Below are 57,671 nucleotides of genomic sequence, written 5' to 3' on the forward strand. Positions count from 1 at the left end.
CAGGCCGACGAGGACGAAGGCGATCTCCACGCCGGTCGGGGAGAGAAAGCCTTGGGGTGCCTGAGCGAGGGTCACGCCTCGCCTCCCTGGGGGTTGTCCGGTCCGGGCGCAGTGGCCTGGTTCGCCTGGGTGTCCTGCGCCGCCGGTGCGGTCCGCGTCTCCGTCTCCGGGGTGGTCCGAGCGGCAGCCAGCTTCTCGGCCGTCTTGCGGGCGGCGGCGATCTCCTTCGGTTCCTCCGCGCCGGGGTCGAGGGCGGGCGGGGCCGGCACGGTCCACATCCACTCGCGGAGCTTGTCCCGTTCGTGGGTGAGTTCGCGGATGTCGGTCTCGGCGTACTCGAACTCCGGGGACCAGAACAGTGCGTCGAAAGGACAGACCTCGATGCAGATGCCGCAGTACATGCACAGGGCGAAGTCGATGGCGAAGCGGTCGAGGACGTTGCGGCTGCGTTCGCGGCCGCCGGGGGTCGCCGCCGGGACCGTCTCCTTGTGGGAGTCGATGTAGATGCACCAGTCCGGGCACTCGCGGGCGCACAACATGCAGACCGTGCAGTTCTCCTCGAACAGGCCGATCACACCGCGGGTGCGGGGCGGGAGATCGGGCTGGGCGTCCGGGTACTGCTCGGTGACGGTCTTCCGCGTCATCGTGCGGAGGGTGACGGCCAGGCCCTTGGCGAGGCCGGAGCCGGGAATCGGCGGGCGGGGCCGCGCGGAGGGCGTCGTCGAGGGGCGGTGGTCGGGTGACGGGCGGGACATCAGGAGATCACCACCTTGACGACGCCGGTGAGGGCGATCTGGGCGAGGGAGAGGGGGACGAGGAGAGTCCAGGACAGCTTCTGGAGCTGGTCCTCGCGCAAGCGGGGGTAGGTGACGCGCAACCAGATCACGACGAAGGCGAGGACGGCGGACTTCAGCAGGGTCCAGACCCAGCCGAGGCCGTCGGCGCCCCAGGGGCCGTGCCAGCCGCCCAGGAAGAGGACGGTGGTCAGACCGCACAGGACGACGATTCCGGCGTACTCGGCGAGGAGGAACAGGGCGAAGCGGAGGCCGGTGTACTCGGTGTAGGCGCCGAAGATGATCTCCGAGTCGGCGACGGGCATGTCGAACGGGGGGCGCTGGAGTTCGGCGAGGCCGGCGACGAAGAAGACGATCGCGCCGACGATCTGCCAGGGCAGCCACCACCACTCGAAGGCGTCGACGATTTCAGGGAGGGACACCGTGCCGGCCGCCATGGCGACGGAGGCGGCGGTGAGCAGCATCGGAAGTTCGTAGGCGAGGAGCTGGGCGGCGGTGCGCAGGCCGCCGAGGAGGGAGAACTTGTTGGCACTGGCCCAGCCGGCCATGAGCGAGCCGAGGACGCCGACGCCCATGACGGCCAGGACGAAGAAGACGCCGGCGTCGACGACCTCGCCGACGGCGCCCTCGCCGGGGCCGATGGGGATGGCGAGGAGGACCAGGAGGTACGGGAGCAGGGCCACGGCGGGGGCCAGCTGGAAGATACGGCGGTCCGCGCCCGCGGGAACGATGTCCTCCTTCTGCGCGAACTTCACGCCGTCCGCGATGAGCTGGGCCCAGCCGTGGAAGCCACCGGCGTACATCGGGCCGAGGCGGCCCTGCATGTGGGCCATCACCTTGTGCTCGGCCTGACCGACGATCAGGGGGAAGGTGAGGAAGACGACGAAGACGATCAGGAGTCGCAGGGCGACGTCGAGAGCGTCGTTCACTGCGGGCCTCCCTGAGGGTTCGCGGGGGTGTCGTTGTCGGGGCGGTCGGTCTCGGGGAGGTCGTCCCCGGAGCGGTCGGTCTCGGAGCGGTCGGTCTCGGCGCGGTCGTCCCCGGAGCGGTCGTCCCCGGAGCGGTCGGTCTTGGAGCGGTCGGTCTCGGGGGCGGGTGCGGCGTCCGGGGCCTCCGCGGCGTCCGGGTGATCCGTGTCGGGATCGGGATGCCTCGGGTCCCGTTGCGGATCGTCGAACGCGGGGCGGGCGTGGTGCCAGGGGGCGTCGGCGCTGCGGGGGGCCTGCGCGCGGCGGGACGCCCCGCTGCCGGTGGCCGAGCGACGGCCGGCGGAACCCTCGGAGGCGGACAACGAGGCGGACGACGCCGCGCCGGACGGGACCGCCGGGGGTTCGGGCGCCGAGGAGTCCGGAGCGGCAGGGTCGGCGCCCGTCCGGTCCGGAGGCGTCCCGCCTGAGGCCGGGGACTCCGGGGCCGGGGACTCCGGGGCCGGGGACTCCGGGGCCGGGGACTCGTCGCCCGCAGACGGCTTCCCTGGAGACACGTCCGCTGCCCGCTGGGAGGCCGATCCCTCGCTCGCGCTTCGGGAACGGCGGGGGCCGGCTCCGGAGGCGCTCCGGGGAGTGGCAGGAGCCGAAGCGCCCTCGGTTCCGGCCGCCGACGGGGTTCGCGGTCGGATGGTGGACTGGGACGGGGTCCGGTCGGCCGACTGGCTCACCGAGCCCTCGGCGGCCGTCCGCGCCCGCCGTGCGGGGGGTGCGGGCGCGGTGGGTGCGGTAGGCGCGGTGGGTGCGGTGGGTGGCGCCTCCGCGGCCCCGACAGGCCGGCCTGCCGCTTGGCGCGCCGCTTCGCCCGCCGCTCGGCCCGCTTCCCGGCTCGCTTCCAGGTCTGCTCCCTGTTCTGCCGTCTGGCTGGCCGAGCCCTCGGACGCCGTTCGTGCGCGCCGGGCCGGGCGGTCGCCCGCCGTGCGGGCCGGGCGGTCGCCGGGGGCCGTACGGGGTGCTCGGGCGGGGCGGGTCGGGGCAGGGGGGAGCTGGCCCTTCAGGGGGCCCCATTCGTTGGGGTCGGGGACTCCCGGGGGGAGCATCTGGCGGCGCTTGGGGCCGCCGTGCTCGGACTCGCCGGGCTCCTTCGCGCCGGGCCAGGCCTTGGCGACGCGGGCGGCGAGGACGAAGTCCTTGCGGAGGGGGTGGCCCTCGAAGTTCTCGGGAAGGAGGAGGTGGTCCAGGGCCGGATGGTCGTCGAAGACGACGCCGAACATCTCGTGGGTCTCGCGCTCGTGCCAGGCCGCGCCCGCGTAGACGTCCACGGCGGAGGCGAGCGTCGGGGCCTCGTGCGGGACCGTCGTGCGCAGCAGCAGTCGGCGGACCGGCGCCAGGGCGACGACGTGAGCCAGGACACGGAAGCCGGCGCCCGGTTCGTCGACCGCGCTGAGCCAGTCGAAGTAGGTGCAGGACAGCCGGTCGCGGGCCGCGAGCAGCGCCGCGGTCCAGGACCGCGGTGGTACGTCGACCGTCAGGACCTCGTACGACTCCTCGGCGGTGGCCTCCGGGCCGAAGAGGTCCTCGGCGGGGGCGGGGAGCCAGCCGACGGTGGTCATCGGGCGTCCCCCTGCGCGTCGTCGGCCGCGTCTCCGTCTCCGGCCGTGGCCGGCGGCCGTACGAGCCCGCTCTGGAGGGCCGCCGTCGAGGGGCGGTCGGTTCCGGTGGCGTAGCGCTCCCCCAGCGACTCGCGGGCGATCTTCTCCTGGAGCTTGAGGATTCCCTGGAGCAGCGCCTCGGGGCGCGGCGGGCAGCCGGGGACGTACACGTCGACGGGGATGATCTGGTCGACGCCCTTGGTGACGGAGTACGAGTCCCAGTACGGGCCGCCGCAGTTGCTGCACGCGCCGAAGGAGATGACGTACTTCGGCTCGGGCATCTGCTCGTAGAGGCGCTTGACGGCCGGGGCCATCTTGTCCGTGACCGTGCCGGAGACGACCATCAGGTCGGCCTGGCGCGGGCCCGGCGCGAAGGGGATGACGCCCAGGCGGATGAAGTCGTGGCGGGCCATGGAGGCGGCGATGAACTCGATCGCGCAGCAGGCGAGGCCGAAGTTGAAGACCCAGAGCGAGTAGCGGCGGCCCCAGTTCAGGACGACCTTCATGGGCTCCGGGGCGAGACGGGCGAGGGCGCCGAGCCTGCCCCGTTCCCGGCTCTGCTCCCGGCTCTGCTCGGTCGGGGGGATCCGCACCGGCTCGGGGAGCAGTACCGGCTCGGGAGTCGCCACCGGCTCGGGGGTGGACGGGTTCACGTCCATGTCAGGACGCCCTTCTTGTAGGCGTACAGCAGGCCCACGGCCAGGAAGCCGAGGAAGACGAACATCTCCACGAGCGTGGCCGCACCGTAGCCGGGGGCGGCGAAGACCGTCGCCCAGGGGAACAGGAAGATCGAGTCGACGGCGAAGATGACGTAGAGGAAGGCGTAGACGTAGTAGCGGACCTGGGTGTGGGCCCAGCCCTCGCCGACGGGGTCGACGCCGCACTCGTACGTCAGGAGTTTCTCGGGGGTGGGGACCACGGGGCGCAGCAGGCGGCCCGCGCCGAACGCGACCGCGACGAAGAGCACGCCGATGACGGCGAGGAGTCCGACGACCGCGTAGGAGTCGAAGTAGTCCGACGCCACGACGACCGCCGGTTCCCTCAGCGCTGATTGCGACGACTGCGGCACGGTCCGTCCCTCGCTCCCCGACCCGACCTCGGCCTGTTCGACGATCTGTACGCACGGGAGTCTAGGGCCTGATAAAGACACGGTAAGCAGGCCGTCACGGCCGGGGCGAGGGGGGTGGGGTTTTCCCCAGGCACTCCCGGCGGCGAACTCCATGGCGCGGGAGCGCGTCGCGCGGCACGCTGACGCACATGACCGTATCCAAAGCCGCTCCCACGGCCGCGCGTCCGCGCGCCGTGCCCGCCGTGCCCGCCGTCGGCCCGGGTGCGCCGGGGCGCGACGAGCCGTTGCCGCGCGTCCGGTTCGCCTACGACCCGCAGACGTGGAAGGAGATCGCCCACCTTCTGACGAACCTGCCCCTGTCGGTCGTCGGCTTCGTCTACGTCATGACGGTGCTGTTCACCGGCGCCACGCTGACGCTCACGGTGGTCGGGCTGCCGCTGCTCGCCCTCGGTCTGCTGGGGGCGCGGCTGATGGGCCGGTTCGAGCGGGGCCGGGCGCGGATGCTGCTCGCGGTGCGGGTCGACGAGCCGAGCCCGCTGCCGCTGCGCCGGGCGGGCAACGTCCTCCAGGGCATGTGGCTGGTCCTGAAGGACCCGGTGGCCTGGCGGACGGTGCTGTACGACTTCGTCCGGCTGCCGTGGGGGATCCTCACCTTCACGGTGGCGCTGGTGTCGTTGTTCGTGCTGTGGCCGGTGCTGCCCTTCCTCGCGCGGGGGCTGACCAACGCGGACCGGGCGATGGTGCGGGCCCTGCTGTGCCCCTCGGACGAGCTGGAGCGGCGGATCGCCGAACTGGAGTCCGACCGGGGGGTCGTGGTGGACACCGCCGCAGCCGATCTACGGCGGATCGAACGGGATCTGCACGACGGCGCGCAGGCGCGGCTGGTCAATCTGGCGATGGGGCTCGGCCTGGCCAAGGAGAAGCTCCTGGAGGACCCGGACGCGGCGTCGGTGATGGTCGAGGAGGCGCACGGCGAGGTGAAGCTCGCCCTCCAGGAGCTGCGGGACCTGGCGCGGGGGATCCATCCGGCCGTGCTGACCGACCGGGGACTGGACGCGGCACTGTCGTCGGTGGCCTCGCGGTGCACGGTGCCGGTGCAGGTGACGGCCGAACTGCCGGCGCGACCGGCGCCGGCCATCGAGGGCATCGCCTACTTCACCGTCTCCGAGCTGCTCCAGAACGTCAGCAAGCACAGTGGGGCGAGGTCGGCGTCCGTGGACGTGTGGCGGTCGGAGAACCGGCTGCTCATCCAGGTGTCCGACGACGGCCGGGGCGGTGCGCGGCTCGACGGCGGGTCGGGGATGCGGGGGCTGGCGGACCGGCTGGGCGCCGTGGACGGGCTGTTCATCGTGGACTCCCCGGTCGGGGGGCCCACGACCGTGACGGCGGAGCTGCCCTGGCGGGACCGGACGGAGCCGACGGAGCCGACGGAGTAGGTGCCCCCGCCGCGGGGCCGCGGGGCGCTGTGCGGCCCTGACCGCCCCCGACGCCCGGGGTGGGGAAAACCCCCCTTCCAAGACGCCGACGGACTCCATGGTCCGCGGGGTCGCCGCGGAGGAGGGTGGAGGTAGGGGACGACACCTGCGGACGAGACGAGCAGAACGGACGACGCCGATGGCCACGCAGTACGGGCAGTACGGGGACTACCGGGACCACGGGGACCACCTGGACCACTTGGACCACTTGGACCACGGGGCCCCCGGGAGCCACGGGGACCGTTCGTGGCACGGAGGGACGCCCGGGGCCGGGGCCGGTGGGCGCCGGCGGCACCGGCTGCCGGCCGCGCTGCGGGCACCGGTCGAGGCGCGTGCCTGGCGGGAGTTCGCCTACGTGCTGCTGAGCCTGCCGATCAGCATCGTGCTGTTCACCTTCGCGGTCACGATGCTGTCGGTGGGGGCGGGCCTGCTGGTGACGTTCCTCGGGGTGCCCGTACTGGCGGCGGGACTGGCGGCGTGCCGTGGCCTCGGAGCGGTGGAGCGGGCGCGGGCGCGGGGACTGCTCGGGCTGGACGTGGCCACGCCGGAGCCGTTGCGGCCGCGGGGCCGGGGGGCACTGGCCTGGATGGGCGCGGTGCTCAGGAGCGGCACGTCCTGGCGGCACGTCCTGTACGCGGTGCTGCACCTGCCGTGGGCGGTGTTCTCCTTCTCCGTCGCGGTCGTGTTCTGGGCGTACGGCTGGACGACGCTGACGTATCCGCTGTGGTTCTGGCTCTTCCCGCTGTACGGCGGGCAGGACGGCCTTCAGCTGTACGGCGACGAGGGGCACCGGGTGTACCTGGACAACCCGTTCGAGATCACCGTGACGGCGCTGGTGGGGCTGTTGTTCACGCTGGCCACGCCGTGGATCGTGCGGGCGCTGACGACGGTGGACCGGGTGATGGTGCACGGGCTGCTCGGGCCGTCGCGGCTGGCGTCGCGGGTGGTGGAGCTGGAGTCCGACCGGGGGGTCGTGGTCGACACGGCCGCGGCCGACCTGCGGCGGATCGAGCGGGATCTGCACGACGGGGCGCAGGCGCGGCTGGTGGCGTTGGCGATGGATCTGGGCCTCGCGAAGGAGAAGCTGCGGGAGGATCCGCGGGAGGCGGCACGGATGGTGGACGAGGCGCACGGTGAGGTGAAGACGGCGTTGCAGGAGCTGCGGGACCTGGCGCGGGGGATCCATCCGGCCGTGCTGACCGACCGGGGGCTGGACGCGGCGCTGTCGTCGGTGGCCTCGCGGTGCACGGTGCCGGTGCGGGTGGAGGTGGACCTGGTGGAGCGGCCGGCCGCGGCGATCGAGGGGATCGCCTACTTCACCGTGTCCGAGCTTCTGCAGAACGTCAGCAAGCACAGTGGGGCGAGGTCGGCGTCCGTGGACGTGTGGCGGTCGGAGAACCGGCTGCTGGTGCAGGTGAGCGATGACGGTGTGGGCGGTGCGGACGCCTCAGGCGGGTCGGGGCTGGCGGGGCTGGCCGGGCGGCTCGACGCGGTGGACGGGATTCTGGTGGTGGACTCTCCGGCCGGGGGGCCCACGCGGGTGACGGCGGAGCTGCCCTGGCGGGGTGGGGAGTAGGGGTTTCCTCGCCTCCGCCGCCCCGTCCCGTCCCTTCCCGTCCCTCCGCCGCCCCGTCCCGTCCCGTCCCGCCCCTTCCCTCCCGTCCCGTCCCGCCCCTTCCCTCCCGTCCCGTCCCGGTCCCCAAGGGCTCTGCCCCTTTCCACCCCGCCCAGGGCTCCGCCCTGAACCCCGGCGGGCTCCCCCTGTACCCCCCGTACAGGGTCCCCGTGCGGGAACTCCCCCCGCGCCGTACAGACTCCGCCCTCGCGCCCCGTAGGACCCCGCCCGAGCCTCGGCCAGGGCACCACTCCCGGTCCAGTCGGGCGCGGCGTCCCCACCAGCCGTTCGTGGTCGGCTTCGGACTTGGGCCGGGGCGGCAGGCCTGAGGGCGCCCCCCTGCCGAAGATTTCCTGTCGTCGTCGCCGGACTCCCCCGGCGCGGGGCGATTGCTGGGATGCTGGGGCTGTTCCGTGGACGGACGGGTTTTCGCGGACGGGTCGTGGCTGGGGGGCCGGAGAGCGTGGAGGTCAGGGTGCGGGTGGTCATTGCCGAGGACTCGGTGTTGCTGCGGGAGGGGCTGACGCGGTTGCTGACGGACCGGGGGCATGACGTGGTCGCCGGGGTCGGGGATGCCGAGGCGCTGGTGAAGACGGTCACCGAGCTGGACGCGGAGGGGGCGTTGCCCGACGTGGTCGTGGCCGACGTGCGGATGCCGCCGACGCACACCGACGAGGGGGTGCGGGCCGCCGTACTGCTGCGCAAGTCGTATCCGGGGCTCGGGGTGCTGGTGCTGTCGCAGTACGTGGAGGAGCGGTACGCCACCGAACTGCTGGCCGGTTCCAGCCGGGGGGTGGGTTACCTGCTCAAGGACCGGGTGGCCGAGGTGCGGGAGTTCGTGGACGCGGTGGTGCGGGTGGCCGAGGGGGGCACGGCCCTGGACCCCGAGGTGGTCGCGCAGCTGCTCGGGCGCAGTCGCAAGCAGGACGTGCTGGCCAGGCTGACCCCGCGGGAGCGGGAGGTGCTGGGGCTGATGGCCGAGGGGCGGACGAACTCGGCGATCGCCAAGCAGCTGGTGGTGAGCGACGGCGCGGTGGAGAAGCACGTCAGCAACATCTTCCTGAAGCTCGGGCTGTCCCCGAGCGACGGGGATCACCGGCGCGTTCTCGCGGTCCTCACCTATCTCAAATCCTGAGAACGGCGAAAGAGCGCTTTTCCTTCGTCGTGCCTTCTCGCACATCCTGGGCAGTCGGAAATCATGGCACGTCGGGGTGCCGGGCCGGCTCAGGGCAGTGACCTTCGTGCGAATGGCCGAGGGAGGCGACCCTTACAGACGTAGGGTTGATCCAGGGAGGGTCTGCGGGAAGACCGCTCCCCCGGACAGCCACCTCGAGGGAGGTCCAGTTCAGTGACCAGTCAGGTCAGCAGCCCAGCGGAACAGGCCGACGGCAGCGAGGGAACGGACGCAGCCGTCGTGGGAGAGCAGCGCAAACCGGGCGGGACGAAGGACGTACGCCGTCTCGACCGGGTGATCATCAGGTTCGCGGGGGACTCCGGTGACGGCATGCAGCTCACCGGTGACCGTTTCACCTCGGAGACGGCGTCGTTCGGCAACGACCTGTCGACGCTGCCGAACTTCCCCGCCGAGATCCGGGCGCCCGCCGGCACCCTTCCCGGCGTGTCCTCGTTCCAGCTGCACTTCGCCGACCACGACATCCTCACGCCGGGTGACGCTCCGAACGTGCTGGTCGCGATGAATCCGGCGGCGCTGAAGGCGAACATCGGCGATGTGCCGCGCGGTGCGGAGATCATCGTCAACACGGACGAGTTCAGCAAACGGGCGATGCAGAAGGTGGGGTACGCGGCCTCGCCGCTGGAGGACGGGTCCCTCGACGGTTACCAGATCCACCCGGTCCCGTTGACCACACTGACCGTCGAGGCCCTCAAGGATTTCGACCTCACCCGCAAGGAGGCCGAGCGCAGCAAGAACATGTTCGCGCTCGGCCTCCTTTCGTGGATGTACCACCGGCCGACCGAGGGGACCGAGAAGTTCCTGAAGTCGAAGTTCGCGAAGAAGCCGGACATCGCGGCCGCCAACATCGCGGCGTTCCGGGCGGGCTGGAACTTCGGCGAGACGACCGAGGACTTCGCGGTCAGCTACGAGGTCGCCCCGGCGGCGAAGGCGTTCCCCGTCGGCACCTACCGGAACATCTCCGGGAACCTGGCGCTGGCGTACGGGCTGATCGCCGCCTCGCGGCAGGCCGACCTGCCGTTGTTCTTGGGGTCGTATCCGATCACACCGGCCTCGGACATCCTGCACGAGCTGAGCAGGCACAAGAACTTCGGCGTGCGCACCTTCCAGGCCGAGGACGAGATCGCGGGCATCGGCGCGGCGCTCGGGGCCGCCTTCGGCGGGTCGCTGGCGGTGACCACGACCTCCGGTCCCGGGGTGGCGCTGAAGTCGGAGACCATCGGGCTCGCCGTGTCGCTCGAGCTGCCGCTGCTGGTCGTCGACATCCAGCGGGGCGGGCCCTCGACCGGTCTGCCGACCAAGACCGAGCAGGCGGACCTGCTGCAGGCGATGTTCGGGCGCAACGGCGAGGCCCCGCTCCCCATCGTCGCGCCCCGCACGCCCGCCGACTGTTTCGACGCCGCCCTGGAAGCGGCCCGGATCGCGCTGACGTACCGCACGCCGGTGATGCTGCTGTCCGACGGCTACCTCGCCAACGGCTCCGAGCCCTGGCGGATCCCCGAGCTGGACGAGCTGCCTGACCTGGCCGTGCAGTTCGCGCAGGGTCCCAACCACACCCTTCAGGACGGCGCCGAGGTCTTCTGGCCGTACAAGCGCGACCCGCAGACCCTCGCCCGGCCGTGGGCGGTGCCGGGCACGCCGGGTCTGGAGCACCGGATCGGCGGGATCGAGAAGCAGGACGGCACCGGCAACATCTCCTACGACCCGGCCAACCACGACTTCATGGTCCGCGTCCGGCAGGCCAAGATCGACGGCGTCGACGTGCCGGACGTCGAGGTCGACGACCCGCACGGGGCGAGAACCCTGGTCCTCGGCTGGGGTTCCACCTACGGGCCCGTCACCGCGGCGGTACGGCGGCTGCGGGCGGCCGGGGAGGCGATCGCGCAGGCCCACCTGCGGCATCTGAACCCGTTCCCGAAGAACCTGGGCACGGTGCTGAAGGCGTACGACAAGGTCGTGATCCCGGAGATGAACCTGGGCCAGCTCGCCACCCTGATCCGGGCGAGATACCTGGTCGACGCGCACTCGTACAACCAGGTCAACGGCATGCCGTTCAAGGCGGAACAGCTCGCCTCGGCTCTCAAGGAGGCCATCGATGGCTGAGACGTCCACGGAAGGCACGGGCACGATCGAGGCGCTTTCGCTCGTCCCCAAGGCCGAGGGCCGTCAGTCCATGAAGGACTTCAAGTCCGACCAGGAGGTCCGCTGGTGCCCCGGCTGCGGTGACTACGCGATCCTGGCCGCCGTCCAGGGCTTCATGCCGGAGCTGGGGCTGGCCAGGGAGAACATCGTCTTCGTCTCGGGCATCGGCTGCTCCTCGCGCTTCCCGTACTACCTGAACACCTACGGGATGCATTCGATCCACGGGCGGGCCCCGGCGATCGCGACCGGGCTCGCCACCAGCCGGCGCGACCTGAGCGTGTGGGTGGTGACCGGGGACGGGGACGCCCTGTCCATCGGCGGCAACCACCTCATCCACGCCCTGCGGCGCAATGTGAACCTCAAGATCCTGCTGTTCAACAACCGGATCTACGGGCTGACCAAGGGGCAGTACTCGCCCACCTCCGAGGTCGGCAAGATCACCAAGTCGACGCCGATGGGCTCGCTGGACGCACCGTTCAACCCGGTGTCGCTGGCGCTCGGCGCGGAGGCGTCGTTCGTGGCGCGCACGATCGACTCCGACCGCAAGCACCTGACGGAGGTGCTGCGGCAGGCCGCCGCCCATCCGGGCACGGCGCTGGTGGAGATCTACCAGAACTGCAACATCTTCAACGACGGCGCCTTCGACGCGCTGAAGGACCGGGAGTCGGCCGAGGAGGCGGTGATCCGGCTGGAGCACGGGCAGCCGATCCGGTTCGGCGCCGACCGGTCCAGGGGGGTCGTGCGGGACCGTGCGACCGGCGATCTCAAGGTGGTGACGGTGACCGCGGAGAACGAGTCCGAGATCCTGGTCCACGACGCGCGCGCCGCGTCCCCGACCACCGCGTTCGCGCTGTCCCGGCTGGCCGATCCGGACACCCTGCACCACACGCCGATCGGCGTCCTGCGCTCCGTCGAGCGGCCGGTCTACGACACCCAGATGTCCGACCAGCTCGACGCGGCCATCGACCGCCACGGCAAGGGGGACCTGGCGGCGCTGCTGGCGGGCGGGGACACCTGGACGGTCGTCGGCTGAGCGACGGCGACGCGACGTACGCGAAGGCCCGGAACCGTGACGGTTCCGGGCCTTCGCGTATTGCGTGTACGGATGCCGGTGGCGCTCCCCCTACGGATGCCGACGGCACCCGACCCGGCCGTGCGGCAGCACCGCCCGGCTCGGTACTGCCCGGCTCGGTACTCACCCGGAACCGGCACGCACCTGAACACCAGTACCTTACTTCAAAGTGGGTACTTTCTCTCGGTTAGCGCACGCCTTAGGGTTAGTTGCAGACCGCACCCCAAGGAGTTCTGCATCATGAGCATCGTCGTCACCGGAGCCACCGGACACCTCGGCCGCCACGTCGTGGAGCAGTTGCTGGAGAAGGTCCCCGCCGAGGGGATCACGGCCGTCGTGCGCGACACGGCCAAGGCCGCCGACCTCGCCGAGCGCGGCGTGAAGCTCGCGGTCGCCGACTACAACGACCCCGGGACCTTCGACGGCCTGTTCGCCGCCGGCGACAGGGTCCTGTTGATCTCGGGCAACGAGTTCGACAAGGGCCGCCCGGCCCAGCACCAGGTCGTCATCGACGCCGCCGCGGCGGCGGGCGTCGCGCTGCTGGCGTACACGAGCGCGCCCGGCAGCCTGAGCGCCGCGCTGGCAGACGACCACCGTGCCACCGAGAAGGCCCTGCTGGCCTCCGGTCTCCCCTACAGCCTGCTGCGCAACGGCTGGTACCACGAGAACTACACCGAGAACCTCGCCCCGGTGCTGGCGCACGACGCCGTCGTCGCCGCCGCCGGTGACGGCCGCGTCTCCTCCGCCTCCCGCGCCGACTACGCCGCCGCCGCGGTCGCCGTACTGACCGGCGAGGGGCACGAGAACACGACGTACGAGCTGGGCGGCGACGAGGCGTGGAGCTTCGCGGAGTACGCGGCCGAGCTGAGCCGGCAGACCGGCAGGGAGATCGCCTACAACGCCGTGTCCACCGAGACCCTGGTCGGCATCCTGACCGGCGCCGGGCTGCCCGGGCCGTTCGCCACGATCCTGGCCGGCGTGGACGCGTCCATCGAGAAGGGCGAGCTGGTCGTCACCACCGGCGACCTGTCCCGGCTGGCCGGCCGCCCGACCACCCCGCTGTCCGAGGCGGTCTCCGCCGCGCTCAAGGGCTGACCTGTCGCGCCGCCCTCCGCCTGTCATGACCGTATGGCGATACGGACATGACAGGCGGGGGTGTCCGGCGTTACCTTCGACCACGCGCGCCTGCCACGAGGCGGTGCGGTCGTCAGGAGGAGGGGCCCGTGGCCGGGAAGTCCAAGGCCGGTGAGAGCCGGACAGGTCTGCTGAACGGTTTCGCCGCCTACGGGATGTGGGGGCTCGTCCCCCTCTTCTGGCCCCTGCTCAAACCCGCAGGCGCGGGCGAGATCCTCGCCCACCGCATGGTGTGGTCCCTCGCCTTCGTCGCCGTCGCGCTGATCGTCGCAGGGCGCTGGAAGTGGGCCGGTGAACTGCTGCGTCAGCCGCGCCGGCTCGCGCTCGTCACCGTGGCCGCCGCCGTCATCACGGTGAACTGGGGCGTCTACATCTGGGCCGTGAACAGCGGCCACGTCGTCGAGGCCTCTCTCGGCTACTTCATCAACCCGCTGGTCACCATCGCGATGGGTGTCCTGCTCCTGAAGGAGCGGCTGCGGCCCGCGCAGTGGGTGGCGGTCGGTGTCGGCCTGGCCGCCGTCCTCGTGCTGACCGTCGGATACGGCAGTCCGCCGTGGATCTCGCTCTGCCTCGCCTTCTCCTTCGCCGTCTACGGGCTGGTGAAGAAGAAGGTCGACCTCGGCGGGGTCGAGTCCCTGGCCGCCGAGACCGCGATCCAGTTCCTGCCGGCGCTCGGCTATCTGCTGTGGCTGTCGGCGCACGGCGGCTCCACCTTCACCGGCGAGGGGGTCGGGCACTCCGCACTCCTCGCCTCCACCGGCATCGTCACCGCGTTCCCGCTGGTGTGCTTCGGCGCGGCGGCGATCCGGGTGCCGCTGTCCACGCTGGGCCTGTTGCAGTACATGGCGCCGGTCTTCCAGTTCCTGCTCGGCATCCTGTACTTCGGTGAGGCCATGCCGCCCGAGCGCTGGGCCGGCTTCGCGCTGGTCTGGCTGGCGCTGGTGCTGCTCACCGGGGACGCGTGGCGCACCTCGCGCCGGACGGCCCGGGCGCTGCGGGCATCCCGGTTGCTCGCCGCCGAGGCCGGAGTGCCCGGCCCCGCCGTGACGGGCGGCCCCGCCGCGACGGACGCCATCGCCGGCGCCGTACGGGGGGACGGCGCGGCGCCGTCCGCGTCCGTGTCCGCGGTCGAAGTGCCGGAGGTCTCCCCCGTCGCCAGGCCGTAGCCGGCGGTCACCGCGGAGATCCCGGCGGCGCCGGGTCCCGGTCACCGCGGAGATCCCGGCGGCGCCGCCGGCGGGATCCGGGCGAAAGCCCCTCGGGCCTGTCCGGCGGATCATGCCGGACAGGCCCCACTCGACCGGACAGGCCCTATTCGAGCCGTCCGCGGGCCCGGTGTGCCCGCACCTTCTCGCGGTTGCCGCAGTGTTCCATCGCGCACCAGCGGCGGCGGCCGGGGCGGGATGTGTCGACGAAGAGGAGTCGGCAGTCGTGCGCGCCGCACTCGCGGACGCGGTGCGCGTACGGGCCGGTGAAGAGGTCGATCGCGTCGCGGGCGACGGTCGAGAGCAGCTGGGTGCCGGTGGCGCCGGGGGCCCAGGCACGGGTGCCGTCCGGGGCGAGACGGGGGACGAGCGGGGCCTCGGCCGCGGCCGCGTTGAGGGCGTCCAGGTGCTCCGGCTGTTGCGGGCGGCCGTGGGCCCGGTCGGCCGTGAGGAGGAAGAGGGCGTCGCGTACGGTGCGCACCCGGCCCAGTTCCGCGTCCGAAACGGTGGGTTCCAGCCCTTCGGGCAGGCGGCTGCGGACGGCCCAGGCGACGAGGTCGGCGGGTTCGTGCAGCACCTCGTAGCGGGCGAAGGCGCCGGGACCGCCGGTGACCAGCAGCTCCAGGCAGAGGGCGCCCGGGTCGAAGCGGTAGGGCCGGCCGTCGTGCGAGACCAGGGTCAGGCCGGGGAGCCGACCGGCCGGTGACCCGGGACCACCTGGTGTTTCCGGATGTTCCGGCGTTTCCGTTGCCCGTGCGCTCATGTAACCACTATAACTGGTTACATGAGCGAGACACCCACAGCGGAACCCACTCCCGTCCACTGGAAACTCGTCGTCGACTCCCTCGACCCGCACACCCAGGCGGACTTCTGGGCCGCCGCCCTGCACTACGCGGTCGAGGACAACAGTGCGCTCGTCGAGCGCCTGCTGGGACTCGGGGCGCTGCCCGGCGCGGCGACGGTGGAGCACCACGGCCGCCCGGCCTTCCGGGACCTGATCGCCGTACGGCATCCCGCTGACCCCTTCGACGCGGACACCGGCACCGGACTGGGGCGGCGGCTGCTGTTCCAGCGGGTGCCGGAGGAGAAGACGGTCAAGAACCGGCTCCACCTCGACCTGCACCCCGGCGCGGAGCGGCGGGAGGCGGAGGTCGAGCGGCTGACCGCGCTCGGGGCGAGCGTGCTGCGGGAGGTGAGGGAACCGTCCGGGACGTGGGTGGTGATGGCGGACCCGGAGGGGAACGAGTTCTGCGTGCAGTGAGCCGGAGCGGCGGCGACGGGGTCCGCCAGGTGAACTCGCTGTCCTGATAGCACTCTTGACGGAGAGTTGGCCACAGCTTCACCATCCAGGCACCCCATTCACTGTGGGTTCCCTGTGGCCACCCCGCGGGGAACCCCTCTGGAACCCGGAGCCCCCCACCATGAAGCTCTCCGTTTCCGGGCGGGCGACGGCGACCGCCGTCGTCGCGGCCGCCTCGCTGCTCGCCACCGGATCCATAGCCGGCGCGGCCCCCGCCCCCGAGCCCGTCGCGATCGCCGCCGCGCCCGACATCCCGGTGGCGAACGTCAAGGCACACCTGACCCAGCTCCAGTCGATCGCCACCGCCAACGGCGGCAACCGCGCCCACGGCCGCACCGGTTACCGGGCCTCCCTGGACTATGTGAAGGCCAAGCTGGACGCCGCCGGATTCACCACCACGATCCAGCAGTTCACCGCGTCCAGCCGGGTCGGCTACAACCTGATCGCCGACTGGCCGGGCGGCGACACCAACCAGGTCGTCATGGCCGGCGCGCACCTCGACAGCGTCAGCTCCGGCGCCGGCATCAACGACAACGGGACCGGTTCCTCGGCCGTCCTGGAGGCCGCCCTCACCGTCGCCCGCACCGGCTACCAGCCCACCAAGCACCTGAGATTCGCCTGGTGGGGCGCGGAGGAACTCGGCCTGGTCGGCTCCAAGTACTACGTCAACAGCCTGTCCTCCACGAACCGCGCCCGCATCAGCGGCTACCTCAACTTCGACATGATCGGCTCGCCGAACCCCGGCTACTTCGTCTACGACGACGACCCTGCCATCGAGAAGACCTTCAAGGACTACTTCGCGGGCATCGGCGTCGCCACGGAGATCGAGACCGAGGGCGACGGCCGTTCCGACCACGCGCCCTTCAAGAGCGCGGGCGTCCCGGTCGGCGGCCTGTTCACCGGGGCGAGCCGCACCAAGACGGCGGCGCAGGTGACCAAGTGGGGCGGTACGGCCGGACAGGCCTTCGACCGCTGCTACCACTCCTCCTGCGACACCACCGCCAACGTCAACGACACGGCGCTCAACCGCAACTCGGACGCGCTCGCGTACGCGGTGTGGACGCTGTCGCAGTAGGCGTGCGCCCCGTGGGGCCGGTGCCCCGGCCCCGCGGGTTCGTTCCCCGCCCCCGCGGGACCGGGTCCGGGCCCTGCCGGCTCGCCCCTCGGCCCCGCCGGCTCGTCCCCTAACCCTGCGGGCCCGCGCCCGCGTCGCGGGCCCGTCGGGCCAGCCTGGTCATCCGGGACCGGGCCGACTCCAACTCCTCGGCGTCTTCGGCGGCAGGTCCGTCCTCGGTGGCCAACTCGGTCCACAGGCTCAGGAGTTCGGTGCCCAGGTTCAGGCCCTGGAAGGGGTCGCGCACGGCACGCCAGGCCGTCGCCGCGCTCTGCACGTTGCCGTACGCGGCCTCCGCGTCCCGGTGACGGCGGTGGATGCCGACCAGGTCGAGCGAGAGGTGGAAGGAACGGACCGGGTCACCGGCCAGGTAGGCGATGTACGCGGCGAGTTCGCGCAGCCGGAGCACCTCGGGGTGCTCCGGTCCCAGCGTCGCCGAGGCCTCGGTCACGGTCCGCTCCGCGAGCGCCGCGGCCGTGTCCGTGCGCCCCGCCCGCACGGCCTCGTTGATCCGCGCCATCGGCTCGCCGAGCAGGGCGGGCGTCCCGTCGGCGCCGGGAAGCGAGCGCGGGTCGTCCCCGAGCACGGCCTCCGCCACCGCGTCGAAGCCGCGGGCGGGGGTCGGCCTGGGCTCGGGATCGGGCTCGAAGCCCCGCGCCACCTCGGGGTCGAGGAGCGGCACGGGGTCGGCAGCCGGGCGCGGCACGGCGTCGAAGGCCGGATCCGGGACCGGGCCGGAGACCGGGCGCGGCACGGCGTCGGAAACCGGATCCGGGACCGGGCCGGAGACCGGGGACGGCCGGGGGGCCTGGACCGGCTGCGGGAACTGAACCCCTTGCGGGACCGGGTCGGAGACCGGGGACGGCCGGAGGGCCTGGACCGGCTGCGAACCCCGGTGCGGCTGCGCGTCCCGCCCCGGCTCCGGCACGGGGCCGGGGCGGGCGTCCTGCGGGGTACGGTCCATCACCGGCGGTGGGCCGAAGACGCCCGTCGGGGCGGCTGCCGCGCCCGGGACCTCGTCCCGCGGCTCCGACGGCTCGCGGTGCGGGAAGTGCGTGGGCCGGTCCGGTCCGGTGGGTGTCCGCCCCTCGGCGGGCGGCGCGGGCGGGGTCGGCGGAGCGGGCGGGGTCGGCGGGGTGAGCACCTCGGTGGGCCGGGCCGACGGCCGGTCGTCCGGCTCCCTCTGCGGGGGCACGCGTAGGGGCTCGCCCGCGAAATGGCTGGAACCGTCCGGCTCGACGCGCAGCGGGACGACGTAGCCGATGCGCTCGTCGTGGACCGTGGCGAGCACCGGGTGCCCGGTGGCGAGGGCGATGCGGTGGAGGTGGCCGAGAACGGCCTGCTGGAGTTCCTGCCCGTCGGCGGCGACGACGGGAACGCCGCCGATGCTCGCCGGCCCGCCCCCCGAGACGCGCACGTCGAGCGGCGCCACCGCGACGGCCGGCCCCCCGTCGTACTGCTGTGCCCGCTTCTTCTCGCGGCTGAGTCGAGACATCGGTTCCTCACCCTGACACGTCGCCGTGCACGTACGTTGCACTCATCACCCGTGCACCCAGGCGTACACGTAATGTTGAGTCTCTCCGCTCACGCCCGTCCGCACGTCACCGCGGCGTCACAGCCTCGTTCCAAGGACCCGCGGCCACGGGGATCCGGCGGTGGTCCGGCCGCGCGGCGGGCGGTGGCGACGACGAGGGGTGCGGGCATGCGGACGAGGGACGGGCGGCGGCCGGGACCGGAGATCTGGATCCGCGGTCCGGTGCCCGCGCCGGAGCCGCCGCCGTGGCCGTACGGCGCGGCGGCCGGCCCCCGCCGCTTCTCCTGGCTCGGCACGCACGGCGGGGCCGGCGCCTCCACGCTCGCCGCGGTCTACGGCGGCCACGACTGCGGACGTGACTGGCCCGGTCCGCACGACCCGCCGTCCGTGCTGCTCGTGGCCCGGACCCACGCGGCCGGACTGGAGTCGGCGCTGCGGGCCCTGGAGGTCTTCCGGCGCGGGCAGGCACCGGCGGGCCTCGACCTGGACTCCGTCGTGCTGGTCGCGGACGCGCCCGGCCGGCTTCCGCGCCCGCTGGCGCAGCGGGTGCGGCTGATCGAGTCGGCCGTCGACGTGTACCGGGTGCCGTGGGTCCAGGACTGGCGCCTGGGTGACCTGTCGGGCCCCCCGCCCCGCGACACGGCACCCCTGATCCGCCTCACGGACACGACCGCCCGGCGGACGCGCTGAGCGCGGATCCGTCCGCGTCGCGGGAACCCCCGCCCGCGTCAGCGCCCGCCTCCTCTGCCGTCGGGCTCGCGGCCGCCGTACGGGAGGGGCGGTTGCGGGCCGTCGACGTGGTGCGCGGGGCCCTGGAGCGGATCGAGCGGACGGACCGTGCGCTGGGGGCGTTCGCCGAGGTGTGGGAGGACGCGGCGGCGGAGCGGGCGGCCGAGGTGGACGCGCGGGTCGCCGCCGGTGAGCGGCTGCCGCTCGCGGGGGTGCCGATCGGGGTCAAGGGGCGGCACGGGCTGCGGACGGCGGGACCGCTGGTGGCCGCCGGCTGCGTACCGGTGGGCGCGACGGCCGTGCCCGGGCCCGGAACCCCCTGGCGGACCTGGGGTCTCGGCGCCCACGGCCGTACCGTCAACCCCTGGCGGGCCGACCGCACGCCGGGTGGCTCCTCGGCCGGTGCGGCGGCGGCGGTCGCGGCCGGTCTGGTGCCGCTGGCGACCGGCGGCGACGGCGCGGGCTCGGTGCGCATCCCGGCCGCCTGGTGCGGCGTCCTCGGGCTGAAGGTCACCAACGGCCGCTTCCCGTCCCCCGACCGTACGGGGCTGGCGGCGCCGGGCGTCCTGGCACGGCACGCGGCGGACGCGGCGGCGTACTGGGCGGTGCTGTCCGGCCGGGCGGTGCTGTCCGGAGCGGGTCCGGGGCGGCGGCTCGGGGCGCCCACCGCCGTCTTCTCCCCCGGTCTCGGATTCGCCGACCCCCGCCCGGAGCCCCTGGCCCTCGCCCGGGCCGCCGTGGACCGCCTCGCCGACGCCGGCGTCGTACGGCTGTCGCGGTCCGGGGCGCCGGTACGGCTGGAGGACCCCGCGCCCGTCTGGCTCGCGGTGCGCGGGCCGGGTGCCACCTCGGCGGTCCGGGGAGCACGGGACGTCAACGACCGTCGGCTGGCCGCCCTCTTCGACCGGGCGGACCTGTTGCTGACCCCTACGACCCCTGATCCGGCGCACGGCCACGACGGCCCCGGCGAGCGTTATTCGACGGCGCTGACGTGGGCGTTCAACCTGAGCGGGCATCCGGCGATCAGCATTCCGGCGGGGGTCGGCTCGGACGGCTGCCCGGTGGGGCTCCAGGCGGTGGCGGCACACGGGCGGGAGAGCGTGCTGCTGGCCCTGGCGGCGGCCGCGGAGGCGCTCACGGGGTTCCGGGCGCCCCCTGGCACCTTTGATTGCACGCGCATATAATGCAGATGCGCGTATTGACCGCACGCCGACTTTTTGGGGAACCCATGAGCACTCGCCGTTTCCTGTTCGTGCTGGGCAGCAGCCGTCCCGGCGGCAACACGGAGCAGCTCGCCCGTGCGGCCGCCGAGCAACTGCCGGCCGACGTGGAGCAGGAGTGGATCAGCCTCGTCGAGCATCCGCTGCCCGACTTCGAGGACCTGCGCCACGACACCGACCACGTCCGTCCCACCGAGGGCGCCGCGGCCCTGCTGCTCGACGCCACGCTCGCGGCGACGGACATCGTGATCGCCTCGCCGCTGTACTGGTACACGCTGTCCGGCCAGGCCAAGCGCTACCTGGACCACTGGTCCGGCTGGCTGCGCACCCCCGGCGTCGACTTCAAGGCGACCCTCGCCGGGCGCACCCTGTGGGGTGTCACGGTGCTCGCCGAGGAGGAGCAGTCGGTGGCGGACCCGCTGGTCGGCGCGTTGGGGAACTCGGCGGCGTACCTGCGGATGCGGTTCGGCGGGGTGCTGCTGGGGAACGGCAGCAAGCCGGGTGACGTGCTGACCGACACGCAGGCGCTGACCCGCGCGAAGACCTTCTTCGAGCAGCCCGCGCCGCTCGCCCGCTACCCGTTCGAGACCGGCTGACGGCCGCTACCCGTTCGAGACCGGCTGACGGCCCGCGCCCGCCCGCCACGGGGAAGCCGGCGGGCGTGGGCCGTCACGCCGCCACATCTTCACGCCGTCACGCCGCCGCACCGTCACGCCGTCACGCCGTCACGTCCTTCGCCGTGAACCGCGCCCAGGCCGCCGATCCGAACACCGCGACGTACACCGCCTGGAGGCCGAGGTTCTTGCGGAGTTCCTCCCAGTGGACCGGGTCGCGCATGAGGTCGGCGAAGGACAGCCAGTAGTGGGAGAAGAGGTACGGCTGGATCGCGTGCAGCTGCGGGATCTGGTCGAGGATCTGCACGGTGATGAGCAGGCCCACGGTCGTCGCCATGGCCGCGACGCCGCTGTCGGTGAGCGTGGAGACGAACACTCCGAGCGCGGCCACGCCGAGCAGCGAGGCGGTGACGGCCAGGGAGATCAGCAGGGCCCGCCCCAGGCCGTCGGCGAAGGAGATGCGGGTGCCGGAGATGGTCGTGAGGTCGCCGAGCGGGAACAGCAGCGCGCCGACCGCCAGCGCCGACACCGCGACGACCAGGGTGGCCAGCAGGCAGAAGATCACCGTGGCCGCGTACTTGGCGAGCAGCAGGCGGGTGCGGCCGGCGGGGGCGACGAGGAGGTAGCGCAGGGTGCCGGAGTTCGCCTCGCCGGCGACCGCGTCCCCCGCGACGACGCCGACGGCCATCGGCAGGAAGAACGGGAGCGTCGCGGCCAGCGCCGTGAACACCAGGAACAGACCGTTGTTGGTGATCTGCGCCATGAAGGCCGGTCCCTCACCGCCGCCGCCCCGCTGACCGCCGGCCGATCCATCACCGGTCTCGATCTTCACGGCGATCCCGACGAGCACCGGTACGGCCGCCAGCACACCGAGCAGGGCGAGGGTGCGCCAGCGGCGCAGGGTGACGGCCAGTTCGCTGCGGAAGAGTCCGAGGCCCCACAACGGGCTCACCCGCCGGAGGCTCTCCCCGTCCCGCGGTGCGGCTCGCGGTACGGCTTTCGGTGCCACCTCCGATGCAGCCGCCGATACGGCCACCGCTTCGGCACGTTCGGCCCGCTCAGCCCGCTCAGCCCGCTCAGCCCGCGACATCGAAACCCTCCCCCGTGAGTGCGACGAACGCGTCCTCCAGGGAGGCCCGCTCCACGCCGAAGCCGCGCACCCGGACGCCTGCCGTCACCAACGCCGCGTTCAGATCGGCGAGTTCACGGTCGGCGGGCTCACCCGTCACCCGGTCCTCGGTGACGACGACGTCCGCCACGCCCTGTTCCTTCAGCACCCTGGCCGCGTCCGTCGTGTCCGGGGTGGTCACGGCGAGCCGACCGCGCGCGCGGGCCGCCAGGTCCGACACCGGCCCCTGGGTGAGGAGCCGCCCACGTGCCATGACGGCCGCGTGCGTGCAGACCTGCTCGATCTCGTCGAGGAGGTGGGAGGAGAGGAAGACGGTGGTGCCGTCCGCCGCCAGCTCCCGCACCAGGACGCGGATCTCGCGCATGCCCTGCGGGTCGAGACCGTTGGTCGGCTCGTCCAGGACCAGCAGCCGACGGGGCTGGAGAAGGGCGGCGGCCAGGCCCAGCCGCTGCTTCATGCCGAGCGAGTACGCCTTCGCCTTCTTGCCGGCGGCGGTCGTCAGACCCACCCGGTCCAGCGCCTCGGCCACGCGGACGCGCCGGGTGCGGGGGTCGGCGGTCGGGTCGGCGGCGTCGTAGCGCAGGAGGTTGTCGCGGCCGGAGAGGAAGCCGTAGAGGGCGGGGCCCTCGATGAGGGCGCCGACGTGCGGGAGCACGGCGCGGGACGCGCGGGGCATGGGGTGCCCCAGCACCCGCGCCGTGCCGGAGGTGGGTTCGATCAGGCCCATCAGCATGCGGATGGTGGTGGTCTTGCCGGAGCCGTTCGGACCGAGGAAGCCGAAGACGCTGCCCGCCGGGACGGCCAGGTCGAGGCCGTCGACGGCGAGCTGTCCACCGCGGTAGCGCTTGGTGAGGGCGCGCGTGCGGATGACGGTGTCACCGTCGGTGGTGCCGTCACCGTCGGTAATGCCGTCGCCGTCGGTGATGCCGTCGCCGTCGCTTTCGGTGACGCCGTACGCGCCGGCGGCACCGACGCCGCCCGGAACGCCGCCCGGAACGGGCGTGCGGGGCAGTGCCCGTACCGCCGGCTCGTCGTCCATCGGTTCCCCCGATCGTCGGTTCACCTCAGGGTACTTACCGCCCCGCGTTCGCCGCCTTCACCAGGGCGTCCTTGGTGACGGCGCCGACGTAGAGCTTGCCGTCGTCCGTGGCCAGGGCGTTGACCAGGCGGGTGGAGAAGACGGTGCCCGTGCCGAACTTGCCGTCGACCTTGTCGCCGAAGGAGTCCAGGAACCCGCCGAGACCGCCCGCGTCGGGAAGGTCACCGGTGGAGGGGACGCCCTCGCCGCCGGTGTCGAAGGTGGCGACGGAGGTCCAGCCCTCACCCAGGACGTCGAGCCCGGCCAGGTCCTTGGCGAAGTCCTCCTCCGCGCCCTTGGGCGGCGTGGGTACCCCGCCCGCGGCGTCCCCCTCGGTCACCTTGGCCCCCTTGGGCGGGGTGAAGTCGAAGGTGGCGGCACTCGGCTTGGCGAAGCTGACCTGGGTGAAGCCCGCGTCGACGACGGCGGCGCCACCGCTCGCCGGGGTCAGCGTGAACTTGAGCGGCAGTCCCGTCCTCGCGTCCACGGCCACACTGATCGCGCCGACGGTGGAACCGGACTGCTTCGGCTCGACCAGCAGCTTGTAGGCGTCGCGGCCGGCCACCTGGACGGTGCCGTCCACGGTCACGGACGTGGTGTCGTCGACGGCCTTCAGGGCCTCGTCGGTGAGGTCCTTGGGCGTGGCCGGGACGGACTCGGCCGCCTCTGCCTGCTTCGCGGTGGAGTGGTAGACCTCGTTGGAGGCGCTGTCGTACCCCCACACGTCCTTGCCGTTGCGGATGAGGCTGTACTCGGCGGCGCTCTCCAGGAGCGACAGCTTCTGCCGGTCCGGGCCGTCGGCGGCGACGCGCAGGGTGTGCGTGCCGGAGGCGAGTTCGGTGAGCTTGGTGGAGGGGTCGGCGGAGGACCCGCCGTCGTCGCCCCCGGTGGCTCCGGAGAGCAGCCCGCTCTCCAGGCCGCCCAGGTCGGGCAGGCCGAGGTCGGTGGTGATCTTCACCGTGCCGGACAGCTGCTGTACGTCCGACGCGGCGATCTTCTCGATGAGCTGCTGTGCGGTGATCTTCGGCAGGTCGGGGTCCCCCGAGTCGGCGAGCGCCGGGACCAGCCCGATCGTCGCCGCCGCGACACCCACCACGGTGACCGGAACGATGTACCGCACCGCCCTGCGCCGCCCGACCCGCAGATCGTCGGCCTCCCCGGCGTGCGTGCTGTCGTCGGATGCGTACGGTGCCATGTGTGCCTTACCTCCGTCGTCGGCGGCGGCCGGTCGTCGCGCGGGTCAGCGTCCCCCACCCGAGCCGCCATTCTCACCCGAATCGGTGAGGAGTGGTGATTTCCGTAGCTCCCATCTGACCAAATCGGCCACCCGCATACGTCAACCCGAGGACCCAAGTCGACGTACGCCTGGGGTATGACGCGAGGGCGGGGGTGTCAGGGTGGGGTGAGGGGCGGAGACCGGGTGGCGTGGGGGGCGGAGACCGTGTGACGTGAGGCGGAGACCGGGTGAGGGGGGCGGAGACCGGGTGAGGGGGGCAGGACCGGCCCCGTACGCGTCACCCGCCCGGTGGTCCACCGCGTCTCATCCCGCCCGGTGGACCACCGCGTCGCACAGCTCCATCAGCGCCACCTTCGCGTCGCACTCCCGCAACGGCACCAGCGCCGCCCGGGCTTCCTTGGCGTACCGCACGGTGTCCCGTCGGGCCTGCTCCAGCGCGGGGTGGCCGCGCAGTGCGGTCAGCGCCTCGGCGAGCCGGGCGTCGTCGCTCAGGTCGGAGTCGAGCAGCTCGCACAGCGCGATGTCCTCGGGCAGGGCCAGCCGGGCGGCCCGCTCGCGCAGCCGCAGCACCGGCAGCGTGGGGATGCCCTCCCGCAGGTCCGTCCCCGGCGTCTTCCCCGACTCGTGCGAGTCCGACGCGATGTCGAGCACGTCGTCGGCGAGCTGGAAGGCGATGCCCAGCCGCTCGCCGTACTGGGTGAGCACGTGCACGACCGTCTCGTCGGCGCCCGACATCATCGCGCCGAACCGGCACGACACCGCGACCAGCGACCCGGTCTTGCCGCCGAGCACGTCGAGGTAGTGGTCGACGGGGTCCCGGCCGTCGGTCGGCCCGGCCGTCTCCAGGATCTGTCCGGTGACGAGCCGCTCGAACGCCTCCGCCTGCACCCGCACCGCCTCGGGCCCGAGGTCGGCGAGGATGTGCGAGGCACGGGCGAACAGGAAGTCGCCGGTGAGGACGGCGACCGAGTTCCCCCAGCGGGTGTTCGCGCTGGGCACTCCGCGCCGCACCTCGGCCTCGTCCATCACGTCGTCGTGGTACAGCGTGGCCAGGTGGGTCAGCTCCACCACCACGGCGGAGGGCACGATGCCGGGCGCGTACGGGTCGCCGAACTGCGCGGCGAGCATCACGAGCAGCGGCCTGAACCGCTTCCCGCCCGCCCGGACGAGGTGCTGCGCGGCTTCCGTGATGAACGGGACCTCGCTCTTGGTGGCCTCGAGCAAGCCTTCCTCGACAGCCGTCAATCCGGCCTGGACATCGGCTTCCAGAGCCTGGTCCCGCACGCTCAGCCCGAACGGCCCGACGACGGTCACGAGGGGTCTCCTGTCTGCTGGTGTCTTCTGGCGATTACGCGGTTTGTCGATAGGTCGCTGCCCTCACTCAAGTCAGCGTATCCGGTCACGTTTCGATCACCGACAGGCCCCACGTCCCCCCGTCTCGAACTTCGCTCGACCGGGAGGCGTCCCCCGAGCGGCCGGACGGCGCCGGATCGCGCCCGTTATGTCGCCGATCGATCGGTACGAACGGTCGGCGCGAGCGACCGGCGCGAGCGGCCGGGACGGCCGGCGAAACAGGCCGGCGTCCCCGCCCGGCCGACCTCGCCCCCTCCCGGCCACGGTCGCCGGACCCACCCTCCCCGCGGGAGGGGACCACGTACCTGTGCATCCGCCCACCCTCTTCCGCGCTCCCCCGCGAGACGGTCCACGAGCACCTCCGCATCCGTCTGCCCGACGGAACCCTCCGGTACGCCCACGCGCGGCACCCGCCGACGAGCGAGCCCCCACCGGCACACCCGTCGGCACACCCCTGGCCGACTCCGCGACCACACCTCGGCACGCACCCGCCCACGGCAACAGCGGCGAGGCCCCACCGGAAGGGGGCACGCGCACAGAGGGGGACGGCGAGACGGCGCTCCACCGGACCCGGCGAAGACGCACCCCATGCGCGCCCCTTTAAAAGGGACTTCACACTCAATGCCCGTTTCACCCCTCTTGTGGATGCTGGTGAGTTGGCTCACTGCGCACACGTGCGGCCGACCCGCCACGGAATCTGTGATTCCGCTTTGCGCGTCGGCGAGTTGACGCTTGACGCACGCAAAGGATCAAGCGGGCATACACCTCTGATCAAGGTCAATAGGGACCATCTGTGAATCCGGCACTTGTTCCGGACATGCGCTCTCGCATACGTTCCCGGCCTGTCGGGCAGACGCCTAATCCTGCCGCCGCCCGGCACCCATCGACCGACACTCACGCACGGCAGGAGCGGGGGACCCAGGTAAGTCGCCGGACCGTACGTCACGCACGTACCGGGCCGGCTCGGGGTGAAGTCGCGTCGCCGCATCCCCGCGGCGGCCGGCCGGGCACTTTCCAGTCCGAACCCGACAGCTCACCTCGTAGGCGCCGGAGAGGAACCTTTCGTCATGCCTGCCGCCGTTCAGCACCGCCGCACCCGCCTCGCCCGCACCCTCGCCGCCGCCGCCACCGGCGCCGCCGTGCTGGCCCTCCCGCTCATCGGCTCGACCAGCGCCTCCGCGGCCACCACGACCGCCACCACCACGGCCGGGTACACCAACAACCTCGACGGCTGGATCCGCGAGTCCCTCGCGATCATGGCCGAAAAGGGCATTCCGGGCACCTACGACGGCATCTACCGCAACGTCATGCGGGAGTCCTCCGGCAACCCGAACGCCATCAACCTGTGGGACTCCAACGCGGCCGCGGGCATCCCGTCCAAGGGCCTGCTCCAGGTCATCGACCCGACCTTCGCCGCGTACCACGTGGCCGGCACCGCCTTCGACCCGTACGACCCGGTCGCCAACATCACCGCCGCCTGCAACTACGCGGCCCAGCGGTACGGCTCGATCGACAACGTCTTCGGCGCCTACTGACGGCTGCCCCCGCCGGCCCACGGGGGCGAGGGCCCCGGTGACGGGGCCCCGCCGGACTGCCGGACTGCCGGACTGCCGGACTAGGGAAACAGTCTTTCGAGGACGACGGCCACGCCGTCGTCCTCGTTCGACGTCGTCACCTCGTCGGCCACCGCCTTGAGTTCCGGATGGGCGTTGGCCATCGCCACGCCGTGCGCCGCCCAGTCGAACATCGGGAGGTCGTTGGGCATGTCGCCGAAGGCGATCGTGTCTGCCGGCCGAAGTCCGAGGTGCTCGGCCGCCAGGGCCAGTCCGGTCGCCTTGGTGACGCCGCACGGCTGGAGCTCCACCGTGCCCGGCCCGGACATCGTGACGGTGGCCAGCGAGCCGACCACCGAACGGGCCGTCGCCGCCAACTCGTCGTCGGACAGGGTGGGATGGCGCAGCAGGACCTTGCTGATCGGCTCGCACCACAGGTCGTCGCGCGTTCCGACGCGCAGGGCCGGCAGCGTCGGGTGCGGCATCAGGTAGCCCGGTTCGATGAGCGTGAGTCCGTCGACGCCGTCCTGGTCGACCGCCGCGTACACCTCGCCCACCTCGGCCTCGATCTTGCCGAGCGCCGTCTCGGCCAGCTCCCGGTCCAGGGCGACCGACCACAGCAGACGGTCCGCTCCGACGTCGTACAGCTGCGCGCCCTGTCCGCACACCGCGAGCCCTCGTCCGCGCAGGACCTCCAGCAGCGGCCGTACGCGGGGGGCCGGCCGACCGGTCACCACGAGGTGGCGGGCGCCTGCGGCCGTGGCCCTCGCGAGTGCGTCGAGCGAACGGTCGGAGAAGGTGTCGTCGCCGCGCAGGAGCGTTCCGTCCAGGTCGGTGGCGACGAGGGAGTACGCGCGGCGCGCGGCGGGTGCGGTGGGTGCGGCCATGATCAGAGAATACGGACCGCAACGGGCTCCGGCTCACTTCCGGTTCGGCGCCCGCCGCCTTCCCGTCCGGGCCCCAGGCCTTCCCGCGCCCGGGCCCCGACCCTGCCCGCTCCCGCTCCCGCTCCCGCTCCCGCTCCTGCTCCTGCTCCTGCTCCTGCTCCTGCTCCTGCTCCTGCTCCTGCCACGCTCCGTCACGCGTCCGGGGTCCGTTCCGTCCCGCGTCCGGCGCCTCCCCATCCCGTTCGGCACCGTTCATGCGGGAAACGGCTTTCTGCCGCAACGCCGGGTACAGGGATGTTCAATGCCTATGCACCGGTTGGCAACAACATGGTCCGCTACCTACCGCCCCCGGCACCTGGAGCGGTACCGTCCTGGCAGTCCAGGGGGACTTGATCGGGGGGTCAGGTTGAGCGGCGGACGTATTCGTGTGCTGAGTCCGGAGGATCTCGGCGAGGGGGAACGGGAGCGGTGGCGCGCGCTGCGCGCCGCGTCGACGGCTCCGCGCAACCCTTTCATGGAACCGGAGTTCGCCGAGGCCGTGGGCCGCGTGCGGCCCCGCACGCGCGTGGCGGTGGTGTACGAGGGGCGCGAGCCGGTCGGCTTCCTGCCCCACGAGCGGGGCCGGTTCGGCCGGGGCCAGGCCCTCGCCCACGGTGTCTCGGACTCCCAGGGAGCCGTCCTCGGCCCGGGTCTCGGGCTGAACGCGGACGAACTCCTGCGGGCCTGCTCCCTGTCGAGCTTCGCCTTCGACAACCTGGAGGCGGAGCAGGAGTTGTTCGTCCCACACGCGGCGGCCGAGTACACCTCCTACGTCATCGACGTGGAGAAGGGGTACGAGACCTACGAGTCCGTCCTGCGCGCACAGTCCCCGAAGTTCCTCAAGACGACGCTCACCAAGGAGCGCCGGCTAGGCCGCCAGGTCGGTGACCTGCGGTTCGTGTTCGACGAGCGGGACCCGGCCGTGCTGCGCACGCTGATGGCGTGGAAGTCCGCGCAGTACCGCAGGACCGGCCGCCGGGACCGGTTCGCGCAGGAGTGGATCACCCGGCTCGTGCACCTGCTCGCCCGGGGGACGCGTGGCCCGGACTGCTGCGGCACCCTGTCCGTCCTCTACGCAGGCGGGCAGCCGGTCGCCGCGCACTTCGGACTGCGCTCGACGGCCGTGCTGGCCTGCTGGTTCCCCGCCTACGACCCCGGGTTCGCGAAGTACTCGCCCGGTCTGGTGCTGCACCTGCGGATGGCCGAGGCGGCCGCCGCCGAGGGCATCGGCCTGCTCGACCTCGGCCGGGGGGCCGCCGAGTACAAGGACTCACTGAAGACGGGCGAACTGCCCGTCTACGAAGGGGCGTGGACGCGTCCGGGGGCGGGCGCCGCGCTCCACTGGCTCAGCCGGGAGCCCTCGCGCCGTGCGCACCACTTCGTGCGCAACCGGCCGCGGCTGGCGGCGACGGCCGTACGGGTGCTGGGGGTTGTCGGGCGGCTGCGCCGGCCTTGAGACGTTCCTGACGCGTTCCGAGAAGTTCCGACGCGTTCCGAGAAGTTCCGACGGGTTCCGACGGGTTCCGACGGTCCATGGGAGTGGAGGGGGAGGATTCGTGTCCCACGTGACACGTGTACGGCGGGAGATCCAGAGGTACCTCGCCATCGAGCCGGTGCAGGTCGCCGAACTGGACCTGGAACCAGGACCGGAGCGAGGGCCGGAGCGGGGGCCGGGGCCGGAGTCGGACGGCGGCGGTGTGCTGAGACCCGGCCCGGGCAGCCCGCCCGTGACGCACGGCGAGGTCTTCCTCCTGGTCCGCAGGGGCGGTCGGCCGGTCGCCGCACTGCTCGGGCGGGTGCCCGAGGGCGCCGACCCGAGAGCGGTCCTCACCGAACTGGCCCGGCGGCACCCGGACAGCGGACCTGCACCGGCACCGGCACCGGCCGCTGCGGGGAGCGCCCTCCCGTTCACCACCGTCGTCATCGCCACCCGTGAGCGCGCCGACCGGCTCGCCCACGCGCTCGACTCGATGCTCGCCCAGGACCACCCCGACTTCGAGATCGTCGTCGTCGACAACGCCCCGGTGACGGACACGACCCGCGACCTGGTCGGACGCAAGTACGCCGAGCGCGTGCGGTACGTGACCGAGCCCGTGCCCGGTCTCGCCGTCGCCCACAACACCGGCCTCGCGGCCGCGCGCGGCGACGTGGTCGCCTTCACCGACGACGACGTGGTCGCCGACCCGCGCTGGCTGACCCAACTCACCGCGCCCTTCGCGGCCGACCCCGGCCTCGGCTGCGCCACCGGGCTGATCCTGCCGGCCCGGCTGCGCACCCCCGCCCAGGTGCTGCTGGAGAGCCACGGCGGCTTCGCGAAGGGCTTCACACCACGGACGTACGACCCCGTCGACCCGCCCGCCGACGAGCCGCTGTTCCCGTTCACGGCGGGCCGGTTCGGGTCCGGCGCCAACATGGCGTTCCGGACCGGCGTGCTGCGCGCGGTCGGCGGCTTCGACCCCGCGACGGGGGCGGGGACGCTCGCGCGCGGCGGCGACGACCTCTACGGTTTCGTCCGCGTGCTCGCCCAGGGGCACCGCCTGCACTACACCCCGCAGGCCCTGGTCTGGCACCACCACCGCGAGACCTGGCAGGACCTGGAGACGCAGGCGTACGGCTACGGCGCCGGCCTCACCGCCTACCTCACCGCTCTGCTGGTCAACCGGCCCGCCCTGCTGCCGGCGTTCCTCGCCCTGCTCCCCCGCGGACTCGCGCACGGCCGCGCGCTGACTGCGGCCCGGAACACGGACGCCCGGGGCGCGGAGGGCGTGCCGGGTGCTCCGGGCACCTCAGGCGCTCCGGGCACTCCGGGCGTTCCGTTCGTTCCGGGTGTTCCGGGCGGGCACGACGACCGTGGTCATCCGTGGCCACGCCGGTTGTCCCGGCTGCAGCGGAAGGGGATGGTGTACGGGCCGGTCGGCTATCTGCGCGCCCGGCGTGCGCTGCGCGCCGTGCCGACGTCCGAAGTGACCGGAGGGGCCGAAGTGACCGGAGCGGCCGGGAGGTCGCGATGACGGGGGCGGGCGGCGAGGCCATCCCGGTTTTCCTGTACCACGCCGTGATGGAGGAACCGCCGGACTGGATAGCGGAGTTCACCGTCACCCCGAAGGAGTTCGCGGCGCATCTCGACGCCGTCGTCGACAGCGGCCGTACGCCCGTGACGGTGAGTGCGCTGGCCGACCACCTCGCGGGGCGGGCGCCGCTGCCCGACCGGCCCGTGCTGCTGACCTTCGACGACGGGTTCGCCGACCTGCCCGGACCGACCGCCGGGGCGCTGGCCGCACGCGGCCTGGCCGCCACCGCCTACCTCACCACCGGCGCGATCAGCCCCGGCGGGCGCAGTCTGCTGCCGCCCGCCCCGATGATGACGCTGGCCCAGGCCGCCGGGCTGGAGCAGTCCGGCATGGAGGTCGGCAGCCACACCGTCACGCACGCCCAGCTCGACACCCTGCCGCCCCGTGACCTCGCCCGCGAACTGAGCGAGTCACGGGCCGTGCTGGAGGACGCCCTCGGGCATCCCGTGCACCATCTCGCCTATCCGCACGGCTACAACAGCGGACGGGTGCGGCGCATGGCGGCCGCCGCCGGGTACGAGACGGCCACCGCCGTGCGGCACGCGCTGAGTTCGGAGCGGGACGAGGCGTACCGCATCGCCCGGCTCATCGTGCGGCGCTCCCACACCGTCGCCGATGTGGAGAACTGGCTGGCCGGCGGGGGCGCACGGGTCGCGCCGTACCGGGACGGTCCGAGGACGGTGGGATGGCGTTGGTACCGGCGGGCCCGCGCGGTACTGCGCGGGCCCGTGTTCGCGGGCTAGCGTCTTTCGTTCGGATCAGGCCGGATCAGGGAGCCCGGCGTGATCCGAACGAGAGACCCTGGGAACCACCCGGCCCGCGGCTCGTCCGGGTCACCCCAACGGCTGGTTGAGATAGGGGTCGGAGACCGCCTTGCGCAGGCTGGCCCAGGCCCCGTCACCCGCCAGCGCGAGGTCGCAGTGCGGGCCGGGGTCGCGGTAGTTCCACTGCAGCGCGGCCTTGACGCCCGTCAGGCCCTTCAGGACCGCCGGCACCTGCGCGTACCACTGCGCCTGCCGTCCCGGCCGGGACGGGTCGTCGGCCGTACCGAACTCGGAGAGCATCAGCGGTTTGTCGTCGGAGATGTTCTCGCGGATCCACGCGTGCGTGGCCCGCTGGGTCTCGGCGAAGGAGAGCCAGCCCGCGTCGTGGCACCGGTAGTAGTTGTACTGGTTGTAGGCGACCCAGTCGACGTAGTCGTCGCCCGGGTACATCCGCTCGATCAGGTCGGCGTGCCCCAGATAGCCGGTGGTGATCCACGTCCACACCACGTTGGTCACGCCCAGCTCCCGGAACCGGTCGTGGATGTGGCGGTAGGCGCGCACGTAGTCCTCGGGGGTGCCGTTGGCGGGCGTGCGGGTGTCCATCTCGAGGTCGAAGGAGAGGAAGACCTTCTCGCCGAACTCCCTGACCCGCGCGGCCTGGACGTCGATGACCGAGGCGTCCAGGTCACCGTCCGCGATCTGCTTCCAGGTGGGCTGCTGCGCCTTCGTGCCGCCCCACCACTTGCTCTCCCAGGACAGCAGCAGCAGATGTTCCGCACCGGCGACGCGCTGCTCCTCCGGGGTGAGCAACTGCCCTTCCAGGCGCTCCCCTTGGACCAGGGACATGTCGTGGTACGTGTACACGATGTCGAGCTTGCGACCGATGCGCCGCTCGTAGCCGCGGACCTTCTCCGCGAGGTTGTCCTTGCTGTGCGGCACGAACGCGCCGAACCAGGCCCCGCAGGGCGGTTCGAGCAGCGCGGTCGGCGCGCACCTGCCACCGAGGGCGGGGGGCCGCGACCCGCCCGGCCCCGGCCCGGAACCGGAGTCGCCCAGGCCGGTGCCGCCCCGCAGGAGGAGGACGACGACCAGGACGGCACAGGCGACCGCGGCGACGGTGAGGAAGCGGGGACGAGGTCCGGCTCGGGGACCGGTGCCCGCGGAGCGGGGCGCGCGGGGGTGGGGCGCGCGGGGGTGGGGCGCGCGGGGGTGGGGCGCGCAAGGCCGGGACGCGGGGCCGGGGTCACGCGGGCGCCGGTGCCGCTGAGCCCGGCCGTCGCCGGGAAACGGACGGTCGCCACCGCCGGGCGAGTGGCCGCCGCCAGGCAAATGGTCGTCGCCAGGCAAGTGGCCGCCACCGGGCAAATGGTCGTCGGCGCGAGGCGGGTAGCCCTCGTCACGAGGTGAGTGGTCGTCGCCGCCGGACGGGCGGCCGTCGTCGCCGGGGTGGGGCAACCTCACAGAGCAGAACCCTTCGCAGTCCTCAGTGGGGAGGCGCGCAGCCGCGGGCAGAACGCGGCGACCGTGGTGAGCAGCGTGAGCGTCAGCAGGACGCGCTGCGCGCTGAAGGCGTGCGTGGCGATGAACACCGTCCCGGCCAGCAGTACGAGGGCCACGCTGACGAAGACGGCCAGCATCAGCCGTTCGAGCAGGTCGGAGTGGCGCTCGAAGGCCGGGTCCCGGCGCTCCACGGGTCCCGCGGCGGACACCACGGCCAGCGCGGGACCGCAGATCCTCAGCACGGCGGCGCCCGGCCCCGCCGCCAGGAAGGCGACCATGGCCGCGCCCCTCAGCACGGAGCCGTCGGGCAGCGCGAGTGCGGACAGCGCCAGCCAGCCGCCGAGCGGTGGCAGTGCCCGTACGACCAGTTCCCGCGGTGTCATCGGCCCGTCTCCTTCAGAACGTAGGCCACCCCGGCGTCGTTACCCGCCATCCGCTCGAACAGGGGCGAGGCGTCGACGGACCGTCGGATGCGGTCCAACTGGCCCTTGCTGAGCAGGCCGTTCATCTCGGCGTCGGCGAACTGGCCGCGGGTGAACAGCAGATAGGCCCGGCCCGGTGACTCCACGGCGGACATGTCGCGGGCCAGTACGGCCGCCGGATCGCGCACGATGGCGTCGACGTGCTCGCGGTCGTCGTCGAGGAACCAGTAGTGGTCCACTCTCCAGTAGTCGGCGAAGGCCAGCGGGTAGTTGCGGTCGGCCGCGACGACGAGGGAGTCGTCCGGCGCCCGGTCGACGACCTGCCGCACCAGGTCCACCTCGGCCGGCGGGAAGTAGCTGATGCGGTCCTTGCCGGAGTAGCTCGGCACGAAGGCGAGCGTGCCGACGAGGAGGGCGAGCGGCGGCAGCCACAGGTGGCGGCGGGGCTCGGCCCGACCGGACTTCTCCGTCGCCGTCAGCGTGCGCACCTGCGGCAGCAGGGCCGCCGCGGCGAAGAAGGCCGCGCCGGGCAGCATGAACATCAGCACCCGGAAGATCATCTCGCTGCCGTAGCTGCTCGCCGCGAGCATCGGCAGGGGGGCCGCCGCGATCAGCAGCAGCGGCATCGCGCGGTCGCGCAGCACCGGCCGGCGCAGCGCGCCCACCACCGCGAGCAGCAGCACCGAGGCCGACAGCAGCCGGGCCGCCCAGGACGTGGTCACCGCGCCGGTGCCGGTCGGGGTGGCGCCGTAGCCGGTGGAGACGTTGCCGCCGATGTCGCCGATCGAGCGGACCATGTCGGGCATCGTCGCGGAGAGGAAGGGCAGGGCGGCCGTGAGGCACCAGGCCAGGAAGATCACGACGACCGTGATCAGCGGGACCTTGTCGCGGTAGCGGCGGGTGAGGAAGAGGGCGGCCAGCGAGACAATCAGCATGCCGGGGGTGAGCTGGTGCGTGATGACGACGGCCACGACCAGCAGGGTGAGCAGCACCGTCCACACGGCCTGCCGCTGCCGCTCGGCGGACCGGCCGGGGCGGCCGTAGCGGCGCAGGACGACGGCCAGCACGCCGAGGTGCAGGGCGAAGGCCACGGACTGGGGGGAGAAGTAGTCCTGGCCGACCCAGTTGGCGACGCAGAAGAGCCAGACTCCGGTCCAGATCAGCCGCGGGTCCTCGGTGAACGTGCGGTAGAGCAGCAGCAGCGGGAGCAGCAGCATCAGGCCGGACACCAGCGGCCACCACGCCATGACGTGCGCGGCGGAGTCCACGCCCAGCAGCCGTACCAGCGTGGCCTGGGCGGCGAAGAAGCCCGGCCACTGGTCGTAGACGGCCATGTCGCCGATCGCGTCCGCGTCCTCCAGCCGGCCCGCCGTCAGCAGGTGGTCGACGACCGCGTCGTGCTTCCACGCCCAGGCGTACAGGGGCGTCGGGTACAGCACCGCCTGGGTGCCGCGCTCCATCACCAGCAGGGCGACGACGTACGCCGGTGCCCAGAGGGGGTGGCGGCGCGGGCCGCGCAGCGTGACCCAGAAGCCGACGGTGAGCAGCGTCAGTCCCGCCCAGAAGGCGGGATGCGCGGCGGTGACGAGACCGAAGTCGTCGAGATCGGAGACGTCGGTGCTGGTCACCGCCCAGCCCCACAGGGCGAGCGCGACGAGCAGCGCGGGCGCGGGGTGCAGCGCGGCGTGCCGCCAGGGGCGTCCCGGTGGCAGGTCGGAGAGATCGCCCACGGGTTCCCCGCCCGCCGGACCCGGCGCACCCGCAGCGGTCGCGGGCTCCGGCTCGGATCTCTCCCGTGGAGTGGTTGGCGGACGCACGACGGTTCCCCCCTGGCGGTTCGGCTCTGAGCTTGGTCAGTCTCGGGACGGGTCGCTGGGTGTGTTCGGGGCGCCTGGGCCGCTTCCGTCGTCCGTCGGTGACAGGTGCGGATCCGGCACGGGCTCCGACGGCGGCTCGGCACGGCGGAGCGACAGGAGCAGGACGAGCAGGAACAGCAGGCCGAGCGTCGGCGGCGCGGCGGGCGCGAGCGTCTCTCTCCCCGCCCAGCCCCCCACGGCGGCGAGATAGACGATCCCCCAGCGCGCCGCCCACGGCAGCCGCCCGACCGGCCGGTCGCCGAAGCGCCGGTCACCGAAGCGCCGGTCGGCGCGGTCGAGCAGCAGCCACAGCAGCACGAGGCACAGGAGCTGACAGACCGGCGGCACCCAGCGCAGCAGCGGGTCGGGGCCGGGAAGACCCAGGGTCCGCGCGAAGAAATCCGCCGTCTGCGTGGGGAACGTCCCACCCAGTGCCCGTGGTTCCCGTCCGAGGGCCACCGGTACGGCGTACAGCGCGAGGACCACGGCTCCCAGCGCCGTGCCGGGCAGCCGCACCTCGCGCCGCGCCAGCAGTGTCACGGCGGCGACGAACAGCAGGATCAGCGCTCCCCCGGCGAGCAGCGCCGGGCCGGGCAGCAGACCCAGCATCCCGCGCCCGCTCAACGGCTCGGCGAGACCGCCCGTGAGCCGGCCGCCGAGCCACGGCAGGTTCCGCAGCGCCACGACGTAGGACACCGTGGCGACGCCGAGGAGGCACCACAGTCCGGCACGCAGCCGGCGCTGTCCGCGCTCGGCCCGGAGGCCGTCGGCCCCGGGGTCGGGCGCCGGCACGCTCCGTCCCTCGCCGGGCTCGGCCGGCGGTGCGCCCCGGTGCGGGCGGACGATCACCGCGAGGGTGTCCGCCTGGAGGGCCTCCCGCTCGTATCCGGGACGGCCTATGAACAGCGCGACGGTGTCCTCGTCACAGGCCCCGTGCTCGTACGCCGCCCGGCGCGCCCAACTCGTGCCGTACCCGGCGGTGGCGTTCAGCCGGGCCCCGCGCGCGCCGCCCGCCTCGACCGTGCCGTCGGTCCTGGTCGCGGACGCGGGGGCGGGCGTGGTCGCGGGGGCGGGCGTGGTCGCGGGCGCGGGCGCGGTGCGGTCCGCGGGCGGGGCAGCCGGGACGGAACGGTCCGCGGGCGGGGCGTCGGTCGGCGCGGTGGCGGGCACCCGGCCGCCGTCACGGAGCGCCGCCCGCAGCCCGGCGACCGACACGACGGCGATCAGCGACATGCTCAGCAGCACCGCCCAGCCCGCGCCCGCGATCCCGGCCGGGGTGAACAGTACGGCCGCGCTGCCCAGGACCAGCGTGCACATGGCGCCCTGGAGCGCGGCGAGCACGCCGGTGCGGCCCTGCACGCGCAGCACCCCGATGTACAGCTCCACCACGACCCGCGGCAGCGCCCCGGCGGCCAGCAACCGCAGCACGGTGGTGCCGTGTTCGGCGTAGTCCTCGTTGAACGGCAACAGGATCTGCGGCGCGAACACCACCAGCACCAGCACCACCGGCACCAGCACCAGCGTCATCCGGCGCAGCGCCCCGCGGACGCCGTCGGCGAGCCGGCGCGGGTCGTGCGAGGCGTGGGCAGTGAGGGATGAGGCCATGTTGATGGCCATGAACTCCATCGTGCCGCCGACGGTGTACGCCACGTAGAAGTAGCCGTTCTCCGCCGCGCTGAAGCGGACGGCGACCATCACCGGCAGCAGGTTGACCATCGCCAGGCTGAACAGCGCGCCGAGCGAGTCCCCGGCCAGGAACCGGCCCATCTCACGGCCCCCGGGCGGTTCCAGGTCCCGGTCGGCCGCGGCCTGGCGCGGGATGAGCCTGCGGAAGATCAGCCAGCCCAGCGGCACCGTCGACAGGGCGATGGCGGCGGCCCAGGAGACGAAGATCCCGAGCGCCGGCAGCGCGGTGGCGAAGACGGCCAGCAGGATCAGCTTGCCGATGGAGAACACCGCGTTGCCGACCGGGACCCATCCGGACCTGCGCAGTCCGGTCAGCACCCCGTCCTGGAGGGTGAGCAGCGCCCAGGCCACGCACGCGACGACGAACGCCGCCCCGGCGACCGGCGTGCCGAGCGGCGCGTACGACGCCCCCCACGTGTCGAGCGTGAGCAGGAAGCCGACGGCGGCGACGGCGACCACCACCGAACTCGCCGCGTACGCCCGCCACACCAGGGAACCGGTCGCCCGTCCCGCGCGCGGGACGAAGCGGACGACCGCCCCGATCATCGTCGTCGCCGTGATGCTGGCCAGCAGGCGCATCGCGGCGATCGCGGCGGAGCCCTGCCCGACGGCCTCCTCGGTGTAGTAACGGGCGGCCACGAGCCAGAAGCCGAGGCCGAGCACGGCGGAGACACCGGTGCTGAGCATCAGGAAGTAGGCGTTCCGGAACAGCGAGTCGGAGTCCCGCCCACCGCCGGAGCCACCCGCCTGTGCCGGGGAGGGGACAGGGACCCGCGTCCCGGGTGGGGCGGGAGCCTGCGCACCGGGACCGGCCCCGGTGCGCTCCCCGGTACCGGTCCCGGCGGGTGCCCCGGTACCGGTCCCGGCGGACGCTCGGGTTCCGGTCCCGATACCGGTCCCGATACCGGTTCCGATCCCGGCGGAGGCCCCGGCTCCGGCTCCGGCCCCGACGGACGCCACGGCTTCGGCGCCGGCCCGTGCCTCGGCCGAGGTCGCGGCGTGTGTTCCGGCCTGGGTGTCAGCCACGGGTCGGCTCCAGCCCTCCCGGCGCCTCGGCCGGCCGCGCGCCGGACTCCTCCAGTACGTCGACGACCTCACGTGCCCGCAGCGGATCGACCGGCAGCGCGTGCCGGGCGAACCACCGGGCCCCCGTCGGATCCGGCGAGAGGTCGGTGAAGTCGGCACCCGCGTAGTCGTCGAGCGGTGGATCGTAGAGGTACCCGACGACGATGTCCCGCCGCGCGAGAGCCGCGATCGCGGCGTCCCGGTCGGCGACGAACAGGGGCACTCTGAAGAGGGGTTGGGGGTCCCGCCGAACGACGACGGGAGCAATGGGGGCAATGGGGGCGACAGGCCGGCGGACGGCTCGGGCGACGGCCGGCGGTCCGGATCCCTGCCCGGCGCCGGGTGAGTCGCCCGACGCCTCGGCCCGGAGACCCGCCTCCCCCGCCGCCTCCGTGCCACCGCGCGGGACCGGCCGTGCCCACGGCGTGGACAGCAGTCGCCCCGTGCCCGCCCGGCAGGCGGCCAGGACCCCGTCGAGACGGTCCAGTCCGCGGCCGATCCGGCCCAGGCGCAGGTTTCCGGAACGCAACCGGTAGTCGTGCATGTCGACCCGGACCCAGGAGTCGCTCGCGGCGAGGTCGGGCGCCGCACCGACCGCCCCGGCCAGTGCCTCGGGCCGCAACGGCATCCGGATGTCCTCACGCTCCATCAGCCCCAGCCGCCGCATCGTGGCCCACGCGGCGCGCCGCAACCGCAGCCCACGCACCGCCGCCTCCGCGTACGGCCGGACGGTGTAGGCCAGTTCGGCCGTGAGCCGACCGGGCAGCAGCAGGTCCTCGCAGGTCTCCTCCAGGGCCTCGCGCAGGCCCGGGTCGGCGCAGGACAGGAAGCCGCCCGCCTTGGCGCCGACGTGCTTGGACAGGCTGAAGACGGAGGCGTCGCCCCAGGCCCCGACCGGTCGGCCGCCCACCTCACTGCCGATGGCGTGCGCCCCGTCCTCGAACAGCGGAATCCCCGACGCGTCGCACTTCGCACGCAGCCTCGGCGCGTCGTCCGGATTGCCGTACAGGTTCGTCGTCAGCACCGCGGACAGCGAAGCCCACAGGTCGTCCGGCACCGCGTCGACGTCGATCGACGCGTCCAGCGGGTTCAACGGCGCCTGCACGGGCCTGAGTCCGGCCGCGAGCACGACGAAGAGGATCACGTCGTCGTTCACCGGCGACATCAGCACCCGTCCGCCCGGCGGGCACCAGTGGCGCAAGGCCACGAACAGCCCGAACCGGCACGACGGCACGTACACGCATTCCCGGCCGAGTCTGGCGCGCATGGTCTCTTCCAGCCGTTTCGGCCGTGGAACATGCCGCGCCGACGCGAGACCGGCCTCCCCTGTGGCCATCCGCCCCCCAAAGGTGCCGTGGGAACGCCCCCTCCCCGAGGCCTTCCGGCACCCGTCCAGAGTCTCCCCTTTCGCACCGCTCCGTCAAGATTGCGGACCGGGCTGTGGACAACCTGCCGTGTCCGGACGGACGCGGAGCGCTCCGGCCGGGCCGCCCGGTCTCCGGCCTCCTGTGTCACTCCCGTGTCGCCGCGGTGTCCCTCCCGCGAGGTCGGCCGTAACGTGTGCCGCGGCTCGGCGCACCCGCAGAGCACCGCGGAGCTCCTGCGCACGGCCGGCACCCGGCCGTGGTGAACGCAAGGGCAGACCTGGCGAACAGATGGCGAGCACGAAAGCGAGGCAGCACCCGATGCCCCCCTTGGCCCCCTTCGACCTCCCCGAGGGCGACCCCTTCGGCCCGCACAACCTCCCGTACGGCGTCTTCTCCCTGTCCGGCCCCGGCCCCGACTCCGGCTCCGGGCAGCGGACCGTCGGCGTCCGGCTCGGCGACCACGTGCTCGACGCCGGTGCGGCGGCCCGGGCCCTCGGCTCCCCGCACGCGGCCCTGCTCGGCCACCCGACCCTCAACCCGCTGCTGGCGGCGGGCCGTACGGTCTGGTCCCAGGTACGCCGAGCCCTGACCCAATGGGTCACGGAACCCTCCCACCGGCAGACGCTGCTCCCCTTCCTTCATCCCCTTTCCTCGGTGACCCTGCACCTGCCGTTCGAGGTGGCCGACTACGTCGACTTCTACGCCTCCGAGCACCACGCCCGGAACGCGGGCGCCATCTTCCGCCCGGACGCCGCGGACACCCTCCTGCCGAACTGGAAGCACCTCCCGATCGGCTACCACGGCCGCGCCGGCACGGTCGTGGTCTCCGGCACGGACGTCGTCCGCCCGTCGGGCCAGCGCAAGGCGCCCACCGATCCGGCCCCCGTCTTCGGCCCCACCCGGCGGCTCGACATCGAGGCCGAGGTCGGCTTCGTGGTCGGCACGCCGTCGCGGCAGGGACGCCCGGTCCCGCTGACCGACTTCCGCGAGCACGTCTTCGGCCTGTGCCTCCTCAACGACTGGTCCGCACGCGACATCCAGGCCTGGGAGTACGTCCCCCTCGGCCCCTTCCTCGGGAAGTCCTTCGCCACCTCGGTGTCGGCGTGGATCACCCCGCTGGAGGCGCTGGAGGAGGCGCGGCTGTCACCCCCCGAACGCACCCACCCCCTGCTGCCCTACCTCGACGACTCCGCCACCGAGCCCGCCGGCTACGACCTGCGCATCTCGGTCGCCGTCAACGGCCATGTCGTCTCCGAGCCCCCCTTCTCCACCATGTACTGGACGGCCGCCCAGCAACTCGCCCACCTGACGGTCAACGGCGCCTCCCTGCGCACCGGCGACCTCTACGGCTCCGGCACGGTGAGCGGCCCGGCCGACGACCAGCGCGGCTCCCTTCTGGAGCTGACCTGGAACGGCCGCGACCCCCTGGAACTCCCCGACGGCGAGCGGACGTACCTGGAGGACGGGGACGTGGTGACCCTGTCGGCCTGGGCCCCCGGCCCGGACGGGCTGCGGGTCGGTCTGGGCGAGGTGAGCGGGCGGGTCCGCACGGGCTGACTCCGGCCGTTCCCGCCGTCATACTGACGGCGGGAACGGTCCTCGCACCGGGCCCGCCGCACCCACCGTCCCGGAACACGGAACCACCCGTCGCCACCGACCCGTCCTCCCCGACCAGGATCCGGAGCCCACGGCAATGACCCTCTGCCTGCTCCTGTTGAGCGTCGTCGCCCTGACCGCCGCCGTGCCGGTCCCGCGCGCGCTGACCCGGGCCGAGTGGCCCGAGCGGGAGCCGGTGGTGGCGCTGTGGGTGTGGCAGTGCCTGGTCGCCACGGTGCTGCTGTGCTGTCTGACGGCGCTCGTGCTGGGGGCGGCCGCCGTCTTCCACACCGTCCGCACCCAGGTCTTCGCCCCGGCGCCACCGGCCGTGACAGAGGCATACGACCTCTCGACCGCCCCGGTGTGGGCGACGGCGCTCACGCTGCTGCTGGCCTGCGGTGCCGCCTGGACCACCGCGATGCTCGCCCGCGAGCTGGTCGAGGCCCGCCGGCGCCGTGGCCTGGCCCGCGCCCACCTGCGGGAGCGCGCGCCCGACCTGCCCGCGGGACTGCCTCCCGCCCGGGGCCCCCTGCTGGTGCTCGAGGACGACTACCCGGACGCCTGGTGGATGCCCGGCAGCCCGTCCCAGCTGATCGTGACCACCGGTGCCCTGCAGCGCCTCACCTCCCACCAGATCGACGCGGTCCTCGCCCATGAACGAGGTCACGCCCGCGCCCACCACGACTGGCTGCTGCACCTGTCGACAGCGCTGGCCACCGGATTCCCGCGCGTCCCGCTGTTCGCCCACTTCTGCGACCAGACCCACCGCCTGGTCGAACTCTCCGCCGACGACACGGCGTCCCGCCGCTGCGGTCACCTCACGACGGCCCTCGCGCTGATCGAACTGAACCAGCACCGGGGCATCCTGTCCTGCGCGTCCTCCCGCCGCCTGCTGGGCGAGCGCGTGGACCGTCTCCTCCAGCCGCCCCCACGGCTGCTGCCCAGACACCGGGCCCTGACGACGACCGCGGCGGCACTGGTCCCCCTGCTCCCGCTGCTGATCACCTTCGCCCCGGGGCTGACCGCCCTGAGCTGACCCCCGACCGGGGACGGCTGGAGCCCGGCGCTCCGGTCCCAGGGGTCAGGGGTTCGGGGTCAGGGGTCAGGGGTCCTGTCGCCTATATCCAGTCCTCGGGCTCCGGTTCCTCGTCCATCTCGGGCCAGTAGTCGTCGGCCCCGTCGGCGGAGGGCGCCCCGCCCGCGGCGGACACGGCGTCGGAGGCCTTGCCAGATCCCGAAGCTCTCCCGGAGCCCGAGGCCGTCCCGGACGCCGGGGCGGCGCCGGAGTCCAGGGTGGCGCCGGACGCCGGGTCCGGTGCCTCGCCCAGCGACGCCAGCACGCCGATCACGCCCTCCCCGTACGTCGCCAGCTTCTTCTCACCGACTCCGCTGATCCCGCCCAGCTCCCGCACGGACGTCGGCCAGGCCGTGACGATCTCCCGCAGCGTGGCGTCGTGGAAGATGACGTACGCCGGCACGCCCTGCTCGCGGGCCTGTTCGGCGCGCCAGGCGCGCAGGGCCTCGAAGGCGGGGAGCAGTGCCTCAGGCAGTTCGACCGCGGCGGCCTTCGCCCTGCCCTTGCCGGTGGAGGAACCCGACGTCTTCGCCGTGACCGGCTTCTCCGGCTCCTTGCGCAGCGGCACCTCGCGCTCGCGGCGCAGCACCTCCCCGCTGGAGTCCGTGAGCACCAGCGTGCCGTAGTCCCCCTCGACGGCGAGCAGCCCCTGCGCCAGCAACTGCCGCACGACGCCGCGCCATTCGCCCTCGGACAGCTCCTCGCCGATGCCGAACACCGACAGCTGGTCGTGGTCGAACTGGATCACCTTGGCCGTGCGCTTGCCCATCAGGATGTCGACGATCTGCACCGCGCCGAACTTCTGGCCTCGCTCCCGCTGCAACCGCACCACCGTCGACAGCACCTTCTGCGCCGCGACCGTGCCGTCCCAGGTCTGCGGGGGCGTGAGGCAGGTGTCGCAGTTGCCGCAGCCCTTCGGGTCCGGTTCCTGGCCGAAGTAGGCCAGCAGCTGCCCGCGGCGGCACCGGGCGGTCTCGCACAGTGCCAGCATCGACTCGAGGTGGGCGGCGGCCCGGCGCCGGAACGCCTCGTCGCCCTCGCTCGACTGGATCATCTTGCGCTGCTGTATGACGTCGTTGAGGCCGTAGGCCATCCAGGCCGTCGAGGGCAGTCCGTCACGGCCCGCGCGGCCCGTCTCCTGGTAGTAGCCCTCGATCGACTTGGGCAGGTCGAGGTGGGCGACGAACCGCACGTCCGGCTTGTCGATGCCCATGCCGAAGGCGATGGTCGCGCACACGACCAGGCCTTCCTCCCGCAGGAACCGCGACTGGTGTGCCGCGCGCGTGCCCGAGTCCAGGCCGGCGTGGTACGGCACGGCCTCGATGCCGTTGCGGGAGAGGAACTCGGCGGTCTTCTCGACGGAGTTGCGCGACAGGCAGTAGACGATGCCCGCGTCACCCGCGTGCTCCTCGCGCAGGAAGCTCAGCAGCTGCTTCCTGGGGTCGGCCTTCGGCACGATCCGGTACTGGATGTTGGGCCGGTCGAAGCTCGCCACGAAGTGCCGGGCCGTCGGCATGCGCAACCGCTGCGTGATCTCCTGGTGCGTCGCGTGGGTGGCCGTGGCGGTGAGCGCGATCCGCGGGACGTCGGGCCAGCGCTCGCCCAGCAGGGAGAGGGTGAGGTAGTCGGGGCGGAAGTCGTGCCCCCACTGGGACACGCAGTGGGCCTCGTCGATGGCGAAGACCGCGATCTTGCCGCGCGACAGCAGGTTCAGCGTGGCGTCCAGGCGCAGCCGCTCCGGCGCCAGGTAGAGCAGGTCCAGCTCGCCGGCCAGGAACTCGGCCTCGACCGTGCGCCGCTCGTCGAAGTCCTGCGTGGAGTTCATGAAGCCGGCCCGCACGCCCAGCGCCCGCAGCGCGTCCACCTGGTCCTGCATCAGCGCGATCAGCGGGGAGACGACGATTCCCGTGCCCGGCCGGACCAGGGAGGGGATCTGGTAGCACAGCGACTTGCCGCCGCCGGTCGGCATGAGGACGACCGCGTCCCCGCCGGCCACCACGTGCTCGATGACCTCGCCCTGCTCGCCCCGGAAGGCCTCGTACCCGAAGACCCGGTGGAGCGTGGCCAGCGCCTCGCTCTCCGTGCCCGGCATCTCGGTGGTTCCTGGCATCTCCCTGATCCCGCCCGTCCCTCGCATCGTCCCGTCCCCCGTACGTCGTCCTCGACCACTGCGTCCACGATAGGGGTCCGGACCGACACCGCCGGAGTTGTCCACAGGCCCGCGGTGATCCGTGGGCCGCAGGATGCCGCGACCGCGGGGTCCCGCGACCGCGCAGACCGCCCGGAGGCCCACCGGACGCCGGACGCCCACCCGATGCCGGGCACCGGCCGGAGCGGCCCGCCGGACGTGCCCGTCGCACCCTCTCCGGCGCACCCGCTCCGGCGCACACGCTCCGGCGCACACGACGGGCCCCGGCCCCCTCCGCGGGGAACCGGGGCCGTCGCACACGCTCCGCAGGTCAGCGCACGAACACTCCTGCCTGGCTCGCCAGGTCCAGGAAGTACTGCGGTGCCACGCCGAGCACCAGGGTGACCGCCACGCCCACCCCGATCGTCGTCATCGTCAGGGGTGACGGCACGGCGACGGTGGGGCCCTCGGGCCGCGGCTCGCTGAAGAACATCAGGACGATGACGCGGATGTAGAAGAACGCGGCGATCGCCGACGAGATCACACCGACCACGACGAGCGGCGCCGCACCGCCCTCCGCCGCCGCCTTGAACACGGCGAACTTCCCGGCGAACCCCGAGGTCAGCGGGATGCCGGCGAAGGCCAGCAGGAACACCGCGAACACGGCCGCCACCAGCGGCGACCGGCGGCCCAGCCCGGCCCACTTGGACAGGTGCGTCGCCTCGCCGCCGGCGTCGCGCACCAGCGTCACCACGGCGAACGCGCCGACCGTCACGAACGAGTACGCGCCCAGGTAGAACAGGACCGACGAGACACCGTCCGGCGTGGTCGCGATGACACCCGCGAGGATGAACCCGGCGTGCGCGATCGACGAGTACGCCAGCAGCCGCTTGATGTCGGTCTGGGTGATCGCGACGATCGCGCCGCCCAGCATGGTGACGACCGCGACGCCCCACATGACCGGCCGCCAGTCCCAGCGCAGGCCCGGCAGCACGACGTAGAGGATCCGCAGCAGCGCGCCGAAGGCGGCCACCTTGGTGGCGGCGGCCATGAAGCCGGTGACCGGGGTCGGCGCACCCTGGTAGACGTCCGGCGTCCACATGTGGAACGGCACGGCGCCCACCTTGAACAGCAGCCCCATGACGATCATCGCGGCGCCGATGAGCAGCAGCACGTCGTTGCCCATGGTGTCGGCGAGGGCCGGACTGACGTTGGTGACCGTGCCGTCGACGACCTGCGCGATCGTCGCGTACGACACCGAGCCGGCGTACCCGTACAACAGGGCGATGCCGAACAGGGTGAACGCGGAGGCGAAGGAGCCGAGCAGGAAGTACTTGACCGCCGCCTCCTGGGACAGCAGCCGCTTGCGGCGGGCCAGCGCGCACAGCAGGTACAGCGGCAGCGAGAAGACCTCCAGGGCGATGAAGAGGGTCAGCAGGTCGTTGGCCGCCGGGAAGACCAGCATGCCCGCGACGGCGAACAGCAGCAGCGGGAAGACCTCGGTGGTGGTGAAGCCCGCCTTGACGGCCGCCTTCTCGCTGTCGCTGCCCGGCACCGAGGCGGCCTGGGCGACGAAGGAGTCGACGCGGTTGCCGTGCGCCTCGGGGTCGAGCCGCCGTTCGGCGAAGGTGAACAGGCCCACCAGGGCGGACAGCAGGATCGTGCCCTGGAGGAACAGCGCCGGTCCGTCGACCGCGATCGCGCCCATCGCCGCGATGTGTGCCTTGGTGGTGCCGTATCCGTCCGCCGCCAGCGCCACCACCGCGGCGAACGCGGCGGTCAACGCGACGACGGACAGGAACAGCTGGGCGTGGTAGCGGGACCTGCGCGGCACGAACGCCTCGACCAGGATCCCGACGACGGCCGCGCCCACGACGATCAGGGTGGGCGACAGCTGTGCGTATTCGATCTTCGGCGCGTCGATCTTCGAGATCGGGTCGGCCGCGGTTGTCCACAGACTGTGGACGACTGCTGTGCTCACTTGGCCGCCTCCACCTCGGGCTGGGGGTCCTTCTCCTGGACGTCGGACAGTGTCTGCTTGACCGCCGGGTCGACGATGTCGGTGACGGGCTTCGGGTAGACGCCCAGGAAGATCAGCAGAACGATCAGCGGGGCGACGACCATCAGCTCACGCGCGCGGAGGTCGGGCATCGCGGCGACCTCGGGTTTGACGGGACCGGTCATCGTCCTCTGGTAGAGGACGAGGGTGTAGAGCGCGGCGAGGACGATGCCGAACGTGGCGACGATGCCGATCACCGGATAGCGCGAGAACGTCCCCACCAGGACCAGGAACTCGCTCACGAACGGCGCCAGTCCCGGCAGCGACAGGGTCGCCAGCCCGCCGATCAGGAAGGTGCCGGCGAGCACCGGGGCGACCTTCTGCACACCGCCGTAGTCGGCGATGAGCCGCGAGCCGCGCCGCGAGATGAGGAAGCCGGCGACCAGCATCAGGGCGGCCGTCGAGATGCCGTGGTTGACCATGTAGAGCGTCGCGCCGGACTGGCCCTGGCTGGTCATCGCGAAGATGCCCAGGATGATGAAGCCGAAGTGCGAGATCGACGCGTACGCCACCAGCCGCTTGATGTCCCGCTGCCCGACGGCGAGCAGCGCGCCGTAGATGATGCTGACCACGGCGAGGACGAGGACCACGGGTGTGGCCCACTTACTGGCCTCCGGGAAGAGCTGGAGGCAGAAGCGCAGCATCGCGAAGGTGCCGACCTTGTCGACCACCGCCGTGATGAGGACGGCGACCGGGGTGGTGGCCTCCCCCATGGCGTTGGGCAGCCAGGTGTGGAGCGGCCACAGGGGCGCCTTCACGGCGAAGGCGAAGAAGAAGCCGAGGAACAGCCAGCGTTCGGTGTTCGTCGCCATGTCGAGCGAGCCGTTGGCCCGGGCCTCGGCGATCTCCGTCAGCGAGAAGTTCCCGGCGACCACGTACAGCCCGATCACCGCGGCCAGCATGATCAGCCCGCCGGCCAGGTTGTAGAGCAGGAACTTCACGGCCGCGTACGACCGTTGGGTGGACGCCGTCTCCTCGCCGTGCTCGTGGGCCCGGTCCCCGAAGCCGCCGATGAGGAAGTACATCGGGATCAGCATGGCTTCGAAGAAGATGTAGAACAGGAAGACGTCGGTGGCCTCGAAGGAGATGATCACCATCGCCTCGACGGCGAGGATCAGGGCGAAGAAGCCCTGCGTCGGCCGCCACCGTTTGTTGCCTGTCTCCAGCGGGTCGGCGTCGTGCCAGCCCGCGAGGACGATGAACGGGATCAGCAGCGCCGTGAGCGCGATGAGCGCCACCGCGATGCCGTCCACGCCGAGTTCGTACCGGACGCCGAACTCGGCGATCCAGGAATGGGACTCGGTGAGCTGGTAGCGGTCGCCGTCCGGGTCGAAGCGGACCAGGACGACGATCGCGAGGACGAGCGTGGCGAGGGAGAACAGCAGGGCCAGCGTCTTGGCGGCGTCGCGCCGCGCGGCCGGGACGGCGGCCGTGGCGACCGCCCCGATCGCGGGGAGCACCGCCGTCGCTGTCAGCAGAGGAAAGGACATCGGTATCAGACCGCCCTCATCAGCAGGGTCGCGGCGACGAGGACCGCCGCACCGCCGAACATCGAGACCGCGTACGACCGCGCGAAGCCGTTCTGGAGCTTGCGCATGCGCCCGGAGAGACCGCCGACCGAGGCCGCCGTGCCGTTGACGACGCCGTCGACCAGGGTGTGGTCGACGTACACCAGGGACCGGGTGAGGTGCTCGCCGCCGCGGACCAGGACGACGTGGTTGAAGTCGTCCTGGAGGAGGTCGCGGCGGGCGGCCCTGGTGAGCAGGGAACCGCGCGGGGCGACGACCGGGACGGGGCGGCGGCCGTACTGGAGGTAGGCGACCGCGACGCCGATCACCAGCACCACCATGGTGGCGAGGGTGACCGTGAGCGCGCTGACCGGCGCGTCGCCGTGGCTGTGCCCCGTGACGGGCTCCAGCCAGTGCAGGAAGCGGTCGCCGATGCTGAAGAAGGCACCGGCGAAGACCGAGCCGAAGGCCAGCACGATCATCGGGATCGTCATGGACCTCGGGGACTCGTGCGGGTGCGGCTCCCCCGTCGCGGCGGCGACCTGGCCGGATGCGGCCCCGTCGCCGTGTGCGGCGGCGGGCTCGGCGCTCGGCGCCTCGGGTGAGCGGGTGGGCCGGTTCCTCCAGCGCTCCTCGCCGAAGAACGTCAGCAGCATCACGCGCGTCATGTAGTACGCCGTGATGGCCGCGCCCAGCAGCGCGCAGCCGCCGAGGATCCAGCCCTCGGTGCCGCCCTTGGCGAAGGCGGCCTCGATGATCTTGTCCTTGGAGAAGAAGCCGGACAGGCCCGGGAAGCCGATGATGGCGAGGTAGCCGAGGCCGAACGTGATGAAGGTGACCGGCATGTACCTGCGCAGGCCGCCGTACTTGCGCATGTCGACCTCGTCGTTCATGCCGTGCATGACCGAACCGGCGCCGAGGAACAGGCCGGCCTTGAAGAAGCCGTGCGTCACGAGGTGCATGATCGCGAAGACGTAGCCGATGGGGCCGAGGCCGGCGGCCAGCACCATGTAGCCGATCTGCGACATGGTCGAACCGGCCAGGGCCTTCTTGATGTCGTCCTTGGCGCAACCGACGATCGCACCGAACAGGAGCGTGACGGCACCGACGATCGTGACGACGAGCTGGGCGTCGGGCGCCAGGTTGAAGATCGCCGCGGAGCGGACGATCAGGTAGACCCCGGCGGTCACCATCGTGGCCGCGTGGATGAGGGCCGAGACGGGCGTCGGGCCCTCCATGGCGTCCCCGAGCCAGGACTGCAACGGCACCTGGGCGGACTTGCCGCAGGCCGCGAGCAGCAGCATCAGGGCGATCGCGGTGAGCGTGCCCTCGCTCGCCCCACCGGCGAGTCCGGCCTCCTCGGGCGTGCCGAGCAGGGGGCCGAAGGCGAAGGTGCCGAAGGTGGTGAACATCAGCATGATGGCGATCGACAGGCCCACGTCACCGACGCGGTTGACCAGGAAGGCCTTCTTCGCCGCGGTGGCGGCGCTGGGCTTGTGCTGCCAGAAGCCGATCAGCAGGTAGGAGGCGAGGCCGACGCCCTCCCAGCCGACGTACAGCAGCAGGTAGTTGTCGGCGAGGACCAGCAGGAGCATCGCCGCCAGGAACAGGTTCAGGTAGCCGAAGAAGCGGCGGCGGCGCTCGTCGTGCTCCATGTACCCGATCGAGTACAGGTGGATCAGCGAGCCGACGCCCGTGATCAGCAGGACGAACGTCATCGACAGCTGGTCGACGCGGAAGGCTGCGTCCGCCTGGAAGCCCTCGACCGGGATCCAGCTGAACAGGTGTTGCGTGAGTGTGCGGTCGTCGGCGTCCCTGCCGAGCAGGTCGGCGAAGAGGACGAGGCCGATCACGAAGGAGACGGCCGCCAGCAGTGTGCCGAGCCAGTGGCCGACGGCGTCGAGCCGCCGGCCGCCGACCAGGAGGACGGCCGCTCCGAGCAGGGGCGCCGCGATCAGCAGCGCAATCAGGTTCTCCACGATTCTTCCGACCCCTTACAGCTTCATCAGGCTGGCGTCGTCGACCGAGGCCGAGTGGCGGGAACGGAACAGCGACACGATGATCGCGAGTCCCACCACGACCTCCGCCGCGGCGACGACCATCGTGAAGAACGCGATGATCTGGCCGTCGAGGTTGCCGTGCATGCGGGAGAAGGCGACGAACGCGAGGTTGCAGGCGTTGAGCATCAGCTCGATGCACATGAACACGACGATCGCGTTGCGCCTGATCAGGACGCCCGTCGCGCCGATCGTGAACAACAGGGCGGCGAGGTAGAGGTAGTTGACGGGGTTCACTTCGACGCCTCCTCGGCCCGCTTGAAGGTCGGCGGCTCGATCGGGGTGCGTTCCAGGCGCTCCGCGGAGCGCTGCTCGATCGCCTTGAGGTCGTTGAGCGCCTCGGCGGACACGTCCCGGACCTGGCCGCGCTCCCGCAGTGTCTTGCTGACGGTGAGGTCGGAGGGGGTGCCGTCGGGCAGCAGGCCGGCGACGTCCACGGCGTTGTGCCGCGCGTACACGCCGGGCGCGGGCAGCGGCGGCAGGTGGACGCCCTCGCGGACGCGCTGTTCGGACAGTTCGCGCTGGGTCTTCGCCCGCTCGGTGCGCTCGCGGTGGGTGAGCACCATGGCGCCGACGGCGGCCGTGATGAGCAGGGCGCCGGTGATCTCGAAGGCGAAGACGTACTTGGTGAAGATGAGGGCCGCGAGGCCCTCCACGTTGCCGCCCGCGTTGGCCTCCGTGAGGCCGCCGAACTCCGTCAGGGAGGCGTTGCCGATGCCGGCGACCAGCAGGACGCCGAAGCCGAGGCCGCAGACGAGGGCCAGCCAGCGCTGGCCCTTGATGGTCTCCTTCAGGGAGTCCGCGGCGGTGACGCCGACGAGCATCACCACGAACAGGAACAGCATCATGATCGCGCCGGTGTAGACGACGATCTGCACGACGCCCAGGAAGTAGGCGCCGTTGGCGAGGTAGAACACCGCCAGGACGATCATGGTTCCGGCGAGGCAGAGCGCGCTGTGCACGGCCCTCCTCATGAAGACGGTGCACAGGGCGCCGATCACCGCGACGGTGCCCAGCACCCAGAACTGGACCGCCTCGCCGGTGGAGGTGGAGTAGGCGGCGAGCTGAGCGCTCATCGGCCGATCACCTCCCCGGAGGCGGGCTCGCCCTCGCCGGACGTGGCGGCGGCCTCCTGCGGGACCTCGCCCCGGGAGAGCGCGACCTGCCGCTCGGTGCCGGGCGCGGCCTCCGTCACCAGGCCCCGGTAGTAGTCCTGTTCGTCCATGCCGGGGTAGATGGCGTGCGGACTGTCGACCATGCCCTCGTCCAGGCCGGCCAGCAGCTGCTCCTTGGTGTAGATCAGGTTGGCGCGGCTGCTGTCGGCCAGTTCGAACTCGTTGGTCATCGTCAGCGCGCGGGTGGGGCACGCCTCGATGCACAGGCCGCACAGGATGCAGCGGGCGTAGTTGATCTGGTAGACGCGCCCGTACCGCTCGCCCGGGGAGTAGCGCTCCTCCTCGGTGTTGTCGGCCCCCTCGACGTAGATGGCGTCGGCGGGGCAGGCCCACGCGCACAGCTCGCAGCCGACGCACTTCTCCAGACCGTCCGGATGGCGGTTGAGCTGGTGCCGTCCGTGGAACCGGGGAGCGGTGGTCTTCTCCTGCTCGGGGTACTGCTCGGTGAGCCGCTTCTTGAACATGGCCTTGAAGGTCACGCCGAAACCGGCTACCGGGTTCTGGAAGCCGGGCTTCGGCTGCCCGGCCTCCTTGGGCTCCTCAGCCATCGGACGCCTCCTTTCCCTCCAGAGATCCGTCACTGTGAGTATCGGACCCACCACTGACAATCAGCTCCCGCTCCCGGCGCGGACGGCGCCTGGGCACCGGCGGCAGCTCCTGTCCCGGCAGCGGCGGTACGGGGAACCCGCCCGCCATCGGGTCGAAGGCGGCGGGCTCGGCCGGGGCCGGCTCCGCCTTGCCGCGGTCGCGGAACATGTCCGCGACGAAGGAGAGCAGCAGCAGGACCAGGACGCCGCCGACGACGTAGAGGGCGATGTCGGCGAAGTCGTAGTTCTCGTTGCGCAGGGTCCGCACGGTCGCGACGAGCATCAGCCAGACGACCGAGACCGGGATGAGGACCTTCCAGCCGAGCTTCATGAGCTGGTCGTAGCGGACCCGGGGCAGCGTGCCGCGCAGCCAGATGAAGAAGAACAGCAGCAGCTGCACCTTGACGACGAACCAGAGCATCGGCCACCAGCCGTGGTTCGCGCCCTCCCAGAAGGTGCTGACCGGCCAGGGGGCCCGCCAGCCGCCGAGGAAGAGCGTGGTCGCCACGGCCGAGACCGTCACCATGTTCACGTACTCGGCGAGCATGAACATCGCGAACTTGATCGACGAGTACTCGGTGTTGAAGCCGCCGACCAGGTCGCCCTCGGACTCCGGCATGTCGAACGGGGCCCGGTTCGTCTCGCCGACCATCGTGACGATGTAGAGGACGAAGGAGACCGGCAGCAGGAGGATGTACCAGCGGTCCTGCTGCTGCTCGACGATGGTCGACGTCGACATGGACCCGGAGTAGAGGAACACCGAGGCGAACGCGGCGCCCATCGCGATCTCGTACGAGATCATCTGCGCGCAGGAGCGCAGGCCCCCCAGGAGTGGATAGGTGGATCCGGAGCTCCATCCCGCGAGGACGATGCCGTAGATGCCGACCGAGGCGACCGCGAGGATGTAGAGCATCGCGATCGGCAGGTCGGTGAGCTGCATCGTGGTGCGCTGCCCGAAGATCGAGATCTCGTTGCCGGCCGGGCCGAAGGGGATCACGGCGATCGCCATGAAGGCCGGGATGGCCGCGACGACCGGCGCGAGGACGTACACCACCTTGTCGGCGCGTTTGACGATCAGGTCTTCCTTGAGCATCAGCTTGATGCCGTCGGCGAGCGACTGGAGCATGCCCCAGGGGCCGTGCCGGTTGGGGCCGATGCGCAGCTGCATCCAGGCGACGACCTTGCGTTCCCAGACGATGGAGAACAGCACGGTCAGCATCAGGAAGGCGAAGCAGAAGACCGCCTTGATCACGACCAGCCACCAGGGATCGCGGCCGAACATCGAGAGGTCTTCAGCGGCGAGGTACAAGCTCATGCCTCCACCTCCTTGGGGGCCTCGGCGGCGAGCGTCGCCGGGCCGATGCGGACGAGGGAGCCGGGCCGGGCCCCGGTGTCGGAGGCGACGCCCCCGCCCGTGGAGTTCAGCGGGAGCCACACCACCCGGTCGGGCATCTCGGTGATCCGCAGGGGCAGTTCCACCGTCCCCGCGGTGCCGGTCACGGCGAGCGTGTCGCCGTCCTTGACGCCGGCTTCGGCGGCCGTGGCGGCGGACACGCGCGCGTGGGCGGCGTGCCGGGTGCCGGCGAGCGCCTCGTCACCCTGCTGGAGGAGGCCCTGGTCGAGCAGCAGGCGGTGCCCGGCGAGCACGGCCTCACCGGCGGCGGGCCGCGGCAGGACGCCGGCGGTGTCCAGCGGCGCGGCGGCCCGCGGCCCGTCCCAGGCACCGAGCCGGTCCAGTTCCGCGCGCGTGGTGCGCAGGTCCGGCAGGCCCAGGTGGACGTCCATGGCGTCGGCGATCATCTGCAGCACGCGCGCGTCGGTCGGTGCCGGACGGCGTGTCATCTGGTCGGGCTTGAGCGCGGCCTCGAAGGAGCGCACCCGGCCCTCCCAGTTGAGGAAGGCCCCCGCCTTCTCGGCGACCGCGGCGACGGGCAGGACGACGTCGGCACGGTCGGTGACCTCGCCGGGGCGCAGCTCCAGCGACACCACGAAGCCGGCCTCGGCGAGCGCCTCACGCGCGCGCGACGGGTCGGGCAGGTCGGCCACCTCCACCCCGGCGACGAGCAGTGCCTGCAGTTCGCCGCGCGCGGCGGCCTCGATGATCTGCCCGGTGTCCCGGCCGTAGCGCGGCGGGAGTTCGGCGACGCCCCAGACGGCGGCGACCTCCTCCCGCGCGCGCGGGTCGGTGGCCGGGCGTCCGCCCGGCAGCAGCGACGGGAGCGCGCCCGCCTCGACGGCGCCCCGCTCCCCCGCCCGGCGCGGGATCCACACCAGGTCCGCCCCGGTCGCGGTGGCCGCGCGTACGACGGCGGTGAGGCCGCCCGCGACGGCGGCGAGCCGCTCACCGACGACGATCACCGCGCCGCCGGCGCGCAGCGCCTCGGCGGCCCGGCTCCCCGGCTCGTCCTCCAGGCCGACACCGCTGGTCAGCGCGTCCAGCCACTCGGTCTCGGTGCCCGGAGCGGCCGGCAGCAGCGTGCCGCCGGCCTTCTCCAGGCCGCGGGTGGCGTGGGTGGCCAGCGAGAACACCTTCTGCCCGTGCTTGCGCCAGGCCTTGCGCAGCCGCAGGAAGACGCCGGGCGCCTCCTCCTCGGACTCGAACCCGACGAGCAGGACGGTGGGCGCCTTCTCCAGCGTCGTGTACGTGATGCCGCTGCCGTCGAGGTCACGGCCGCGGCCCGCCACCCTGGACGCCAGGAAGTCGGCCTCCTCGCCGCTGTGCACGCGCGCGCGGAAGTCGATGTCGTTGGTGTCGAGCGCCACGCGCGCGAACTTGCTGTACGCGTAGGCGTCCTCGACGGTCAGGCGGCCGCCGGTCAGGACGCCGGTCCGGCCGCGCGAGGCGAGCAGCCCCTGGGCCGCGATCTGCAACGCCTCCGGCCAGGAGGCCGGTACGAGGTCGCCCTCGGCGTTGCGCACGAGCGGGGTGTCGAGCCGGTCGCGCTGCTGGGCGTACCGGAACCCGAACCGCCCCTTGTCGCAGATCCACTCCTCGTTGACCTCGGGGTCGTCGGCGGCGAGCCGTCGCATGACCTTGCCGCGCCGGTGGTCCGTGCGCGTCGCGCAGCCGCCCGAGCAGTGCTCGCAGACGGACGGCGTGGAGATCAGGTCGAAGGGCCGCGAACGGAACCGGTAGGCCGCCGAGGTGAGCGCGCCCACCGGGCAGATCTGGATGGTGTTGCCGGAGAAGTACGACTCGAAGGGGTCGCCCTCGCCGGTACCGACCTGCTGGAGCGCGCCCCGCTCGATCAGTTCGATCATCGGGTCACCCGCGACCTGGTTGGAGAACCGGGTGCAGCGGGCGCACAGCACGCAGCGCTCACGGTCGAGCAGCACCTGTGTGGAGATCGGGACGGGCTTGTCGTAGGTCCGCTTGCGGCCCTCGAAACGGGACTCGGCGTTGCCGTGCGACATGGCCTGGTTCTGCAGGGGGCACTCTCCGCCCTTGTCGCAGACCGGGCAGTCCAGCGGGTGGTTGATGAGGAGCAGCTCCATCACGCCGTGCTGCGCCTTCTCGGCCACCGGGGAGGTGAGCTGCGTCTTCACCACCATCCCGTCCGTGCACGTGATCGTGCAGGACGCCATCGGCTTGCGCTGGCCCTCGACCTCGACGATGCACTGCCGGCAGGCGCCGGCCGGGTCGAGGAGCGGGTGGTCGCAGAAGCGCGGGATCTCGATGCCGAGCTGTTCGGCGGCCCGGATGACCAGGGTGCCCTTGGGCACGCTGATCTCCACGCCGTCGATGGTCAGCGTCACGAGATCCTCCGGCGGGAGAGCCGCCTCTCCGCCCCCGGAGGGAGCGCTGGTGGTCACCGTCATGCGTTCACCTCCGTACGGTCGGCCCAGGCCGTCGACTTGGCCGGGTCGAAGGGGCAGCCGCGGCCCGTGATGTGCTGCTCGTACTCCTCGCGGAAGTACTTGAGCGAGGAGAAGATCGGCGAGGCGGCACCGTCGCCGAGGGCGCAGAAGGACTTGCCGTTGATGTTGTCGGCGATGTCGTTGAGCTTGTCGAGGTCGGACATGGCGCCCTTGCCGGCCTCGATGTCCCGCATCAGCTGCACCAGCCAGTAGGTGCCCTCCCGGCAGGGTGTGCACTTGCCGCAGGACTCGTGGGCGTAGAACTCGGTCCAGCGGGTCACGGCCCGCACCACGCAGGTCGTCTCGTCGAAGCACTGGAGTGCCTTCGTGCCGAGCATGGAACCCGCGGCACCCACTCCTTCGTAGTCGAGAGGGACGTCGAGGTGCTCGTCGGTGAACATCGGGGTGGAGGAGCCGCCCGGCGTCCAGAACTTGAGGCGGTGGCCCGGTCGCATGCCGCCGCTCATCTCGAGGAGCTGGCGGAGGGTGATGCCGAGGGGCGCTTCGTACTGGCCGGGACTGGTGACGTGGCCGCTGAGCGAGTAGAGCGTGAAGCCCGGGGACTTCTCACTGCCCATCGACCTGAACCATTCCTTGCCGTTCTGCAGGATCGCGGGAACCGACGCGATCGACTCGACGTTGTTCACCACAGTCGGGCACGCGTAGAGGCCCGCGACGGCAGGGAAAGGAGGACGCAGCCGCGGTTGACCACGGCGGCCTTCGAGCGAGTCCAGCAGCGCGGTCTCCTCACCGCAGATGTACGCGCCGGCGCCGGCGTGCACGGTGAGTTCGAGGTCGAGTCCGCTGCCCAGGATGTTCTCGCCGAGGTAGCCCGCCGCGTAGGCCTCGCGCACGGCCTCGTGCAACCGCCGCAGAACGGGGACGACCTCACCCCGCAGATAGATGAAGGCATGCGACGACCTGATGGCGTAGCACGCGATCACGATGCCCTCGATGAGGCTGTGCGGGTTCGCGAAGAGGAGCGGGATGTCCTTGCAGGTTCCCGGCTCCGATTCGTCGGCGTTGACCACCAGATAGTGCGGTTTTCCGTCCCCCTGGGGAATGAACTGCCATTTCATTCCCGTGGGGAATCCCGCGCCACCGCGGCCGCGCAGGCCGGATTCCTTGACGTACGCGATCAGGTCGTCCGGCGACATGGCGAGCGCCTTGCGGAGCCCCTCGTACCCCTCGTGCCTTCGGTACACGTCCAGCGTCCAGGACCTGTCCTCGTCCCAGAAGGCCGACAGCACGGGTGCCAGCAGCTTCTCGGGGCCGGTGTCCTTCAGTTCGGGTGCCAAGGTCATCACTCCCCCTCCTCGGCGGTGGGCCCTGCCGGGTGGGCGGGGTCGGAGGCCGACGTGTCCTGCGGCGCGTCGTGCGAACTGAGGTGCCGCGTCGGTGACGGGTCGTGCACGGCCCGGTCCTGCGGCACGTCGTGCGGTCCGCCGTCGCGTGGATGGACCACGCGCGCGGGTGCGGCCTCCCCCTTCGCCAGGCGAAGGCCCACCAGCGACGCCGGTCCCGCGCTGCCGCTCGCGTCGACGGCGCCCTCGCGCTCGTCGGGGAATCCCGCCAGGATCCGGGCGGTCTCCTTGAAGGTGCACAGCGGCGCCCCGCGCGTGGGCGAGACGGTACGGCCGACCCGCAGGTCGTCCACCAGTCGCTTCGCGCTCTGCACGGTCTGGTTGTCGAAGAACTCCCAGTTGACCATCACGACCGGCGCGTAGTCGCAGGCCGCGTTGCACTCGATGTGCTCCAGGGTGACCTTGCCGTCGTCGGTGGTCTCGCCGTTGCCGACGCCGAGGTGGTCCTGGAGCGCCTCGAAGATGGCGTC

47 protein-coding genes and 1 riboswitch (2 of these 48 only partly in view) are annotated in these 57,671 nt (G+C 72.5%); of the genes, 18 read left to right on the forward strand and 29 right to left on the reverse strand.

What is annotated here, in order from left to right:
• The 6 genes in view from ACGFQC_RS08560 to ACGFQC_RS08585 are tightly spaced (each overlapping or abutting the next) and all read right to left on the reverse strand, a layout consistent with a single transcriptional unit that may run on beyond the window.
• Positions 1-75: the 5' end (the start) of an NADH-quinone oxidoreductase subunit J gene (locus tag ACGFQC_RS08560; RefSeq protein ID WP_363088996.1), read on the reverse strand. The gene continues 564 nt to the left of window position 1, outside the view; only the first 75 of its 639 coding nucleotides appear in the window; its start codon is at positions 73-75; the stop codon falls past the left edge of the window.
• A complete protein-coding gene (locus tag ACGFQC_RS08565; RefSeq protein ID WP_363088995.1) occupies positions 72-755 on the reverse strand; it encodes an NADH-quinone oxidoreductase subunit I in 684 nt (227 codons plus the stop codon). The genes ACGFQC_RS08560 and ACGFQC_RS08565 overlap by 4 nt, the downstream gene beginning before the upstream one ends.
• Positions 755-1,723: a complex I subunit 1 family protein gene (locus ACGFQC_RS08570; RefSeq protein ID WP_363088994.1), complete on the reverse strand. Its 969-nt coding sequence runs from the start codon at positions 1,721-1,723 to the stop codon at positions 755-757. The genes ACGFQC_RS08565 and ACGFQC_RS08570 overlap by 1 nt, the downstream gene beginning before the upstream one ends.
• On the reverse strand, positions 1,720-3,333 hold the full coding sequence (locus tag ACGFQC_RS08575) for an NADH-quinone oxidoreductase subunit C (RefSeq protein WP_363088993.1): 1,614 nt from the start codon (positions 3,331-3,333) through the stop codon (positions 1,720-1,722). Before ACGFQC_RS08575 ends, ACGFQC_RS08570 begins: the two co-directional genes overlap by 4 nt.
• Positions 3,330-4,031 (reverse strand): NADH-quinone oxidoreductase subunit B family protein, encoded by a 702-nt coding sequence (locus ACGFQC_RS08580; protein WP_363088992.1) that lies wholly within the window; start codon positions 4,029-4,031, stop codon positions 3,330-3,332. Before ACGFQC_RS08580 ends, ACGFQC_RS08575 begins: the two co-directional genes overlap by 4 nt.
• Positions 4,022-4,441 (reverse strand): NADH-quinone oxidoreductase subunit A, encoded by a 420-nt coding sequence (locus tag ACGFQC_RS08585; protein WP_393287959.1) that lies wholly within the window; start codon positions 4,439-4,441, stop codon positions 4,022-4,024. The genes ACGFQC_RS08580 and ACGFQC_RS08585 overlap by 10 nt, the downstream gene beginning before the upstream one ends.
• Before the next feature lie 188 nt (positions 4,442-4,629).
• On the opposite strand from ACGFQC_RS08585, the gene ACGFQC_RS08590 reads away from it, so the two are divergent.
• The 7 genes from ACGFQC_RS08590 (at position 4,630) to rarD (ending at position 14,237) form a co-directional block, all read left to right on the forward strand.
• Entirely contained in the window at positions 4,630-5,877 is a 1,248-nt protein-coding gene (locus ACGFQC_RS08590) for a sensor domain-containing protein (RefSeq protein WP_363088991.1), read from the forward strand.
• A gap of 178 nt (positions 5,878-6,055) precedes the next feature.
• Positions 6,056-7,492, forward strand: a complete 1,437-nt coding sequence (locus ACGFQC_RS08595) for a sensor domain-containing protein (RefSeq protein ID WP_363088990.1) — start codon at positions 6,056-6,058, stop codon at positions 7,490-7,492.
• Positions 7,493-8,006: 514 nt separating this feature from the next.
• Positions 8,007-8,666 (forward strand): response regulator transcription factor, encoded by a 660-nt coding sequence (locus ACGFQC_RS08600; RefSeq protein WP_363088989.1) that lies wholly within the window; start codon positions 8,007-8,009, stop codon positions 8,664-8,666.
• Between the two features lie 213 nt (positions 8,667-8,879).
• Complete coding sequence (locus ACGFQC_RS08605; protein ID WP_363088988.1) at positions 8,880-10,826, forward strand: 2-oxoacid:acceptor oxidoreductase subunit alpha; 1,947 nt, start codon at positions 8,880-8,882, stop codon at positions 10,824-10,826.
• Positions 10,819-11,898 (forward strand): 2-oxoacid:ferredoxin oxidoreductase subunit beta, encoded by a 1,080-nt coding sequence (locus ACGFQC_RS08610; protein ID WP_363088987.1) that lies wholly within the window; start codon positions 10,819-10,821, stop codon positions 11,896-11,898. Before ACGFQC_RS08605 ends, ACGFQC_RS08610 begins: the two co-directional genes overlap by 8 nt.
• A gap of 279 nt (positions 11,899-12,177) precedes the next feature.
• Positions 12,178-13,032 (forward strand): NAD(P)H-binding protein, encoded by an 855-nt coding sequence (locus ACGFQC_RS08615; protein WP_363088986.1) that lies wholly within the window; start codon positions 12,178-12,180, stop codon positions 13,030-13,032.
• Between the two features lie 128 nt (positions 13,033-13,160).
• Positions 13,161-14,237, forward strand: coding sequence for an EamA family transporter RarD (rarD, locus tag ACGFQC_RS08620; RefSeq protein ID WP_363088985.1), 1,077 nt, complete (start codon positions 13,161-13,163; stop codon positions 14,235-14,237).
• 145 nt (positions 14,238-14,382) lie between these two features.
• On the opposite strand, the gene ACGFQC_RS08625 is transcribed toward rarD, so the two are convergent.
• Positions 14,383-15,039 carry a CGNR zinc finger domain-containing protein gene (locus ACGFQC_RS08625; RefSeq protein WP_363088984.1) on the reverse strand — a complete coding sequence of 219 codons (657 nt, stop codon included), beginning with the start codon at positions 15,037-15,039 and terminating at the stop codon, positions 14,383-14,385.
• Between the two features lie 21 nt (positions 15,040-15,060).
• On the opposite strand from ACGFQC_RS08625, the gene ACGFQC_RS08630 reads away from it, so the two are divergent.
• On the forward strand, positions 15,061-15,537 hold the full coding sequence (locus ACGFQC_RS08630) for a VOC family protein (RefSeq protein ID WP_363088983.1): 477 nt from the start codon (positions 15,061-15,063) through the stop codon (positions 15,535-15,537).
• A gap of 160 nt (positions 15,538-15,697) precedes the next feature.
• Positions 15,698-16,651, forward strand: coding sequence for a M28 family metallopeptidase (locus tag ACGFQC_RS08635; protein ID WP_363088982.1), 954 nt, complete (start codon positions 15,698-15,700; stop codon positions 16,649-16,651).
• A 109-nt stretch (positions 16,652-16,760) separates the two neighbouring features.
• Here ACGFQC_RS08635 and ACGFQC_RS08640 read toward each other — a convergent pair whose 3' ends face one another.
• A complete protein-coding gene (locus tag ACGFQC_RS08640; RefSeq protein ID WP_363088981.1) occupies positions 16,761-18,185 on the reverse strand; it encodes a tetratricopeptide repeat protein in 1,425 nt (474 codons plus the stop codon).
• 207 nt (positions 18,186-18,392) lie between these two features.
• Between ACGFQC_RS08640 and ACGFQC_RS08645 the strand changes: the two genes are divergently transcribed.
• The 3 genes from ACGFQC_RS08645 to ACGFQC_RS08655 all read left to right on the forward strand — a co-directional run bounded on the left by ACGFQC_RS08645 (position 18,393) and on the right by ACGFQC_RS08655 (position 20,769).
• Positions 18,393-18,914, forward strand: coding sequence for a hypothetical protein (locus tag ACGFQC_RS08645; protein ID WP_363088980.1), 522 nt, complete (start codon positions 18,393-18,395; stop codon positions 18,912-18,914).
• A 92-nt stretch (positions 18,915-19,006) separates the two neighbouring features.
• Entirely contained in the window at positions 19,007-20,137 is a 1,131-nt protein-coding gene (locus ACGFQC_RS08650) for an amidase (RefSeq protein ID WP_363088979.1), read from the forward strand.
• 44 nt (positions 20,138-20,181) lie between these two features.
• Positions 20,182-20,769, forward strand: a complete 588-nt coding sequence (locus tag ACGFQC_RS08655; RefSeq protein ID WP_363088978.1) for an NAD(P)H-dependent oxidoreductase — start codon at positions 20,182-20,184, stop codon at positions 20,767-20,769.
• A gap of 121 nt (positions 20,770-20,890) precedes the next feature.
• Here the strand turns inward: ACGFQC_RS08655 and ACGFQC_RS08660 are convergent, their stop codons facing one another.
• The 4 genes from ACGFQC_RS08660 to ACGFQC_RS08675 all read right to left on the reverse strand — a co-directional run bounded on the left by ACGFQC_RS08660 (position 20,891) and on the right by ACGFQC_RS08675 (position 25,545).
• The gene (locus tag ACGFQC_RS08660) at positions 20,891-21,877 is read right to left on the reverse strand and encodes an ABC transporter permease (protein WP_363088977.1); all 987 of its coding nucleotides are present in this window, start codon (positions 21,875-21,877) and stop codon (positions 20,891-20,893) included.
• Positions 21,864-22,955, reverse strand: coding sequence for an ABC transporter ATP-binding protein (locus ACGFQC_RS08665; protein WP_363088976.1), 1,092 nt, complete (start codon positions 22,953-22,955; stop codon positions 21,864-21,866). The genes ACGFQC_RS08660 and ACGFQC_RS08665 overlap by 14 nt, the downstream gene beginning before the upstream one ends.
• Before the next feature lie 34 nt (positions 22,956-22,989).
• Positions 22,990-24,189 (reverse strand): sigma-E factor regulatory protein RseB domain-containing protein, encoded by a 1,200-nt coding sequence (locus ACGFQC_RS08670; RefSeq protein ID WP_363088975.1) that lies wholly within the window; start codon positions 24,187-24,189, stop codon positions 22,990-22,992.
• Positions 24,190-24,534: 345 nt separating this feature from the next.
• A complete protein-coding gene (locus tag ACGFQC_RS08675; RefSeq protein WP_363088974.1) occupies positions 24,535-25,545 on the reverse strand; it encodes a polyprenyl synthetase family protein in 1,011 nt (336 codons plus the stop codon).
• A gap of 920 nt (positions 25,546-26,465) precedes the next feature.
• Positions 26,466-26,646: riboswitch (cyclic di-AMP (ydaO/yuaA leader) on the forward strand.
• Between the two features lie 5 nt (positions 26,647-26,651).
• Here ACGFQC_RS08675 and ACGFQC_RS08680 point away from each other — a divergent pair.
• Positions 26,652-27,119, forward strand: coding sequence for a transglycosylase SLT domain-containing protein (locus ACGFQC_RS08680; protein ID WP_363088973.1), 468 nt, complete (start codon positions 26,652-26,654; stop codon positions 27,117-27,119).
• A gap of 80 nt (positions 27,120-27,199) precedes the next feature.
• Here ACGFQC_RS08680 and ACGFQC_RS08685 read toward each other — a convergent pair whose 3' ends face one another.
• Positions 27,200-28,024 (reverse strand): HAD family hydrolase, encoded by an 825-nt coding sequence (locus ACGFQC_RS08685; RefSeq protein WP_363088972.1) that lies wholly within the window; start codon positions 28,022-28,024, stop codon positions 27,200-27,202.
• A 421-nt stretch (positions 28,025-28,445) separates the two neighbouring features.
• On the opposite strand from ACGFQC_RS08685, the gene ACGFQC_RS08690 reads away from it, so the two are divergent.
• From ACGFQC_RS08690 to ACGFQC_RS08700, 3 genes are all read left to right on the forward strand, one after another.
• Positions 28,446-29,519 (forward strand): GNAT family N-acetyltransferase, encoded by a 1,074-nt coding sequence (locus ACGFQC_RS08690; RefSeq protein WP_393287980.1) that lies wholly within the window; start codon positions 28,446-28,448, stop codon positions 29,517-29,519.
• 100 nt (positions 29,520-29,619) lie between these two features.
• On the forward strand, positions 29,620-31,074 hold the full coding sequence (locus tag ACGFQC_RS08695; protein ID WP_363088970.1) for a glycosyltransferase: 1,455 nt from the start codon (positions 29,620-29,622) through the stop codon (positions 31,072-31,074).
• Complete coding sequence (locus ACGFQC_RS08700) at positions 31,071-31,877, forward strand: polysaccharide deacetylase family protein (protein ID WP_363088969.1); 807 nt, start codon at positions 31,071-31,073, stop codon at positions 31,875-31,877. The genes ACGFQC_RS08695 and ACGFQC_RS08700 overlap by 4 nt, the downstream gene beginning before the upstream one ends.
• A 90-nt stretch (positions 31,878-31,967) precedes the next feature.
• On the opposite strand, the gene ACGFQC_RS08705 is transcribed toward ACGFQC_RS08700, so the two are convergent.
• From ACGFQC_RS08705 to ACGFQC_RS08725, 5 genes are all read right to left on the reverse strand, one after another.
• A complete protein-coding gene (locus ACGFQC_RS08705) occupies positions 31,968-32,837 on the reverse strand; it encodes a glycosyl hydrolase (RefSeq protein WP_363088968.1) in 870 nt (289 codons plus the stop codon).
• Positions 32,838-33,355: 518 nt separating this feature from the next.
• The gene (locus tag ACGFQC_RS08710) at positions 33,356-33,781 is read right to left on the reverse strand and encodes a hypothetical protein (RefSeq protein ID WP_363088967.1); all 426 of its coding nucleotides are present in this window, start codon (positions 33,779-33,781) and stop codon (positions 33,356-33,358) included.
• Positions 33,778-35,550 carry a glycosyltransferase gene (locus ACGFQC_RS08715; protein ID WP_363088966.1) on the reverse strand — a complete coding sequence of 591 codons (1,773 nt, stop codon included), beginning with the start codon at positions 35,548-35,550 and terminating at the stop codon, positions 33,778-33,780. The genes ACGFQC_RS08710 and ACGFQC_RS08715 overlap by 4 nt, the downstream gene beginning before the upstream one ends.
• Before the next feature lie 123 nt (positions 35,551-35,673).
• On the reverse strand, positions 35,674-38,073 hold the full coding sequence (locus tag ACGFQC_RS08720) for a lipopolysaccharide biosynthesis protein (RefSeq protein WP_393287982.1): 2,400 nt from the start codon (positions 38,071-38,073) through the stop codon (positions 35,674-35,676).
• Positions 38,074-38,380: 307 nt separating this feature from the next.
• Entirely contained in the window at positions 38,381-39,763 is a 1,383-nt protein-coding gene (locus tag ACGFQC_RS08725; RefSeq protein WP_363088964.1) for a DegT/DnrJ/EryC1/StrS family aminotransferase, read from the reverse strand.
• Between the two features lie 358 nt (positions 39,764-40,121).
• Here ACGFQC_RS08725 and fahA point away from each other — a divergent pair, with 358 nt between their 5' ends.
• The gene (gene fahA / locus ACGFQC_RS08730) at positions 40,122-41,351 is read left to right on the forward strand and encodes a fumarylacetoacetase (protein ID WP_363089110.1); all 1,230 of its coding nucleotides are present in this window, start codon (positions 40,122-40,124) and stop codon (positions 41,349-41,351) included.
• A gap of 136 nt (positions 41,352-41,487) precedes the next feature.
• Complete coding sequence (locus ACGFQC_RS08735; RefSeq protein ID WP_363088963.1) at positions 41,488-42,426, forward strand: M56 family metallopeptidase; 939 nt, start codon at positions 41,488-41,490, stop codon at positions 42,424-42,426.
• An 82-nt stretch (positions 42,427-42,508) separates the two neighbouring features.
• On the opposite strand, the gene recQ is transcribed toward ACGFQC_RS08735, so the two are convergent.
• The 11 genes from recQ to nuoE form a co-directional block, all read right to left on the reverse strand.
• Positions 42,509-44,602 carry a DNA helicase RecQ gene (gene recQ / locus ACGFQC_RS08740; RefSeq protein ID WP_363088962.1) on the reverse strand — a complete coding sequence of 698 codons (2,094 nt, stop codon included), beginning with the start codon at positions 44,600-44,602 and terminating at the stop codon, positions 42,509-42,511.
• 322 nt (positions 44,603-44,924) lie between these two features.
• Positions 44,925-46,574 carry an NADH-quinone oxidoreductase subunit NuoN gene (gene nuoN / locus ACGFQC_RS08745; protein ID WP_363088961.1) on the reverse strand — a complete coding sequence of 550 codons (1,650 nt, stop codon included), beginning with the start codon at positions 46,572-46,574 and terminating at the stop codon, positions 44,925-44,927.
• Positions 46,571-48,142, reverse strand: coding sequence for an NADH-quinone oxidoreductase subunit M (locus tag ACGFQC_RS08750; RefSeq protein ID WP_363088960.1), 1,572 nt, complete (start codon positions 48,140-48,142; stop codon positions 46,571-46,573). Before ACGFQC_RS08750 ends, nuoN begins: the two co-directional genes overlap by 4 nt.
• A gap of 5 nt (positions 48,143-48,147) precedes the next feature.
• The gene (nuoL, locus tag ACGFQC_RS08755) at positions 48,148-50,139 is read right to left on the reverse strand and encodes an NADH-quinone oxidoreductase subunit L (protein WP_363088959.1); all 1,992 of its coding nucleotides are present in this window, start codon (positions 50,137-50,139) and stop codon (positions 48,148-48,150) included.
• 15 nt (positions 50,140-50,154) lie between these two features.
• Positions 50,155-50,454: an NADH-quinone oxidoreductase subunit NuoK gene (nuoK, locus tag ACGFQC_RS08760; RefSeq protein ID WP_003974374.1), complete on the reverse strand. Its 300-nt coding sequence runs from the start codon at positions 50,452-50,454 to the stop codon at positions 50,155-50,157.
• On the reverse strand, positions 50,451-51,293 hold the full coding sequence (locus tag ACGFQC_RS08765; protein WP_363088958.1) for an NADH-quinone oxidoreductase subunit J: 843 nt from the start codon (positions 51,291-51,293) through the stop codon (positions 50,451-50,453). Before ACGFQC_RS08765 ends, nuoK begins: the two co-directional genes overlap by 4 nt.
• Entirely contained in the window at positions 51,290-51,940 is a 651-nt protein-coding gene (gene nuoI / locus ACGFQC_RS08770) for an NADH-quinone oxidoreductase subunit NuoI (protein WP_363088957.1), read from the reverse strand. The genes ACGFQC_RS08765 and nuoI overlap by 4 nt, the downstream gene beginning before the upstream one ends.
• Entirely contained in the window at positions 51,933-53,294 is a 1,362-nt protein-coding gene (gene nuoH, locus ACGFQC_RS08775) for an NADH-quinone oxidoreductase subunit NuoH (protein ID WP_363088956.1), read from the reverse strand. The genes nuoI and nuoH overlap by 8 nt, the downstream gene beginning before the upstream one ends.
• Positions 53,291-55,798 carry an NADH-quinone oxidoreductase subunit G gene (locus ACGFQC_RS08780; RefSeq protein ID WP_363088955.1) on the reverse strand — a complete coding sequence of 836 codons (2,508 nt, stop codon included), beginning with the start codon at positions 55,796-55,798 and terminating at the stop codon, positions 53,291-53,293. The genes nuoH and ACGFQC_RS08780 overlap by 4 nt, the downstream gene beginning before the upstream one ends.
• Positions 55,795-57,141, reverse strand: a complete 1,347-nt coding sequence (gene nuoF, locus ACGFQC_RS08785; RefSeq protein WP_393287965.1) for an NADH-quinone oxidoreductase subunit NuoF — start codon at positions 57,139-57,141, stop codon at positions 55,795-55,797. Before nuoF ends, ACGFQC_RS08780 begins: the two co-directional genes overlap by 4 nt.
• On the reverse strand, positions 57,141-57,671 hold the 3' portion of the coding sequence (nuoE, locus tag ACGFQC_RS08790; RefSeq protein ID WP_363088953.1) for an NADH-quinone oxidoreductase subunit NuoE. Its footprint extends 342 nt past the window's final position; only the last 531 of its 873 coding nucleotides appear in the window; the start codon falls outside the window, past its right edge; its stop codon occupies positions 57,141-57,143. The genes nuoF and nuoE overlap by 1 nt, the downstream gene beginning before the upstream one ends.

It is taken from the genome of Streptomyces sp. NPDC048734 (assembly GCF_043198675.1).
Classification (GTDB): Bacteria; Actinomycetota; Actinomycetes; order Streptomycetales; family Streptomycetaceae; genus Streptomyces.

What these genes read in the sequence shown, in the direction of transcription:
- ACGFQC_RS08645 (WP_363088980.1), top strand. Translation starts at nt 18,393, where the DNA reads ATGCGGACGAGGGACGGGCGGCGGCCGGGACCGGAGATCTGGATCCGC.
- ACGFQC_RS08660 (WP_363088977.1), bottom strand. Translation starts at nt 21,877, where the DNA reads ATGTCGCGGGCTGAGCGGGCTGAGCGGGCTGAGCGGGCCGAACGTGCC.
- ACGFQC_RS08640 (WP_363088981.1), bottom strand. Translation starts at nt 18,185, where the DNA reads ATGTCTCGACTCAGCCGCGAGAAGAAGCGGGCACAGCAGTACGACGGG.
- ACGFQC_RS08575 (WP_363088993.1), bottom strand. Translation starts at nt 3,333, where the DNA reads ATGACCACCGTCGGCTGGCTCCCCGCCCCCGCCGAGGACCTCTTCGGC.
- ACGFQC_RS08610 (WP_363088987.1), top strand. Translation starts at nt 10,819, where the DNA reads ATGGCTGAGACGTCCACGGAAGGCACGGGCACGATCGAGGCGCTTTCG.
- nuoH (WP_363088956.1), bottom strand. Translation starts at nt 53,294, where the DNA reads ATGAGCTTGTACCTCGCCGCTGAAGACCTCTCGATGTTCGGCCGCGAT.
- ACGFQC_RS08655 (WP_363088978.1), top strand. Translation starts at nt 20,182, where the DNA reads ATGAGCACTCGCCGTTTCCTGTTCGTGCTGGGCAGCAGCCGTCCCGGC.
- ACGFQC_RS08590 (WP_363088991.1), top strand. Translation starts at nt 4,630, where the DNA reads ATGACCGTATCCAAAGCCGCTCCCACGGCCGCGCGTCCGCGCGCCGTG.
- ACGFQC_RS08635 (WP_363088982.1), top strand. Translation starts at nt 15,698, where the DNA reads ATGAAGCTCTCCGTTTCCGGGCGGGCGACGGCGACCGCCGTCGTCGCG.
- ACGFQC_RS08665 (WP_363088976.1), bottom strand. Translation starts at nt 22,955, where the DNA reads ATGGACGACGAGCCGGCGGTACGGGCACTGCCCCGCACGCCCGTTCCG.
- ACGFQC_RS08595 (WP_363088990.1), top strand. Translation starts at nt 6,056, where the DNA reads ATGGCCACGCAGTACGGGCAGTACGGGGACTACCGGGACCACGGGGAC.
- ACGFQC_RS08700 (WP_363088969.1), top strand. Translation starts at nt 31,071, where the DNA reads ATGACGGGGGCGGGCGGCGAGGCCATCCCGGTTTTCCTGTACCACGCC.
- ACGFQC_RS08765 (WP_363088958.1), bottom strand. Translation starts at nt 51,293, where the DNA reads ATGAGCGCTCAGCTCGCCGCCTACTCCACCTCCACCGGCGAGGCGGTC.
- ACGFQC_RS08780 (WP_363088955.1), bottom strand. Translation starts at nt 55,798, where the DNA reads ATGACGGTGACCACCAGCGCTCCCTCCGGGGGCGGAGAGGCGGCTCTC.
- ACGFQC_RS08670 (WP_363088975.1), bottom strand. Translation starts at nt 24,189, where the DNA reads ATGGCACCGTACGCATCCGACGACAGCACGCACGCCGGGGAGGCCGAC.
- ACGFQC_RS08685 (WP_363088972.1), bottom strand. Translation starts at nt 28,024, where the DNA reads ATGGCCGCACCCACCGCACCCGCCGCGCGCCGCGCGTACTCCCTCGTC.
- ACGFQC_RS08630 (WP_363088983.1), top strand. Translation starts at nt 15,061, where the DNA reads ATGAGCGAGACACCCACAGCGGAACCCACTCCCGTCCACTGGAAACTC.
- ACGFQC_RS08615 (WP_363088986.1), top strand. Translation starts at nt 12,178, where the DNA reads ATGAGCATCGTCGTCACCGGAGCCACCGGACACCTCGGCCGCCACGTC.
- ACGFQC_RS08565 (WP_363088995.1), bottom strand. Translation starts at nt 755, where the DNA reads ATGTCCCGCCCGTCACCCGACCACCGCCCCTCGACGACGCCCTCCGCG.
- recQ (WP_363088962.1), bottom strand. Translation starts at nt 44,602, where the DNA reads ATGCGAGGGACGGGCGGGATCAGGGAGATGCCAGGAACCACCGAGATG.
- ACGFQC_RS08750 (WP_363088960.1), bottom strand. Translation starts at nt 48,142, where the DNA reads ATGTCCTTTCCTCTGCTGACAGCGACGGCGGTGCTCCCCGCGATCGGG.
- nuoF (WP_393287965.1), bottom strand. Translation starts at nt 57,141, where the DNA reads ATGACCTTGGCACCCGAACTGAAGGACACCGGCCCCGAGAAGCTGCTG.
- ACGFQC_RS08625 (WP_363088984.1), bottom strand. Translation starts at nt 15,039, where the DNA reads ATGAGCGCACGGGCAACGGAAACGCCGGAACATCCGGAAACACCAGGT.
- ACGFQC_RS08735 (WP_363088963.1), top strand. Translation starts at nt 41,488, where the DNA reads ATGACCCTCTGCCTGCTCCTGTTGAGCGTCGTCGCCCTGACCGCCGCC.
- ACGFQC_RS08710 (WP_363088967.1), bottom strand. Translation starts at nt 33,781, where the DNA reads ATGACACCGCGGGAACTGGTCGTACGGGCACTGCCACCGCTCGGCGGC.
- ACGFQC_RS08725 (WP_363088964.1), bottom strand. Translation starts at nt 39,763, where the DNA reads ATGGCCACAGGGGAGGCCGGTCTCGCGTCGGCGCGGCATGTTCCACGG.
- ACGFQC_RS08580 (WP_363088992.1), bottom strand. Translation starts at nt 4,031, where the DNA reads ATGGACGTGAACCCGTCCACCCCCGAGCCGGTGGCGACTCCCGAGCCG.
- nuoI (WP_363088957.1), bottom strand. Translation starts at nt 51,940, where the DNA reads ATGGCTGAGGAGCCCAAGGAGGCCGGGCAGCCGAAGCCCGGCTTCCAG.
- ACGFQC_RS08680 (WP_363088973.1), top strand. Translation starts at nt 26,652, where the DNA reads ATGCCTGCCGCCGTTCAGCACCGCCGCACCCGCCTCGCCCGCACCCTC.